This window comes from Saccharopolyspora sp. CA-218241, assembly GCF_050954615.1.
GTDB classification, from domain to species: Bacteria; Actinomycetota; Actinomycetes; order Mycobacteriales; family Pseudonocardiaceae; genus Saccharopolyspora; species Saccharopolyspora cebuensis.
The window spans coordinates 1,629,392-1,685,377 of the sequence record NZ_CP191860.1 but is presented as its reverse complement, the minus strand read 5'-3'; the positions used below and the strand labels follow the sequence as shown (position 1 = coordinate 1,685,377).

Below are 55,986 nucleotides of genomic sequence, written 5' to 3'. Positions count from 1 at the left end.
CCGGCGGGCCCAGAACCGCACCGAGTGGTCCTCCGGCCACCAGGTCGGGCAGGGGTCGTGGGGAGGTCGGCTGACCAGCTCGGCGAGCAGGTCGGCCAGGCGCAGCACGAGCCGGTCGGCCAGCTCGCGCAGCCCGGGATCGGCGGGCAATTCCCAGCGCAGCGCGGACTCGGCGGAGGCGCCCAGCCAGGACAGCGCGTCCTCGGCCAGGTCTCCCAGGTGCCGCACCGTCTGGCCGACGGTCCGGCCGGAGGCCCCCGCGACGGGCAGGTCGGCATGCGCGTCGTGGGTGGCGGCGACGAGGAGCTGCCCCTCGTCGGCGAGCAGATCGAGCATCCGCCCGTAGTCCATCCTCACCTCGCACCTCATCGCACCGCTCCCGTCAGGTTCCTGCCGACGACGTCGAGGAACTCGCGGCTCTTGGCCACCAGGTCGTCGGCGTCGCGACCGGTGACCGGGACGCCCGCCTCGGCCGCGGCCCGGCGGTCCGACCGGGCCGCGAAGAAGGCGGCCCACTCCCGCAGCTCGGGTGCGGCCGCGGTGAGCAGGGCCCACACGCTGGTCGGGCGGGTGCGCTCCTGCTGCCGAGCGCGCGCCACCACGACGGCGGTCGCGGCCCGCAGCGCGGCCAGGTGCGCGGCGACGTAGCGCTCCCCCGCGCCGGCGTCGCCCTCGGCCGAGTGCAGCGACGACCGCGCCTGCACCAGGAGGGACATCGAGCCGGCCGGAACGTCGGCGGGCTGGGGCGGTCGGTGGTCCTCCACCGACCGCCGGGGAGCCGGGATCGACAGGTTGGGAATTGACATCGGCGTTCTCCTCGCACACGACGAGACGGTCCAGCCGGGGCGGGTCCGGCGGCGAGGTGCTTCCCCCACCGCACCGCCGAACCCGGATTCGAACATCAGTCCATCGAACTTCAGTTCGAACACCTGAAGATTAGCCCGCTCCCCCGATCGACTCAAGCGTTGCGTCGCACATCACCTGTTCGAGCGGTGACCAGCGATGATGATCACCTGAACGGAGGCACCGGGACGGCTCCGGCCGGCACCGGCACGCGACCGGCCCGCGTTCGGGGAAAGACCTCGGCGGCCAAACCGGCTAGGGTTCCGCCTGTGACCGCCGCGCCGTCCCCCCGCTGTGACCGGATCAGCGAGCTGACCGCCGACCAGCTCCGCGCCCGCCTCACCGAAGCCCTGCACGTCTACGTGACCGCGATGGGGTACCCGCCCAGCACCGCGACGCAGCGCGGTCCGATGTGGTCGGCGCACACGATGCGGCCCGGGTGGCGCTGCGTCGGCGCGTTCAACGACCGCGACGAGCTCATCGGCATCGGCTACGGCTACCTCGGCGCCGCCGGCCAGTGGTGGCACGAGCAGGTGCGGCGCGGGCTGCTCAGCGTCGGCGGGGACGTCGACCGGTGGCTGACCGACTACTTCGAGCTCACCGAGCTGCACGTGCACCCGGGCAGCCAGGGCGGCGGACTCGGCGGGGAGATCCTGCGGCGGCTGCTCCTCGGGGCCGAGGGCAGCACCGTGCTGCTGTCCACACCGGAGGGACCGACCCGCGCCTGGCGGCTGTACCGCAGGCTCGGGTTCGACGACGTGCTGCGCGACTACCGGTTCACCGGGGACCCGCGTCCGTTCGCGGTCCTCGGCCGGTCGCTGCCGCTGGCGGACTGACCGGCCGGGGCCACCTCGCGCCCCGGCCGGCGCCGGGATCACAGCAGCGCGAGCTGCTCCCGCAGCGTGTCCAGCCCCATGGCGCCCATCCGCAGCGCCTGGGCGTGGAACTCCTTGAGGTCGAACGCCGCGCCGTGCCTGCGGCGGGCGTCCTCGCGAGCGGCCAGCCACAGCCGCTCGCCGAGCTTGTAGGACGGCGCCTGCCCCGGCCAGCCGAGGTAGCGGTCGATCTCGTCGCGCACGTGCGCCGGGTCGGCGATGGTGCGGGTGAGCATGAACTCCAAGCCCAGCTCGGGCGTCCAGCGCTGCCCTTCGTGGAAGCCGGTGCCCTTCGGGATCTCCAGCTCCAGGTGCATCCCGATGTCGACGATCACCCGGCCCGCCCGGAAGAGCTGGTCGTTGAGCATCCCGAGCAGGTCGCCGTCGTCGCCGAAGTAGCCGAGCTCGCGCATCAGCCGCTCCGCGTAGAGCGCCCAGCCCTCCCCGTGCCCGGAGACGAAGCACATCAGCCGCTGGAACTTGTTCAGCCGCCCGGACTCGTGCACGCCGGTGGCGATCTGCAGGTGGTGCCCCGGAACGCCCTCGTGGTAGACGACGGTCAGCTCCCGCCAGGTCGGGAAGTCGACGCGGTCGGCGGGCACCGACCACCACATCCGGCCGGGGCGGGAGAAGTCGTCGCTGGGACCGGTGTAGTAGGCGCCGACCCCGCCGCCGGGGGGCGCGATCCGGCACTCCAGGGCCATCAGCCGGTCCGGGATCTCGAAGTGGGTGCCGCGCAGCTCGCGCAGCGCCTCGTCGGACCTGCCCTGCATCCACGCCTCGAATTCGCGCTGCCCGCGGACCAGGTAGCGCGGGTCGGCGTCGAGCGCGGCCGCCGCCTCGGCCGGGGAGGCGCCGGGCTCGATCCGCCGCGCGACCTCGCGCAGCTCCGCCTCGATCGCGGTGAACTCCTGCCAGCCCCACTCGTAGGCCTCCCGCAGGTCCAGCTGGGCACCGGTGAAGTAGCGGGACCACAGCCGGTAGCGCTGCTCGCCCACCGCGTCGCGCTCCGGCGCCCGCGGCAGCAGCTCGTCGCGCAGGAAGTCGGCCAGCTCGGCGTAGGCACCGGCGGCCGATTCGGCGGCGGCGTCGAGCTCCCGGCGCAGCGCCCCGCCGACCTGCGCCCCGCCGACCTCCGCCCCGGCGACGAGCTCCGCGAAGAACGACTTCGGAGCACCGCGCCCGGACCAGGTGTCGCACTGCGCCGCCACCTTGGCGATCTGCCGCGCCGCCGAGACCGCGCCCCGGCGGGCGCCTTCGGTCAGGCCCGCGCGCAGCGAGCGCACCGACTCGCCGACCTTCGCCAGCCGGGTGGCGATGGTGCGCCAGTCCTGCTCGGTGTCGGTCGGCATCATGTCGAAGACCTGCCGGATGTCCTGCACCGGACTGGCGATCACGTTCAGCGCCGAGAGGTCGGCGTCGGCCTCGTGCAGCTCCAGGTCGACGCCCACCCGCTCCAGCAGCACCGCCTGCGCGACCCGTTCGGCGTCGTCGGCGGGCACGGCCTCGCGCGCCGCCGCGACCGCGCGCCGCGCCGCCTCCGCCCGGGCCCGGTGGCCCTCCGGCGAGTAGTCCGTCATGTCCTCGTCGTGACCCGGCAGCCCGAGGAAGGTGCCGGAAATGGGGTCGAGCGCGGCCAGCTCGTCGACGAACCGGTCGCTGATCTCGTGCACGCCCTGCTGATCAGTCGCCATGCCCGCCCACGCTAGTCGTCGCCCGCCGGAGCCTCATCCGGATTCCTCCGGCGCGGTCGCGCACCCGGCGAAAACCCGCAGCCGGTGCGACGATTCGGCAGGTGGAGCGGACAACGAGCGGTCGTCGAACGGGCCCCGCCCGCGGTGCGGTGCTGGGTCTGCTGCTGGTGCTCGTCGGGATGGTCACCGGCGGCTGCCTGCACGTGAACGCGGCGCTCACGATCGACGGCGAGGACGCCGTCGCGGGTGAGCTGGTGATCACCACGCAGACCGCCGACGGGAAGGTCCCGTTCCAGTTGACCCCGCCCGAGGACCTGGCCGACCAGGTGCGGATCACGCCTTACGCGCAGGGCGACCGGGTCGGCTCGCACCTGTCGTTCCGCGGCCTGAGCTTCGACGAGGTGACCCGGCTGAGCCAGTCGCTCACCCCGGACGACTCGCGCTACCAGTTCCAGCTCTCCCGCAGCGGCTCGCTGGTGATCCTGGAGGCCTCGGCCGACCTCACCCCGCTGGCCAACACCGACTCGTCGGTCGAGGTCAAGGTCAGCGCGCCGGGCGAGATCACCAGCACCAACGGCGAGGAGAGCGCGGGCACGGTCACCTGGGAGCTGGAACCCGGCGAGGTGACCAGGCTCGCGGCGACCTTCCAGTACGCCAGCGCGACCGGCGGCGGCTGGGTCGGCTGGGCGGCGCTGCTGACCGGCGCGACCTTCCTGGTGGCGCTGGTCGTCGCCGCGCTGGCGCTGAGCACGCACCTGCGGGCGCGCGCGGCCGAGGAAGCCTGAGCGCGCACCCCGCAAGGCCACCCGGATCAGACCCCTTAGGGTGAGGCGCGAGCCAGTCGTGCCCGCGGGAGCGGGACGGGGAATCCGGTCGGAAGCCGGAGCTGACGCGCAGCGGTAGGGGTGCTGGGCGAGGACACGTGCCACTGGGCCACCAGGCCCGGGAAGGCTCCTCGCCCGAACGAGCCCGAGCCCGAAGACCTGCTGGCTCGCCGGGACGCACACCGCTTCCCGGCTCGCACCCGGGCTTCGCGACCGAGCCCCGAGCGAAGGACGGTAGTCTTGCGCACCCGCCGCGCGGTGGTCCTGACCAGCCTCGCCACCCTCGCCCTCACCAGTTGCGCCGCACCCGAGGCCGGAGCACCGGCACCCGGCGCCGTGTCCGTGCCCAACTGCGACCGGGAGGTCGTGGTCGAGCAGCCGCCGCAGCGCGCGGTGAGCCTGAACCAGAGCACCACCGAGATCATGCTGTCGCTGGGCCTGCAGGACCGGATGGTCGGCACCGCGACCTGGACCGACCCGGTGGACCCGGACCTGGCCGAAGCCAACGCGCAGGTGCCGAGGCTGGCCGACAACGCCCCGTCGTTCGAGACCGTGCTGAGCACCGAACCGGACATCGTGCTGGGCGCCTACCAAGCCGTCTTCACCGATGAGCGGATCGCCTCGCGGGAGCGCTTCGGGCAGCTCGGCGTGCCGACCTACCTGTCGCCGAGCAACTGCCTGCCGGAGGAGGCGCCGCTGGCCGAACCGGTGGTGCTGGACGACATCTACCGCGAGGTGCGGGAGATCGCGACGCTGTTCGGGGTGCCCGAGCGCGGCGAGGCGCTGATCGCGGACCTGCGCGACCGGGTGTCGGCGGCGCAGCGGAAGGTGGCGGGGCTGGACCTGCCGCCGGAGACCTCCGTGCTGTTCTGGTTCGCCCGCACCGAAACCCCGTACGTGGCGGGCGGCACCGGCGCCCCGGCGATCATGGCGCGCACCCTCGGGGTCCGCGGCACCTACGCCGACCAGCGCTCGATGTGGCCGCAGATCGGCTGGGAGGACATCCTCGCCCGCGACCCCTCGCTGCTGGTGCTCGGTGATCTGACCCGCGACGGCGAGGGCGACTCGTTGCGGGCCAAGGTCGACTTCTTGCGCAGCGACCCGGCCGTCTCCCGGCTCCCGGCGGTGCGCGAGCAGCGCTGGCTGCCGATGACCGGCACGGCGCTGAACGTGAGCCTGCAGACCATCGACGGGATCGAGGCCCTGGCCGACGCGCTGGTCGAGCTGGACCGGCAGCGGTGAGCCGCGCGCCGCGTCCCGGCCGGGCCGCGGGGCTGGTGCTGGTCGGCGTGCCCGCGCTGGTGCTGTCGATCGCCGCGGTGATCACCACCGGACCGGCCGACCTCGGCGTCGCGGAGGTCGTCGAGGTGATCGCCGCCCGGTTCGGCTGGGTCGAGACCGACCTGTCGCGGATAGCGCAGGGCATCGTGTGGGAGCTGCGGTTGCCCCGCGCGCTGCTGGCCGCGCTGTGCGGCGCCGGGCTCGCGGTGTGCGGCGCGGTGCTGCAATCGCTGCTGCGCAACCCGCTCGCGGACCCGTTCCTGCTCGGCGTGTCGGCGGGTGCCTCCACCGGCGCGGTCACGGTGGTGGTCCTCGGCCTCGGCGCCGGGGTGATCGGCCTGACCTCGGGGGCGTTCGTCGGCGCGCTCATCGCCTTCGGCCTGGTGATGCTGCTGGCCCGGCTGGCCGGTGGCGGGACCGGCCGGGTGATCCTCGCCGGGGTCGCGGGCACCCAGCTCTTCTCGTCGCTGACCTCCTACGTCGTGATGACCTCGGCCGACGCCGAGCAGACCCAGGGCGTGCTGTTCTGGCTGCTCGGCTCGCTGGCCGGGGCCCGCTGGACCGACGTGGTGATCGCCGCCGCGGTGACCGCCGCCGGGCTGGCGGTCTGCCTGTCCCAGGCCGGGCGGCTGGACGCGTTCGCCTTCGGCCAGGACGCGGCCGCCTCGCTCGGCGTGCCGGTGGCGCGGTTGCGCGCGCTGCTGCTGGTCACCACCGCCCTGCTCACCGCGACGCTGGTCGCGGCGGCGGGGGCGATCGGCTTCGTCGGTCTGGTGCTGCCGCAGGCGATGCGGTTGGTCGTCGGCCCCGGGCACCGCGCGCTGCTGCCGGTGTCCGCCGTCTACGGCGCCCTGCTGCTGGTCTGGGTCGATGCGCTGGCGGGCACCCTGGCCGCGCCGCAGGAGGTCCCGGTCGGGGTGATCACCGCGATCGTCGGCGTGCCGGTCTTCGCCGCGCTGCTGGTGCGCAAGCGGGGCCTGACGTGAGGTCCGGCCACCGGCGCCGCTGCGCGGGCGGGTCCCACCACGCGTTTTCGAGGGAGGAGCGGGCATGAGCATCCGGACCCGGGAGCTGTCCTGGCACGCCGGTGGCGCGCTGATCGTCGACGGCATCAGCACCGAGGTCGAACCCGGCCGCACCCTCGGGTTGCTCGGGCCCAACGGGTCCGGCAAGTCGTCGCTGCTGCGGCTGCTGGCCGGGCTGCGGCGGCCTTCCGGGGGCAACGTGCTGCTCGACGGGCGGGAGCTAGGCGGGTTCGGCCGCCGCGAACTGGCCCGCCGGGTCGCGGTGGTCGAGCAGGAGTCCGGCACCGAGCTGGACCTGTCGGTGCGCGACGTGGTCGCCCTCGGCCGCACCCCGCACCGCACCGGCTGGGGCGGGGAACATCCCGACGACGCGGCGGCGGTGCGCCGGGCGCTGGCCGCCACCGGGCTGGACGGCCTCGCCGAGCGGCGGTGGCACGCGCTGTCCGGCGGGGAACGGCAGCGCACCCAGATCGCCCGCGCGCTGGCCCAGGAACCCTCCGAGCTGCTGCTCGACGAACCGACCAACCACCTCGACATCGCCCACCAGCTCGAACTGCTGGCGCTGATCCGCACCTTGCCGCTGACCACCGTGGTCGCGCTGCACGACCTGAACCTCGCCGCCGGCTACTGCGACCGGCTGCTGGTGCTGGCCGGCGGTCGGGCGGTGGCCGCCGGTGCCCCCGCCGACGTGCTCACCGAGGACCTGGTCGCCGAGGTCTACGGCGTGGCCTGCGAGGTCGTCGCGACCCCGGAGGGCGCTCCGCACATCCGATTCCGCGGTCCGGTCGGCCGGTGACGCACGAATCGGTACCGACCACGCTCCGTGTCCGATCACCCGGACGTGGGCGCCGCGGCGGGACCCGCCAGCCGCGGCGCGCGGACATCGCGGAGGATGGTGGCGTGCCCGTTTCGCATCCGACCACCGAGAACAGCACCGACGAGGACGCCGTCGTGGAACACGATCTACCCGATGCGGTGCAGCACCTGCTGACCCGGTACCTCCGGCAACGGCGTGCCGAGGCCGCCGACCTGGACCCGGCCTTCGGGACCGCGGTGGACAAGCTCGCCCGGTTCGTCCTCGGCGGCGGCAAGCGGCTGCGGCCCACCTTCGCCTGGTGGGGGTGGCGCGCGGCGGGCGGCGCCGCGCAGGGCCCGGAGGCGGTCGCGGCGCTGCGCGCGGCCAGCGCCCTGGAACTGCTCCAGGCCTGCGCGCTGGTGCACGACGACCTCATCGACGACTCCGACACCCGCCGCGGTCACCCGACCGTGCATCGCGAGTTCGCCGCGCTGCACCAGGAATCGGACTTCCGCGGCGAGCCGGGGTCGTTCGGCACCGCCGCCGCCGTGCTGCTCGGCGACCTCGCCCTGGCCTGGGCCGACGACCTGGTGCAGGAATCGGGGATGGGCGCCGACGCGCTGCGCCGCGCCCGCGAGCCGTGGCGGGCGATGCGCACCGAGGTGATGGCCGGGCAGTACCTCGACGTGCTGGGCCAGTTCCGGGACGACGAGACCCCGCAGGCCGCGCTGCGGATCTGCGAGCTCAAGGCCGCGTCCTACACCGTGCAGCGCCCGCTGGAGCTCGGGGCCCAGCTCGCCGGGGCCGACCCCGCGACGCTGGAATCGCTGGGCCGCTTCGGCGCCGACATCGGTGTCGCCTTCCAACTCCGCGACGACCTGCTGGGCGTGTTCGGCGATCCGGAGGTGACCGGCAAGCCCGCGGGGGACGACCTGCGCGAGGGCAAGCGGACGGTGCTCATCGCCGAAGCGGTGGACAGCGCGCGGCGGCAGGACGACCAGCAGGCGCTCGCCGAGCTGCGCGGCGTGCTCGGCGACGCCGACCTGGACCCCGCGCGGGTCGAGCGGACGCGCGGGCTGCTCACCCGGCTCGGCGCGGTCGACGCGGTGGAGCGGCGGATCACCGACCTGACCGGGTCGGCGATCCGAGCGCTGCGCTCCGCGGGGGTCGCCGAGCCCGCCGCGACCGAGCTCGCCGAGCTGGCCATCGCGGTGACCGACCGCACCCGCTGATGCGCACCGTCACCAGCCGCACCGACCACGTCGTCATCGTCGGCGCCGGGCTGGCCGGGCTCGCCTGCGCGCTGCACCTGGCGGGCGCCGGGCGCCGGGTCACCGTCGTCGAGCGGGAGGAGGTCCCGGGCGGACGCGCCGGGCTGCGGCTGCTCGACGGCTACCGGATCGACACCGGACCCACCGTGCTCACCATGCCCGAGTTGCTCGACGAAGCGCTGGGCGCGGTGGGCGGGTCGATCGACGACGCGCTCGACCTCATCCCGCTCGACCCGGCCTACCGGGCCCGCTTCGCCGACGGTTCGGTGCTCGACGTGCGCACCGGCGGCGAGGCGATGGAGGACGAGGTCCGCCGCTTCGCCGGCCCCGGGGAGGCGGCCGGGTACCGGCGGCTGCGGCGCTGGCTCACCGAGGTCTACCGGGCCGAGCTGGACCGCTTCATCGACGCGAACTTCGACTCCCCGCTGGACCTGGCCTCGCCGGAGCTGGCCCGGCTGGTCGCGCTGGGCGGCTTCGGCCGCCTCGACCGCGCGATCGGCCGCTTCCTGACCGACGAGCGGCTGCGCCGGGTGTTCTCCTTCCAGGCGCTCTACGCCGGGCTCGACCCGCGCCGGGCGCTGGCGCTGTACGCGGTGATCCCGTACATGGACACCATCGGCGGCGTGTGGTTCCCGCGCGGCGGGATGCACGCGGTGCCCACCGCGATGGCCGACGCGGCGCGGCGCGCCGGGGTCGAGTTCCGCTGGGGCGCCGAGGTGGAGTCGCTGGAGCGGCGCGGCGACCGGATCACCGCGGTGCGCACCCGGCACGAGCGGATCGCCGCCGACGCCGTGGTGCTCACCCCGGACCTGCCGGTCGCGCGGGGGCTGCTCGGCGAGCGGCCCCGGCGGCGGTTGCGCTGGTCGCCGTCGGCGGTGGTGCTGCACGCGGGCACCACGACGAGCTGGGACGACGCCCACCACACGATCTCCTTCGGCGCGGCGTGGCGCTCGACGTTCACCGAGATCATCCGGGACGGGCGGCTGATGACCGACCCGTCGCTGCTGATCACCCGCCCCACCGCGACCGATCCCGGGCTGGCGCCGCCCGGTCGCGAGCTGCACTACGTGCTGGCGCCGTGCCCGAACCTGGCGACCGGACCGCTGGACTGGGCGCGGATCGGCCCCGCCTACCAGGAAGAACTGCTGGGCGTGCTGGAACGGCGCGGGTACACCGGCTTCGGCACCGCGCTCGACGTGCGCGAACTCGTCACCCCCGCCGACTGGGCGGCGCGCGGCCACGCGGCGGGCACCCCGTTCTCGGCCGCGCACACCTTCCCGCAGACCGGGCCGTTCCGCCCGCGCAACCTGGTGCGCGGGCGGCCCAACGCGGTGCTGGCGGGATCCGGCACGACTCCCGGCGTGGGGGTGCCCCCGGTGCTGCTGTCCGGCAAGCTCGCAGCCCGCCGGATCACGGGCTGACCAGGGCGGATCGGAGACCGCGGGGCCGCGCGGCGGGAAGGTGCGCGAGGGGTCAGAACCCCATCGCCTGAGCGCGCCTCTTGACTTCCCTGCCCCGGTCCCCGCGCAACGCGTCGATCGGGGTGCCGGGCAGCGTGTCGTCGGCGGTGAACAGCCAGCGCAGGATCTCGTCGGGGTGGTAGCCGGAGTCGAACAGCAGCGTGATCGTGCCGGGCAGGCCCTTCACGATGTCGGTCTCGGCGAAGAACGCCGTTGGGACACCGAGCTCGCCATCGCGCCGGATCGCGAGCAGGTGGCCATCGCGGATCAACTGGTGCACCCGGGTGACCGACCGGCCGAGTCGCCGGGCGACCTCGGGCAGCGGGGTGAGCTCCACGTCGGGAGCGAGCACATCCTGGGCAGCGGGAATCGCACTCACGCCGCACACGATGCCACATCGGCCCGACGGTCGCCGAGCACCGGACGGGGTGGTGGTCGATCCACCGGATCGGGCACCGGGCCCGCCGCGGCACCCCTACGATGGGCGGTCGTGCCCCGACATCGACCGCAGCCGCCGCCCTCGACCGGGCCTTCGATCCCTCACCTGCCACAATCGTGGCGGAACGACTACCCGGCGGTTGGCGGCAGATGACTCATGAGAACCGGTCCGGTCGAGGGGGCAACCTCGTCGGCGCCATGCTTGAGCGGCGGTACCGGGTCGACTCGCTGATCGCCCGGGGCGGCATGTCCACCGTCTACCGCGGGCTCGACACCCGGCTCGACCGGCCGGTGGCGCTGAAGGTGATGGACGAGCAGTACTCCGGCGACCGCTCCTTCGTGGAGCGCTTCGAGTCGGAGGCCCGCGCCGCCGCCCGGCTGCACGACCCGAACATCGTCGCGGTCTACGACCAGGGCGTCGACCGCCGCGCCGACGGCGACCACGTGTTCCTGGTGATGCAGCTCGTCGAGGGCTGCACGCTGCGCGACCTCATCGTGGACCGGGGCAGGCTGCCGGTGCCGCTGGCGCTCAGCGTGCTCGAACCGGTGCTCTCCGCGCTGGCCGCCGCGCACGGCGCGGGCATGGTGCACCGCGACGTCAAGCCGGAGAACGTGCTGATCGGCGAGGACGGCACCGTCCGGGTCGCCGACTTCGGCCTGGTCCGCGCGGCGGCCTCGGCGGGCACCACGAGCGGCAGCGTCATCCTCGGCACCGTCGCCTACCTCTCCCCCGAGCAGGTCACCACCGGCGCCGCCGACCTGCGCACCGACGTCTACGCCGCGGGCGTGGTGCTGTTCGAGATGCTCACCGGGCACCCGCCCTACGTCGGGGACACCGCGCTGTCGGTGGCCTACCGGCACGTCAACGACGACGTGCCCGCTCCGGGCACGCAGGTCGACGGCGTCCCGCCCGCGCTGGACGAGCTCGTGGTCCGCGCCACCCGCCGCGACGCCCAGGCGCGTCCCGCCGACGCCGCCGCGATGCTCGCCGAGGTGCGCCGGGTCCGCGAGGAGCTCGGCATCGCCCCGGTGCCGGTGCCGGTGCCCAGCAGCGCCGAGCGCACCACCGTGCTGCCCACCGCCCAGCACCCGCCGCCGGAGCAGGGCGATCCGCCGACCGAGCAGTTCGCCGCGGTCCGCGACGTGCCCGCCGCCGGACCGCAGGGCACCCGCGCGTTGCAACGGCCCCGCCCGGCCGAGGAGGAGGATCGCACCCAGGAGTTCGGCGCCGTCGCCGCCGGTCCTTCGCCGCGCGAGCAGGAGCGCCGCCGGGGCAAGCGAGCGGTCGTGGCCTGGACCGCCGTCGTCGCGGTGCTGGCCCTGCTCGTCGGTGGCGTCGCGTTCTGGTTGGGCACCGGCGGCAGCTCCGTCCAGGTGCCGCAGCTCGTCGGCAAGCCCGAAGCCGAGGCGCAGCAGGCGTTGCAGGCCGCGGGCCTGCGCTCCACCGTCACGAAGGAGCACGACAACGCCGTGCCGGAGGGCGTGGTGATCAGCTCCTCACCGGAGCAGGGCGCCCAGGTCTCCACCGAGCGCGAGGTCGCGCTGGTCGTCTCGCTGGGCAAGCCCGCGGTGCCGCCGATCGCCGAGGGCACGCCGCTCGCCGAGGCGGAAATCGAGATCCGCAACGCCAAGTTGCAGCCCATGCACGACGAGTCCGCCGACGAGTACCACCAGTCGGTGCCCGAAGGACGCGTGATCCGGGTCGATCCCGCACCGGGCACCCGGCTGGACATCAGCTCCGAGGTGCGCCTGATCGTGAGCCGGGGACCACCGCCGGTCCCGGTGCCCGACGTGCGCGGTGCCAGCAAGGAGGAGGCGTTCGCGATCCTGAGCAACGCCGGGTTCACGCCGTTCGAGGCCGGGCAGCAGTTCAACGCCGACGTCGAGGGCGGGCACGTCATCACCACCGATCCGGGCGCCGGCACCGAGGTGCGGCTCGCGGGCAGTCCGCGGATCGGCGTGGTGCTGTCCAACGCGGTCGCGGTGCCCGACCTCAACGGCACCACCGTGGAGCAGGCCCAGCAGGTGATGGCCGAACGCGGGCTGGTGCTCGACGTCAACGCGCTGTGGAACCGGCCGAACATGCGGATCTTCGGCCAGCTCCCGACACCGGGCAGCCGGGTGGAGCCGGGCTCGACGGTTCGGGTGACCGCCTTCTGAGCGTGATGATGATCTCAAGGTAGGTCCGTAACGACCTCCCGGCACCCTGTTGACCAGCGGCGACGGCGACTGGGAAGATCGTCGGATAACCCCGGAACGGGGGATTTGGGCTGGTCGCGCGGGCACCGGCCGTTCGGTGTGGAAATATTGGCCGCACCATGTCCCCGACTGCACCTGCCACGTCGGCGAGCGGTCGGCCCGCGGGGGTCGGCAGGGCCACCGGCGTTCTCGACCTCGGCGGACGCCTGCTGCGCGGTCCGCTGCCGCTGCGCACCATCGCACTGGGCGCCGTCGGCTCCGCACTGCTGCTGATCGGTTCGATCGGCGCGGGCGGCACGCTCGTGCACGATCCGGTCCTCGGCTCCGGCCCGCTGTCCGCGCTGCGCTACGGGCACGGCCGGGACCTCGCCGTCACCGTCGTCTACACCGGGTTCGCGCTGCTGGTGTGGGCCTGGGTGCGGCTCGGGCGCGGCGTGCTGGCCCACCTCGTCGACGCCCGCGGCGTGCTGCTGGCGACGGGCGCGTGGCTGCTGCCCATGCTGCCCGCGCCGCCGCTGTTCACCCGGGACGTCTACAGCTACCTCGGGCAGGGCCTGCTCGCGCTGCACGGCCTGGACCCGTACGCGGTGGGGCCCTCGGTGCTGGCCGGGCCGATCCCGGAGAACGTCCACCCGACCTGGCAGACCACACCCGCGCCGTACGGGCCGCTGTTCATCGGCGTGGCCAAGGGCGTCATCCTGCTCGCCGGGCACGACGTCATCGCCAGCGTGATCGTGATGCGGCTGGTGCTGCTGGCCGGGCTGGCGATGGTGGTGCTCGCGCTGCCCGGTCTGGTCGCCCACCTCGGCGGCCGGCTCCCGGTGGCGCTGTGGCTGGTCGCGGCGAGCCCGATGACGGTGGTGCACCTGGTCGGCGGGCCGCACAACGACCTGCTCATGATCGGGTTGCTGCTGCTGGGCACGCTGCTGGTGCTCGAGGGCAGGCACGGCTGGGGGATCGGGCTGGCCTCGGCCGCGATGGCGATCAAGGCGACCGGCGGCTTGGTGCTGCCGTTCCTGGTGTGGGTGTGGGCCGCGCACCTGGCGGGCTCGCCCCGGCAGCGGTTCGTCCGCGCGGTGGTCCCGGCGCTGGGCATCTTCGCCGCCGTCTTCGGCTCCTGCATGGCGCTGGCCAAGGTGGGCTTCGGCTGGCTGCCCGCGCTGTCCGCGCCGGGCATGATCGTGAACTACCTGTCCGCGCCGACCGGGTTCGGGCAGGTGCTGCACACCCTGGTATCGCTGTTCGCCGACGTCGACACCTGGCCGTTCGTCGACTTCGGGCGCGCCGTCGGGTCCTTGGCGCTGGCCGCGGTCATCGGCTGGCAGTGGTGGCAGGCCCGCGCGGGCGGGGTGACCGCGATCCGCCGGGCGGCCGTCGTGCTGGTCGCCGCCGCGCTGCTGTCGCCGACCGTGCTGCCCTGGTACCTGACCTGGGGATTGGCACTGGCCTGCGCGCTGCCCTGGACGCCGCGCGCGCTGTCCTACGTCGTGGGCGCCTCCATCGCGCTGGTGCTGGCCTACTACCCGGACGGCGAACAGGCGATGTACCACTGGCCGTTCGTCGCGGTCGGCATCGCGGCGGCCGTCCTCGGCTCCGCCTCGCTGCTGCGCTACGACCCGCTCGGCTTCAACGACTTCCTCGGCAGGCGACCGCGCGGCGGCTGACGGCCACCCCGGAAGAACCTCACCCGAACGGGAGATGAGTGAGGGGCACCCTTGCCAAGTTACTTGGACAAGGGTGCCCCTCACTCAACGCTCCTGCGGGTGACCGGCGGCCGGAACCGGGCGCCGGTCGGGTGGGTCAGTGGCGGAGCATCTCGGCGACCAGGAACGCCAGCTCCAGCGACTGCTGGGTGTTCAGGCGCGGGTCGCAGGCCGTCTCGTAGCGGCCGGCGAGGTCGGTGTCGGAGATGTCCTGGGCGCCGCCGAGGCACTCGGTGACGTCCTCACCGGTCAGCTCGATGTGGATGCCACCGGGGTGGGTGCCCAGCCGGTGGTGCACCTCGAAGAAGCCCTGCACCTCGTCGACGACCCGGTCGAAGTGCCGGGTCTTGTAGCCGGTGCTGGCCTCGTGGGTGTTGCCGTGCATCGGGTCGCACTGCCAGATGACCTGGTGGCCGGAGGCGGTGACCTTCTCCACGATCGGCGGCAGCGCGTCGCGGACCTTGCCGTTGCCCATCCGGCTGATCAGGGTGAGCCGGCCCGGCTCGTTGTTCGGGTCCAGCCGCTCGACGTACTCGACGGCCTGCTCCGGGGTGGTGCTCGGGCCGATCTTCAGACCGATCGGGTTCGAGATCAGCTCGGCGAAGGCGATGTGCGCGCCGTCGAGCTGGCGGGTCCGGTCGCCCACCCACAGGAAGTGCCCGGACAGGTCGAAGAGCCGGGGCGTCGGCCCGCTGGTGTCGAGCCGGAGCATCGCGCGCTCGTAGTCCATCACCAGCGCCTCGTGGCTGGCGTAGAACTCGACGCCGTGCAGGCTGCTGTCGTCGACGCCGCAGGCCGCCATGAAGCGCAGCCCCCGGTCGATCTCGGCGGCCACCGACTCGTAGCGCTCCCCCGCCGGGGAGTTCAGCACGAAGTCCTTGTTCCAGTCGTGCACCTGGGTCAGCGCGGCCATCCCGGCGCTGGTCAGCGCGCGGGAGAGGTTCATCGCGGCGCTGGCGTTGGCGTAGGCGCGGATCAGCCGCGACGGGTCGTGCCGCCGGGCGTCCTCGGTCGCCTGCAACGAGTTGACCATGTCGCCCCGGTAGGACGGCAGGCCCAGGGCGTCGGTGTCGCTGGAGCGCGGCTTGGCGTACTGGCCCGCCAGCCGGCCGACCTTGACCACCGGCATGCTCGCGCCGTAGGTCAGCACCACGGCCATCTGCAGCAGGGTGCGGATGTTGCCCCTGATGTGCGGCTCGGTGTTGTCGGCGAAGGTCTCGGCGCAGTCCCCGCCCTGGAGCAGGAACGCCTCCCCGCGCGCGACGGCGGCGAGGTTGTCCCGCAAGCGGTCCACCTCGGTCGGCACGGTCACCGGCGGTACGCTCTCCAGCACCTTGCGCACCTGCTCCGCCTGCCCGGCGTCGGGCCAGGCGGGCTGCTGCGCGGCGGGCCGGGCCAGCGCATCGTCGAGCCGGTCGCGCATCTCCTGCGGCAGCGGAGGCAGGTCCGGCAAATCATCAACGGGGACGTCGACGCTCCAGTTCACCCCACCAGAATAGGGGTTCGACGCCACCGATTTTCACGTGGGAGAGGTGACCCACAGCCCGGATGGTCCAGGGCAGCTCGATTCAGCCGTCCGCCAGCTCGCGGTGGGCCCAGCTGATGGTCCGGGTGGGGGTGAAGCGCAGCCCGACCCGCTTCGCCGCCCGCTTCCGCAGCTCCTCCGGGTCCTCGCGCTCCCGCGCCCCCGCGTAGCGGCGGGCCAGCCCGGCGCCGATGCGCCGCACCTCGGCCGGGTCGTCGAGCACCTCCACCGAGCACTCCAGCGACACGCCCCGGAGCTGGTCGTAGCTCTCCCCCGCCTCCAGCAGCAGCGTGGCCCTGGGATCGCGGCGCAGGTTCACCGCCTTCTGCGACTTGCCGAAGGACCACACCTCGATGCGCGGCCCGTCGGGCACGAACCACATCGGCACCAGGTGCGGCCGTCCGCCGGGCTTCACCGTGGCCAGCACCACGACCCGCCGGGCGGCGATGAACCCGTCGATCTCGGCCTCGGTCATGGTGATCCGGTCACGTCGCGACATCGTCGTCCTCCGATCGGCCGGGACCGGTCCTCGCCGGGCAGCGACGCCCCGTCAACGCCCGCCGGTGTGGGTGGACGGGCGCCGCTGAGGTCTTCGGCGGCGCCCGTCGCCGGGGTCAGCCGCGGGCGGGTTCCGGGGTCGCGAGCCGCTGCTGGTACTCGTGCTCGACGGCGTCGGCGTCGTAGCCGACCGGCTCCCAGCGCTTGGCCAGCAGGGCGACCATGCCCAGCAGCGGGGCGGCGGCGATCACCCAGAACACCCCGGTGCCGAACGAGGCGCTGAGCACCGGGAAGAAGAACAGCGACAGCGTGGAGCCGACGCGCAGCGTGCCCTGGTTGAAGCCGATGCCGGTGCCGCGCAGCTCGGTCGGGTAGCTCAGCGACGCGAAGTTCATGAAGTTCGCGCCGGGGCCGCCCCCCTGGGCGAACATGAAGCCGCCCAGCGCGAACAGCGCCAGCAGCACCCAGGCCGTCGACGAGGGATCGCCGATCACGGCCAGCACCACCAGCGCGGTGAGCTGGACCGCGAAGCCCCAGAACGTCATCCGCCAGGCGCCCGCCGAGTTCGCCAGCCGCATCCCGAGCAGGCCGCCGGTCACCGCGAAGACCAGGTTGAGCACCAGGGACGCCGAGATCGTGCTCAGGTCCCCCTGGCCGAGCAGGCTCGCGATGATGATCGGCAGGCCGTAGGCCACCGCGTTGTAGGAGAAGGTCTGGGCCAGCGCCACCGCCAGCGCCTGGACGGTGCGGGGCCGGAACCGGCGCGCGAACAGGGTCCGGAACTGGTGCAGCGAGGCTCGCGACCCGGGTTCCCGCTTCGGCCGCTCGGCGTCCTCGGCGACGACCGCGTTCACCCCGTAGGAGTCCCGCAGGATGCGGGCCGCGCGTTCCAGGTCGCCCTGGTTGGCCGCCCAGGACGGCGACTCGTTCATGTACTTGTTGCGCACCAGCAGGATGACGATCGCGGGCACCGCGCCGAAGCCGACCGTGAAGCGCCACAGCAGGTCGTGCTGCGAGTCGGGCAGCAGGAAGTACAGCGCCAGGATGACCAGGTAGCAACCGCTGGTCGCCACGTACCAGGCCGGCGACCAGGAGGCCGTGCGCGACCCCTTGCTGCCCTTGCCGCGCAGCCGGGAGAACTCGGCGAGGAACGCCATCGCCACCGGGATGTCCATGCCGACCCCGATGCCCATCAGGAACCGGAACACGATCAGCACCTCGGCGTTGGGCGCCAGCGCGCAACCGATCGCCGAGACGACGAAGAACAGCATGTCCGCCATGAAGACCCGGTACCGGCCGAGCCGGTCCACCAGCACGCCGCCGAGCCAGGCGCCGAGGATCGCGCCGATGCTGATCGACGCGGTGACCGCGCCCGCGCCCGCCGGGGAGAGGCCGAACTCCTCCCGGATCTGGGTGATGCCGTAGGCCAGCGAGGTCAGGTCGTAGGCGTCGAGGAAGATGCCGCCGAGGGCCAGCAGCACGATCATCTTCGCGTGGCTGCCCCGGGCCGCGCCGGAGTTGACCAGCTCGGTGACGTCCCGGGCCGAGCGGATGAGCACGGTCTCGCGCTCGGCGGCAGGTTGCGTGGACACGGGGAGCCCCTTCCAGGTGTCGCGCCGTTGGCTTCGCGACGGGCGACGCTACCTCGTGGGACACCCCGGTCCAGATCGTGGAACAGCCGGTCTCGGCGCCGCGTGACCGGCCGGACACCCCGGGTGCCGATGCCCGGCCGGATGCGGCGAACGTCTCAGTCCCGGCGGGACCGCGGCGGTCCTCAGCCGAAGAGGACCTCGGCTTCGGCCAGGCGCTCCGGCGGCACCGTCTTCAGCTCGGCGGTCGCCTCCCGCAGCGGCACCCGGACGATGTCGGTGCCGCGCAACGCGACCATGCTGCCGAACTCGCCCGCCGCGACGGCGTCGATGGCGTGCAGCCCGAACCGGGTGGCCAGCACCCGGTCGTAGGCGGTGGGCGGGCCGCCGCGCTGGGTGTGGCCGAGCACCACGGCCCGGGACTCCTGCCCGGTGCGCTCGGCGAGCTCGTCGGCCAGCCAGGTGCCGACGCCGCCGAGCCGGACGTGGCCGAAGGCGTCGCGCTCCCCGGTGGCCAGGAGCTCCTCCCCGCCCGCGGGCGCCGCGCCCTCGGCCACCACGACGATCGGCGCGTACTGCCGCTCGAACCGCTGGCGCACCAGGTCGCAGACCTTGTCGACGCTGAAGGGCTGCTCCGGCACCAGGATCACGTTCGCCCCGCCGGCCAGGCCGGAGTGCAGCGCGATCCAGCCCGCGTGCCGCCCCATCACCTCCACCACCAGCGCCCGGTGGTGCGATTCAGCGGTCGTGCGCAGCCGGTCGATGGCCTCGGTGGCGATGTGCACCGCGGTGTCGAAGCCGAAGGTGTAGTCGGTGGCGCCGAGGTCGTTGTCGATCGTCTTGGGCACCCCGACCACCGGCACGCCGTCGTGGGTGAGCTGCTCGGCGACGCCCAGGGTGTCCTCGCCGCCGATCGCGATCAGCGCGTCCACCCCGTGCTCGGCGAGCGTCGCCTTCACCCGGGCGACGCCGTCGTCCACCTTGTACGGGTTGGTGCGCGAGGAGCCGAGGATCGTGCCGCCCCGGTTGAGGATCTCCTCCACCGAATCCAGCGTGAGCGGTGTGGTCAGCCCTTCGAGCGGGCCGAGCCAGCCGTTGCGGAATCCCACGATCTCGTGACCGTGGATCGAGATCCCGTTGCGGGTCACCGCTCGCAGCACCGCGTTGAGCCCCGGGCAGTCCCCACCGCCGGTGAGCACTCCGACACGCATTCCAGCCTCCAGCCGTCAGCATCCAGGTCTCCCCCGGATCGACAGCCTGTCATGGACTGGATCGGTGCAGCAAGTAATCGGCCGATCACCGCGCGTCCGCTGGTCCAGCGCGGTTGGAGCCGCGGTCGATCAGGCGAGGCCGCGCTGGTGGCGGGTCCGCTCCAGCACCTCCCACCGGCGCAGGTTGTGCCGCGCGTCGGCGAGGGCGTCGTGGGCGTTGGCGGGAGCGGCGGGCAGCCGGGGCTTGCCCAGGTCGTCCCAGCGCTGCCGCAGGTCCCGGGTGAACTTCGGGATGGCCGGGGGCAGCGCGGGCATCGCGCCCCAGAGCTGGGCCAGCGCCACGTGGTCGTAGGCGGCGTACCAGGCCCACAGCTCGATGCCCTCGTCGCCGTGCGAGGTCAGGAAGTCCAGCAGGGCGTCGCGGATCGCGGCGCGGGACAGCCAGCGCTGGTCCGCGGGCGGCGGCAACTGCGGCAGGACGTGGCGCCGGACCCACTGCCCGGCCTTGCCCGCGTCGAACTCGGTGGACACCGCGTAGAACTCGCGGCCGGACTCGTCGACCACCCCGATCGACACCAGGTCGATGGTGTACCCGTCCTCGATGAATTCACAGTCGTAGAAGAACCGCACCCGGTCAGGTTAAGCGCCGGTGCGGCGCGCTCCCGGCGCGGGCCGTCAGCCCGCCTTCGCCTCGGGCAGCCGCTCCGGACCACCGGAATCGCCCCAGCCGGCCACCTGCTTGCCCTGCGCGGCCAGGTCGTCCTTGACCTTCGCGGCGTAGACGTCGACGTACTCCTGACCGGACAGCTCCATCAGGGCGTACATGATCTCGTCGGTGATGGAGCGCTCGACGAACCGGTCGCCGGCCATCCCGTCGTAGCGGGAGAAGTCCAGCGGCTCGCCGACCTCGATGACCACCTTGTGCGGCCACCACATCGTGGAGCCGATCGGGTTGACCCGGTCGGTGCCGAACATGGCGATCGGGATGACCGGCACGCCCGACTCCAGCGCCATCCGCGCCACGCCGGTCTTGCCCTTGTAGAGCCTGCCGTCGGGCGAGCGGGTGCCCTCCGGGTAGACGCCGAGCAGCTTGCCCTCGCGGAGCAGCCGGACCCCGGTGTCCAGCGCGGCCTGGGCGGCGGCGCCGCTGGAGCGGTCGATGGGCACCTGGCCGACGCCGGTGAAGAAGAAGCGCTTGAACGCGCCCTTGAGGCCCTTGCCGGTGAAGTACTCGCGCTTGGCGAGGAAGGTGACCCGGCGCGGCATCATCAGCGGCATGAAGAACGAGTCGGCGACCGCGAGGTGGTTGCTGACCAGGATCGCGCCGCCGTCGGCGGGGACGTGTTCGACGCCGAGGATCTTGGGGCGGCAGAACAGCTTCATGAGGGGACCGAGCAGTAGATGCTTCATCACCCAGTACAGCACTGTGCCGCAGCCTTCCTGACGCGCCGAGTTCCCGGTTCAGCGTACGGAGCCCGGTCAGCAGGCACAATGCGCACCCCGGCGGCGGCGACTCGGGTCGATCGAGTATCCCCGGACGTCGGTCGGCCGTGCGACGATGGAGCGGTGTCCGTGCCGTCGCGGTGGGAGGCCGACGTGTCCCAGGTCCTGTCCGGTGCCGAGCCGCTCGCGCACGACGGCCCGACCGAGGTCGGCGTCCTGGTCTGCCACGGCTTCACCAGCACCCCGCAGAGCGTGCGGGCCTGGGCCGAGCACCTGGCCGCGGCGGGGTGCGCGGTGCGCTGCCCGCTGCTGCCCGGGCACGGCACCCGCTGGCAGGACCTCAACGGCACCGGCTGGCACGACTGGTACCGGGCCGCCGAGCGGGAGCTGCTGGCGCTGCGCGAGCGCTGCCGGTCGGTGTTCGTGTTCGGGCAGTCGATGGGCGGCACGCTCGCGCTGCGGCTGGCCCAGCGGCACCCGGACATCGCCGGCCTGGTGCTGGTGAACCCGTCGGTGACGACCCGGCGGACCGGGGCGGCGCTGCTGCCCCTGCTGGCCCGACCCCCGCTGTCCTGGGTGGTGCCGTCGCTGCCCGGGGTGGCCGGCGACATCGCGGCGCCGGGCGTCCGGGAGCTGGCCTACGACCGGATGCCGCTGCGCGCGATGGCCAGCCTGCGGCGCCTCTGGTCGGTCGTGCGCGCGGAGCTCGGGGAAGTGCGCCAGCCGCTCGTGCTGTACCGGTCGGCGGTCGACCACGTCGTCGAACCGGTCAACGCCGAACTGGTGCTCGCCGGGGTGCGCAGCGCGGACGTCACCTCGTACGTGCTGGAAGACAGCTTCCACGTCGCGACCCTGGACCACGACGCGCCCGCGCTGTTCGCCGGTAGCGTCGAGTTCATCCACCGCATCCACCACGAACGGGCCGAGGAACCGGCATGAGCACGCGCCACGACAACGCCGATGGGCCGGAGGACATCGACGCGGCCTTCGCCGAGATCGTCGCCGGTCTGGAACGCGATTCGACGTTCGGCTCCTGGCCGCGCGAGGACGAGCCGCGGCGGACCGAGGAGGACGACGCCGCGCGCCCCGAACCGGCGCCCGCGCCGGAACCGGCGAGCGGGCCCCGGGACTGGACGCCGGAGGTGGACGAGGCGGACGAGCACTACGTCCCGCCCGAACCACCGCCGCTGCCGAAGCCGGGGTGGGGCACCGTGGCCGGAGTGGCGGTGGTGTGCCTCGGGGTGGTCCTGCTGGCGCTGCCGGCGTTGGTCGGCCCCAGCACGCTGCCGATCGGGCTGGTGCTGATCAGCGCGGGGATCGGCTGGCTGCTGCTGCGCATCCGCAACCGCCCGGGGCCCGACGCCGACGACGAGGACGGCGGCGCCCAGGTCTGAGCTCCCGCGCGCCTCAGCGGTCCCCGCGTTCCGCCGCGCCCCTCCTGCCGCACCCGACGCCGGTCACCGCGGCGACACCCCCGCGCCCGGCATCCCCGCGCCCGGCGGCCACGTGCTCCCGCGCCAGCGTCGCGGCACCGACCACGGTGGCCTCCGCGCCGAACGCGGCCAGCGCCACCCGGGCCACGGGCCGGTGCCCGCTGCCGGTGACCGCGTCGGCGTAGTGCTGCTCGGCGCGGTCCAGGAACAGGTGCGCCGAGCCCGAGACACCGCCGCCGATGACCACGACCTCCGGGTCGTAGACGTCGGCGACCAGGGCCAGGCCCTCCCCCAGCCAGCGCGCCAGATCCTCGAACGCCCAGCGCGCGACGGGGTCACCGGCCTCGGCGGCCCGGGCGACGTCGAGGCCGGTGAGGGCGGTGCGGTCGACCTCGGCCAGCGCGGTCGCGGCGCCCGGGTCGGCCGCCAGGCGCTCCAGCGCGGTCCGGGCCAGCGCGGTCCCGCTGCAGTAGCGCTCCCAGCAGCCGCGCTTGCCGCACGAGCAGGGCCGGCCGCCCGGCACCACCCGCAGGTGGCCGAGCTCGGGGGCGACGCCGTGGGCGCCCCGGAACACCTCGCCGTCGAGCACGGTGGCCGCGCCGATGCCGGTGCCGATGGCGACCAGGGTGGCGGTCCGGGCGCCGGTGGCCGCGCCGAAGCGCTGCTCGGCGATGCCCGCGGCGTTCGCGTCGTGCTCCAGCACCACCGGCACGCCCAGCCGCGCGGCGAGCTCGTCGGCGACCGCCACGTGCCGCCACGCCAGGTGCGGGGCGAAGCGCACCACCCGCCGGTCCTCGCTGACGAATCCGGCCACGGCCAGACCGACCGCGGCGACCGGGTACCGCTCGCACAGCGCGCGCACCGTGGTCGCGATCGCCTCGTTGAGCTCGTGGGCGGTCGGCGGGGTCGCGGCCCGCTCGGTGTCCAGCACGCCGCCGTTCGGGTCGACCACCGAGGCCCGCACGCTGGTCCCGCCGACGTCCACCCCGACGGTCAGCACTGCGCCGCGACGCCCTCGTCACGCAGCACCGGCCCGCCGACGCGGCGCACGTCGATCCGCTGCACGTCCGGTTCCGCGCTCTCCTCCGCCGGTTCCGGACCGGGGTCGGCGACGTGCTCGGCGAGTGCTTCGCGCAGCGCCCGCACGATGCCGACGAGCTGCTCGGTCATCGCCGACGGCGACTGCCCGCGCAGCAGCGACACCGCCGCGCACACCGGGCACCAGCCGCAACCGTCCGGCTGCGCGTCGAGGTCCCGGCAGGCGCGCAGGTAGCCCTCGGCGCGCTCGGCCAGCGCGTCGAGCAGCAGCCGGATCTCCGCCACGAGCCGTTCGCGTTCCGCACCCATGTCGTCCACCTCACCGCATCCACAGTTCCGGGTCGGGCTTGAACGCCACGGTGACCCCGTCGTCGCCGGCCTCCGCCGAGACCACCTCGCAGCGGCGCAGCACCGCGGGCAGGGCGATCAGCCGACGCCTGCCGTCGACCGCGATCGCCAGCTCGTCGCCGATCCGGGCCAGGTCGAGTTCGGCGTCGCGGTGCAGCGGCAGCGCGATCTCCAGGCGGTAGACCGCGTCCAGGTCCCGGCCGCCACCGCTGACCCGCAGCTCCGGGGCGGTGCCGCGCGGGGCCAGCGGGTCATCATCACCGTAGAGCTCGGCGCCCAGCGCGGCGAGCGCGGCGGACCCGACCGGTTCGGCGGCGCGGTGCTCGACGAGCCGCAGCGGCAGCTCGGTGCCCTCGCGCACCGAGTCCAGCACCCGCTGCTGCTCGCGGCGGCGGGTGCGCAGCCACTCGGCCGCCGCGCCCCGGGCCGAGCCGGGGTCGGGCACCACCCGGTTGGCTACCAGCCCGTCGACCCGGATCTGCTGCAGCGCCAGGGCGGTGAGCGCGCGCCGGGTCTCGGCGGCGACCACCGCCTCGGGGGTGAGCACCAGGCGCGCGCTGGTGGTCTCGGCGGTGAGCAGGTCGCGGAGCCCGGTGAGCCGTTCGGCGAGCCTGCCGAGCGCGTCGGCGGCGGCGTCCCAGCGACCCACCTGGTCGCTGCCCGCCAGCCCGGCGAGCAGGCCGCGGACCGCGCGGCGGTGCGCCGGGAACAGCCGTTCCAGGTAGCCGGCCGCGGATTCGGGCAGCGCGAGCAGCCGCAGCGTCTCGGCGGTCGGACCGCAGTCGACGATCACCGCGTCCCACAGCCCGGAGTCGGCCAGCCGGTGCACCTCGGAGAGCGCGAGCAGGTCCTCGACGCCGGGCAGCGCGGTCAGCTCCTCGGCGGCCACCTCGTCCACGCCCGCGCCGTGCAGCAGGGTCCGCAGGTGGCCGCGCAGCTCCCGCCAGGCGTCGTCGACCAGCGCCCGGGTGTGCACCTCGGCGGCGTGCAGCACGACGCCGTCGGAGACCGCCACCTCGCGGGGCCGGGCGTCCAGCGGCGCACCGAGGGCGTCGGCCAGCGAGTGCGCGGGGTCGGTGGAGACCACGAGCACCTTGCCGCCCCGCGACGCGACGCGCGCGGCGGTGGCGGCGGCGGAGGTGGTCTTGCCGACGCCGCCCTTCCCGGTGAACAGCAGCAGGCGCACGTCGATCAGCGGGTGCCCTCGACGCGGTGCTTGAGCTCCTTGAGCGCGGTATCCATGATCATCTTCTCCGCCTTGCGCTTGAACAGGCCGATCATCGGGATCGCGAGGTCGACGGCGAGGCTGTAGGTGACCTCGGTGTGGCCGCTCGGCAGCGGGTCGAGCCGGTAGCTGCCGCGCTGCGCCTTCTGCACCTGCCCCTCGGTGAGGGTCCAGCTCACCGACAGGCCGTCGGCGGACCACTCGTAGAGGTTGGTGTACTTGTCCTTGACCACCCCGGCGTCGAGCACGAAGTGCACCTTCTCGGCGGCCCCGGTGGCGGTGGTGGCCAGCACCTCGGTCTCCGTCACCGCCTCCGCCCACTCCGGATACGCGGCGAAGTCCGCGATGACGGCCATGATCTCCGACGCGGGCGCCTCGATCTCGATGGACTGGGTGGACTGATCGACCATGCGCGCAGGCTACCGCCTGGAGCGGCCGAAGCAGCAGGTGGCGGGCCCGGTTGTCGCCACGTTCACCATTCGATCGCGTAGGGGCGGCCGGTGCGCTTGAAGTGCCCCACGTTGACGCATTCGGTCCGGCCCAGGCGGACCCGGGGAGCCAGCGGCTGGTGCACGTGGCCGAACAGCGCCCAGCGCGGCCGATCGGCCCGGATGCGCCGGACCAGCCCCCGCGAACCGCGCTCGGCGCGCTTGGCGACAACGTCGAAGACCAGCTCGGGCACGGCGGGCGGGACGTGGCTGCACAGCACGTCCACCGGCGGCAGCCCGGCCAGCTCGGCGTCGAACTCGTCCTCCGGCCGCAGGTGCGGGACCCACGCCGAGCTCCCGCGCACCACCGTCCCGGCGGGCACCACCGAACCGCCGACGAACCCGAAGCGCAGCCCGCCGATCTCGGCGGTGCCGCCGTCCACCAGGTGCAGCCCCTCCCGGGCGAACTCCGGCCACAGCCGGGGCGCGTCCACGTTGCCCGGGATCGCGTAGGTCGGGGCGGTCATCGAACCGAACAGCTCGGCGTACTGCTCCCGGATCGCCTCGTCGACGACCGCGCCCGGGTCGGACAAGGTCGCCCACAGCGAGCGCGCATAGGCGCCCAGCTCCGGACCGCGCCGGGTGCGCCGCAGCTCGGCGAAGCGGGCGACCTTCTCGGCGCCGAAGATCCGACCCAGGATGCCCGCGCCGTGGTCGTGGTAGTCCACGAAGTCGATCAGATCGCCGAGCACCAGGAGCGCGTCGGCCCCGTCCCCGGCGCGCTTGAGGTCCTCGACGTTGCCGTGGACGTCCGACACGACATGGACGCGCAAACGACACCTCCTCTCCCGCAGCGGGTCGACGTCCGTCGAACGTAGCGCCGAACCGGCCCCGCACGCACGGCCCGGCGGGTGTGGCGCCCACGACCGCCGGTGCGCCGCTCGCCCGCGACCGGTTCCCGAAGGGCTACCCTGCGCTCGGTCGATCCGGCGATCGGCCCCCGGACGCGCACCGCCGGCCGGTGCGGCGGATGATCGCGGTGCGGAAATGGGGACTACCGCCGGGTAACCATCGGCGTTAGGTTGTGCCCCACGAACGGCCTGTTTCGGAGGTTTCGACGTTGCGAGAGTTCAGCGCACCCGCCACGGTCTCGGTGGCCGAGGACGAGAATCTCACCGACATGGTGTGGGCGAACGCCGAGCGCTTCGGGAGCGCCGTGAGCTTCCGGCGGCGGGTGGAAGGGACCTGGGTCGACGTCACGGCCGCCGAGTTCGCCACCCAGGTGCTCTCCGTCGCCAAGGGACTGATCGCCGCGGGCTTGCAACCGGGCGACCGGATCGGCCTGATGTCGCGGACCCGCTACGAGTGGACCCTGCTGGACTTCGCCATCTGGTCGGCCGGGTGCGCCAGCGTGCCCATCTACGAGACCTCCGCATCCGACCAGCTCGAGTGGATCCTCTCCGACTCCGGGGCCCGCGCCATCGTCGTCGAGACCGCCGGGCACCGCGCCGAAGTCGACTCGGTCCGCGGCAAGCTCCCCGAGGTGGCCCACCTCTGGCAGATCGAGGACACCGAGCGGCGGGGCGCGATCGACGAGCTGATCGCGCTGGGCGCCGACGTCACCGACGAGGACGTGCACGAGCGCCGCGGGCAGGTGGGCGCCGACGACCTCGCGACGCTGATCTACACCTCCGGCACCACCGGCCGCCCCAAGGGCTGCGTGCTCACCCACCGCAACCTGCTCGCCGAGGTCCGCGCCGACCTCGACGCGTTCCCACAGCTCCTGCGCGCGGGCAACTCGATGCTCATGTTCCTGCCGATGGCGCACGTGCTGGCCCGCGCGATCACCGTCGCCTCGGTGTACTCGCGGATCACCCTCGGCCACACCCCGGACATCAAGGACCTGGTCAACGACCTGTCCTCGTTCCGGCCCACGTTCGTGCTCGCGGTCCCCCGGGTGTTCGAGAAGGTCTACAACACCGCCAAGCAGAAGGCGCACGGCAGCGGCAAGGGGAAGATCTTCGACGCCGCCGAGGAGACCGCCGTGGCCTACAGCAAGGCGCAGGACGGCGACGGCCCCGGGCTCGGCCTCAAGGCCAAGCACTTCGTCTTCGACAAGCTCGTCTACGGCAAGCTGCGCGCCGCGCTGGGCGGGCGCTGCATCGCCGCGGTCTCCGGCGGTGCGCCGCTGGGCGACCGGCTGGCGCACTTCTTCCGCGGCGTCGGCGTACCGGTGCTGGAGGGCTACGGCCTCACCGAGACCACCGCGGCCGCGGCGGTCAACGTCGAGGGCGGCTTCAAGATCGGCACCGTGGGCAAGCCGATCGCGGGCACCTCGGTGCGCATCGCCGAGGACGGCGAGGTGCTGCTCAAGGGCGACGTCGTCTTCCGCGAGTACTGGAACAACCCCGCCGCCACCGCCGACTCCCTGGAGGACGGCTGGTTCCACACCGGGGACCTGGGCACCCTGGACGACGAGGGCTTCCTGCGGATCACCGGCCGCAAGAAGGAGATCATCGTCACCGCGGGCGGCAAGAACGTCGCCCCGGCGGCGCTGGAGGACGCGCTGCGGGCGCACCCGCTGATCAGCCAGTGCATGGTGGTCGGCGACCAGAAGCCGTTCATCGGCGCGCTGATCACCCTCGACCCGGAATTCCTGCCGTCCTGGCTGAGCAACCGCGGTCGCCCCGCCGACACCCCGACCGCCGAGCTGGTCGACGACCCGGACCTGCGCGCCGAGGTGCAGCAGGCCGTCGACGAGGCCAACGCGGCGGTCTCCCGCGCGGAGCGGATCAAGCAGTTCCGGATCCTCGCCGACGACTTCACCGAGGCAACCGGCGAGCTGACCCCGAGCATGAAGCTCAAGCGCGGCAAGGTCGCCGAGAACCACAAGCAGGACATCGAGGCCATCTACTCCTGAGCGGCCGTTCCTCGACGAAGGTCCACGGCGAGAGCGCGCCGGTCTTCCGTAGCGGCGAGACCGGCTCGCACTGCGGCAGGTGCGCGACGCCGGGGTGCTGGCCGCACGCGGAGGCGCACCCGCCCGAACACCGCGCAGGGCGCCTCCGCCGCAGGTGCACCGGTCCTGCGCTCCGGGGCTCGTCCCACGTTCCCCGGTGGGGATGCCCCGGTTCCTGCGCCGCGAGCACGGCCGCCAGCAGGCCGGGGAAGCGCTGTTCCAGGTCGGCGATCCCCACCCCGGGGCGCTGCATCGAGGAGTGGGAGCTGGACGGCTGAGCCCGAACCCGGGCGGCATCGGCAGTGGCGAGAAAAAACCGGGCGGCGGGTCCGAGGTGGACCCACCGCCCGGTTCGCCGTTCGTCGGGATCAGCCGGCGACGCGGCGGATCTCGGTGACGTTGCCGATGTCCTGGTAGCCGTCCACCTTGACGACGTCGCCCGGCTGCGGGGCGTGCACCGCCTGGCCGCCGCCGATGTACATGGAGACGTGGCTGACCGGGCTGTAGTAGAAGATCAGGTCGCCCGGCTTGAGCTGGCTGGCCGACACCGACTTGCCCTGGTTCACCTGGGTCTTGGTGGAGCCGCCGAGCGACACCCCGGCCTGCTGGTAGGCCCAGTACATCAGCCCGGAGCAGTCGAAGGTGCTGGGCCCCTTGGCGCCGTAGACGTACGACGAGCCCTGCTTGCTCAGCGCGGCGTTGACCGCGGTGACCGCGGCGCCGGAACCGCCGATGAAGCCGGCGTCGGTGGAACCCCCGCCGGTCAGGGACTCCTGGTCCTCGGCGCTGAGCTCGGAGTAGCGCTCCTCGGCGCGCTCGACCTGCTCCTCCATCTCCGCGGTCTTCTTGCGGAGCTCGTCGGCGATGCGCGCCGCGTCGCGCTCGGCCTGGGCGGCCCGGTTGCGGGCGTCCTGGGCGCGGCGCTCGGCCGACTCGGCCTGCTCGGTGGCCGCGGCCAACCGGCTGATCGCCTCGTTGTTGTCCTTGGCCAGCACGTCGAGCGCCGACGCGCGGTCCAGGAAGTCGTTGGGCGATTCGCTGACCAGCAGCGCGGACAGCTTGTTCAGCCGCGCGCCCTGGTAGGAGGCGCTGGTGAGCTGGTCGACCTGGCCGCGGAACCGCTCCTCCTCCGCGCGCGCCTGGTCGGCGATCTGCTCGGCCTGGATGGTTTCGGCGTTGGCGCGATCCAGCTCGGCCCGCTTGGCCGCGTGGTCGTCCTCCGCCTTCTTCTTCTCCTCGGTGAGCTTCTCCGCCTCGTGGTGGAGATCGCGCGCCTGCTGGGCGGCTTCGGAGGCGGTGTCGGGAAGCGGGGGGTCCGCGAGAGCCGGCGCGGTGGTCATGCCCACGGCTGCGGCGACCACACTCGCGGTCAGGGCTCCCCGCAGAGAGCGCTTGAGTCCTTGCGACGCCACGTCGCGCATGCTCCTTCGTCTGCTCGACCACCTGCCGGAACGACGAGCGTGCGGCCGGACATCCGCGGACCCAGGAGGCCCGACCGGTCGCGGCGCACCGCAGGCGCCCCGGTTCGGCTCCCCGACAAGCCGATTCGGCGGTGACCCGCGGAGCCGTCCGGGACTGGACCGCTGATCGCCGCGAGGTCCTGGTCAGGTTACGAAAGGTGAGGCGCGACGTCCAGAAGCGGGGGAAGAATGGTGTGCACATTCGCACAAGACCCCTAACGGAGGAGAGCCGTGCGCTCACCGTGATCGACCAGGAGAAGCCCTCACCTGGAACGACGAGCACCTCCTCACCCGTCCCGGTCGGCCTGACGCGTCGCGATCACCGATCATGAAATCGATCACGATCCGGGCGAAACGCCCGCACCGCCCGCACTACACCCGACCGAGCCGGTCCAGCAGCAGCGCCGAGGCGACCCCGTAGGCACCGCGCCTGCGGACCGATGTGGCCACCGCCCGGTCCGAGGTCGCGACCACGAGCTGACGCCCCCTCGGCTCCGCGGCCACCAGATCGCGGATCACGTCGTCGGCCTGCACCCCGGGGTCGCTGAACAGCACCCGGACCCCGCGCGGGCCCGCGGCGGGCACGGCGAGCACGTCGGCGCCGTCGAAGACGACCGTCACCTCCGCCCCGGTGCGCGCCGCCAGCGCGGCGAGCTGGTGCGACAACCGGTCGCGCTGGTCGGCCAGCGGCAGTTCCGGGTAGCCGGTCTTGGTCACGTTGTAGCCGTCGACGATGAGGTGCACCGCGGGCAGCGACAGCAGCCGGTCCAGGGTCGCGACGTCGGGCACTTCGTCGGTGGCCCCGGAATGCATCCGGACCCGGCCGACCACGTCGGCGGGGCGCGGGCCGCTGCCGCTCGCACCCAGTTCGCGGCGCAGACCGCCCACCGCGCCCTCCAAGGTGTCCAGCAGCAGCGCCAACCGCACCTCGTCGCCCTGCCGCGCCTCGCGGGCCGACTGCCGCGCCACGTCCGCGTCGGCCACCGCGCGCTCGGCCCGGCGGCGCTGTTCCGCCGCCCGGGCGCGCTCCCGGTCGCGCTCCGCGCCGATCTCGGCCACCGCGGACTCGGCGTCGCCGCGCACCCGCTCCAGCTCGGCCCGCGCGTGCTCGGCGGCGTCCTTGGCCTCCTTGAGCCGGACGCCCTGCTCCCGCAACCGCTTGCGCAGCTTGTCGGCGTCGGCCCCGCTCTCCGCGCCGACCCGCTCGACCGCGTCCCGGGCCTCGGCCAGCTCCGCGCGCAACCGGCGCGCGTCCGCCGCCGAGCGCTCGGCGCGCGCCACCGCCGAATCCCGCGCCGCCCGCATCCGGCCGTGCTCGGTGCGCAGCGCCACCAGCTCCACGCAGTGCGCGGCCACCGGGGCGCCCAGCAGCATCCCCGCGGCGGCCACCGCGACCGGGTCGGCGGCCTCCAGCGCGAGCGCCTCGGGCCGGTGGTGGGTGCACCAGTCCAGCACCGCGGCGCGAAACACCGACGACTCCCCCAGCGCCTCGACCAGCGCCGCTTCGCCGAGCTTGGCGCGCTTGGCCGGGGCGAACCGCATCACCGGCCGGACCTGCGCGGGCACGTCGGAGGCCCGCGCGTCGTCCAGCGACGCCGCGGCCAGTTCGGCGAGCCGCGAGCGCACCGGGCCGGGCAGCTCGTCCCACCCGGGCAGCCCGGGGCCGGTCTGCTGTGCACTGTCCACAGCAGAGCCTTCCGGCGGTGGGGCGGGGTCCGGTCCCGGCGACGGTGGTGCCACCCCCACAGGCTAATGGCCGACCCCCCGGATCCCCGAACGCGCGGCTGGGCCGACCGGCTGTCGGTGCCCCGGCGTACGGTCCCGCCGATGCCCGCGCACGCCCAGCTCTCGTTCGACGAGATCGCCACCGAGGTCGAGACCCCGCTGCACCAGGTCACCTTCGTGGTGGTCGACCTGGAGACGACCGGAGCCGACCGCGCCCAGGACGCCGTCACCGAGATCGGCGCGGTGAAGGTGCGGGGCGGGGCGGTGCTCGGCGAGTTCGCCACGCTCGTCGACCCGGAGCGCGGCATCCCGCCGGCCGTGGTGTCGATCACCGGCATCACCGAGGCGATGGTCCGCGGCGCGCCCCGCTTCGACACCGTGCTCCCGGCGTTCCTGGAGTTCTGCCAGGGCGCCGTGCTGGTCGCCCACAACGCGCCGTTCGATCTCGGGTTCCTGCGCGCCGGTTGCGAACGCCAGGGACTGCGCTGGCCGGCCCCGGCCGTCGTCGACACCGTGCGGCTGGCCCGCCGGGTGCTGACCCGGGACGAGACGCCGAACTGCAAGCTGGGCACGCTCGCCCAGGTGCTCGGCGCCCGGACCACGCCGGTGCACCGGGCGCTGGACGACGCCCGCGCCACCGTCGACGTGCTGCACGCGCTGCTGGAGCGGGTCGGACCGCTGGGCGTGCGGACCCTGGAGGACCTGCTCGCGCACCTGCCCGACGTCTCCCCGCAGCAGCGGCGCAAGCGCGGCCTGGCCGACGCGCTGCCGAACTCCCCCGGCGTGTACCTGTTCCGGGGTCCGCGCGACGAGGTGCTCTACGTGGGCACCGCCACCGACCTGCGCCGCCGGGTGCGCACCTACTTCACCGCGAGCGAGCGGCGCAGCCGGATCAAGGAGATGGTCGGGCTCGCCGAGCGGGTCGACCACGTCGAATGCGCGCACCCGCTGGAGGCGCAGGTCCGGGAGCTCCGGCTGCTGGCCGCGCACCAGCCCCGCTACAACCGCCGCTCGAAGACCCCGCACCGGGCCTGGTGGGTGGTGCTGACCGACGAACCGTTCCCCCGGCTGTCGGTGGTGCGCACGCCGCGGGACGGCGCCCTGGGACCGTTCCGCTCGCACCGGGCCGCCACCGAGGCCGTCGAAGCGCTCCAGGACGCCACCTCGGTGCGCCGCTGCACCGAACGCATCTCCGCCCGCGCCCCGTCCGGCCGACCGTGCGCGCTGCACGAGCTGGGCCGCTGCGGCGCGCCGTGCGCGGGACTGGTCGGCGCCGCCGAGTACGAACCGGAGGTGATCGCCGTCCGGGACGTGGTGCGCGGCCGGGACGACGGCCCGCTGGAGAAGCTGCGGTCCGAACTGGACCGGCTGTCGGCCGCGCACCGGTTCGAGGACGCCGCCGCGCGGCGCGACCAGCTCGCGGCGCTGGTGCGCGCGCTGGACCGCGGGCACCGGCTCAGCTCCCTGACCCGCATCCCGGAACTGGTCGCCGCGCGACCCGACGGGGCGCGCGGCTGGCACCTGGCGGTGATCCGGCACGGTCGGCTGGCCGCCGCGGGCACGGCGCGGCGCGGGGTACCGCCGATGCCGGTGGTCGACCTGCTGACCGCCTCGGCCGAGACCGTGCTGCCCGGCGCGGGACCGCTGCACGGGGCCTCCGCCGACGAAGCGGCCGTGCTGCACCGCTGGCTCACCACCGGCGGCACCCGCCTGGTCCGCTGCCGGGCGCCGTGGTCCGAACCGGCCGGCGCGGCGGGCTCCTGGCGGGAGTGGCTGGACAAGGCGGTCGCCGGTCGCGACCCCTACCCGGCCGCGGACTGAGCGGGCGGCGCACCCGCAGCGGTCTCGGAGCGCTCAGGCCGTCATGTTCAGGGCGGCCAGCACCTTCTCCGGGCGCAGCCGCACCACCAGCTCCCCCGGCATGCGGCGGCCGAACTCCTCGGCGCGCTCCGGGCCCATGTAGCGGGCGGCGATCGTGGTCGCGGTGCGCGCCAGCTCGCCGACGTCCTCCGAGGTCTGCGCGGTGCCCTGCACCTGGACGAACCCGTAGGGCGGCGCGGGCAGGTCCACGCACAGCACCAGCCGGGGATCGCGGGCGATGGCCCGACCCTTGGCGGTGTCCTTGCCGGTGTTGAACACCAGCTCGTCGCCTTCGAGCACGAACCACACCGGCGCCACCAGCGGGCGGCCGTCGGAGGCGGTGAACCCGAGCATCCCGGTGCGGGTGCCGTGCGACAGGAAGTCGCGGATCTCGTCATCGGTGATCGAGGTCATGCGGGGGACGGTAGTGCGGTCCGGCGAGGCGGCGCCGGTCGCCGCACCGAACCTCACCCGGAAGCGCCACCCCCGGAAACGCCAGGGCCCGGCACCCCCGCGGGGATGCCGGGCCCTCCCGAACGCTCAGCTCACTCGGTGGCCTGCTGGCCGCCGCCCGCCGGGAGTCCTTCGCGCTCGCCCTGCTCGGCGCGCTCGCGCTCGTCCTCCTCGTGCCGGGCCCGCTCCAGCGCCGCGGTCTCGTCGACCGGGTCCGGGGTGAGCAGGCTGCCCGCGACCGGCTGACCGGCCGCGCCCAGCTTGTTCATCTTCTTCGGCACCGCGGCGCCCTGGTAGGGCAGCGGCTCCGGGTGGCCGTGGTCGTCGACCGGGCCCAGCGGCTGGTGCACCTCGATGAACTCGCCGTGCGGCAGCCGCTTGATGATGCCGGTCTCCACGCCGTGCTCCAGCACCTCCCGGTCCGAGCGCTGCAGGCCCAGGCACAGACGGTAGGTGATGTAGTACGCGATCGGCGGCAGGATCAGCAGACCGATCCGGCCCGCCCACGTCATCGCGTTCAGCGAGATGTCGAACTTGAACGCCACGATGTCGTTGACGCCGGTGATCATCAGCACCATGAAGAAAGTGATCGCCATGGCGCCCAGCGAGGTCCGCACCGGGACGTCGCGCGGCCGCTGCAGCAGGTTGTGGTGCGCGTCGTCCTTGGACAGCTTGCGCTCCAGCATCGGGTAGATCGCCGCGACCGTGAAGATCAGGCCCATGAACAGCACCGTCGGGAAGAACGGCGCCGGGATGGTGAACGGTCCGAGGTAGACCTCCCAGGCCGGCCACAACCGGCTGGAACCGTCCGTCCAGATCATGTACCAGTCCGGCTGGGACGCCGCGGACACCTGCGAGGCCAGGTACGGCCCGAGGTTCCAGATCGGGTTGATCTGGAAGACACCGGCCATCACCGCGCAGACACCGGTCACGATGGCGAAGAAGCCACCGGCCTTGACCGCGAACACCGGCATGATGCGGACGCCGACGACGTTGCTCTCGGTGCGCCGCACGCCCGGGAACTGGGTGTGCTTCTGGTACCAGACCAGTGCCAGGTGCACGGCCACCAGCCCGAGGATCAGGCCGGGCAGCAGGAACACGTGGAACATGTAGAAGCGCGGGATCAGCTCGGTGCCGGGGAACTCCGACCCGAACAGGATCCAGTGCACCCAGGTGCCGACCACCGGGATCGACATGGTGATGCCCGAGGCGATCCGGACACCGGTGCCGGACAGCAGGTCGTCCGGCAGCGAGTAGCCGGTGAAGCCCTCGAACATGCCCAGCACGAACAGCGCGATGCCGATCGTCCAGTTCGTCTCGCGCGGGCGCCGGAACGCACCGGTGAAGAAGATCCGGAACATGTGCGCCACCATCGACGCCATGAACAGCAGCGCCGCCCAGTGGTGGAGCTGGCGGGCGAACAGACCGCCGCGCACCTCGAAGGAGATGTTCAGCGAGCTCTCGAACGCCTTGGACATCTCCACACCGCGCAGGTTGGTGTAGACGCCCTGGTACTCGACCTCGGCCATCGACGGGTCGAAGAAGAACGCCAGGTAGGTGCCCGTGACGATGAGCAGGATGAACGTGTAGAGGGCGATCTCGCCGAGCAGGAACGACCAGTGGTTCGGGAAGACCTTGTTGAGCTGCCTGCGCATGCCCGGGGCCATCCGGAACCGGCTGTCGAGCTCGTTCGCCGCGTGCGCCGCCTTGCGGTACGCCGCGCTCTCCGGCTTCGTGGGCGTCGTGATCGAACTCATGAGTTGCGCTCCCAGTAGGCCGGGCCGACGGGTTCGACGAAGTCGCCCCGGGCCACGAAGTAACCGTCCTCGTCGACCGTGATCGGCAGCTGCGGCAGCGCACGGGTCGCGGGACCGAACACCGGCTTGGCGTAGGTGTTCACCACGTCGAACTGCGACTGGTGGCACGGGCACAGGAGGCGGCCGGTCTGCTGCTCGAACAGCGAGGTCGGGCAGCCGAGGTGGGTGCAGATCTTCGAGTAGGCGTAGAAGTCGCCGTAGTGGAAGTTCTCCTGCCCCTCCCGCTTGATCGGCGCGCTGCCCGGGCGGAGCCGGATCAGCATGACCGGGGCGTCGCCCTTGCGCATCGAGGAGATCAGCTCGTGCTCGTCCTCGCGCATCGACTCCCGGAACGGGAAGACGGTCTCGAAGCCGCCCGCGTCGATGTCCTCCGGCCGGACCAGGGACACGTCGTGCGGGTTGCCGGTGTCGCGGCGCAGGTAGGTCTTCTCGCCGTTGACCCGCATCCAGCCGGTGTGCAGCAGCGACTCCGGGCCTTCCTCGGCCCACGGGTTGCGGACCATGCCGCCCAGGGCGAACACCCCGGCACCGATGCCGAACGCACCGGCCCCGAAGCCGGCCGTCCGCTTGATCATCGACCGGCGGGCGATGCCGCTGCGGCTGCCCGCGTCGGCCAGCAGGGCCGCGGTGGTCTGCTTGTCGACCTCCGAGGAGCCCTCGGTCGGGCCGTGGCCGTCGTGCCGCTGCTGGACCGCGACCTCGTGCGGGATGAACTTCTTCTGGTACAGCACCACGCCGATGCCGACGGCGAGGATGGACAGGCCCAGGAAGAACCCGATCAGCGGGTTGTACATCGAGTAGATGAAGTGCGCCCGCTCGTCGGCCAGCGGGTCCTGGTACTCCCACGGCCAGAACAGGAAGACCGCGATGAAGGCCAGCGCGGACAGCCCGGCGAGCACGAACCAGCCGGCGACCATGCGCTCGGCCCGGCGCTCGGCGCGGGTGCCCTTGACCGGCCAGTTGTCCCGGTACTCGACCAGCTCGACGTCGTCGAGGGCCAGCCCGAGCCGGGCCTTCTCGTCCCGGCTCATCTCGGCCAGTTCGGCCTCGGTGTAGTCCTGGTTGTTGTGCTCGCTCATGCCCTGGCTCCGATCCACAGGGTGAGGCCGATCAGCGCGCCGAGCCCGACGACCCACGCGACGACGGTCTCGGGGCCGGGACCATACCCACCCAGATCGTTGCCGCCCGGGTTGTTGTTGCCGTCGGTCACCGACTTGACGTAGGCGATGATGTCTTCCTTCTCGTCCGGCGTGAGCTGCCGGTCGGAGAACTTCGGCATGTTCTGCGGGCCGGTGAGCATCGCCTCGTAGATGTGCCGCTCGGTGGCCGGATCCAGGTCCGGCGCGTACTTGCCGGAGGACATCGCGATGCCCCGGCCGGTGAAGTTGTGGCAGGAGGCGCAGTTCAGGCGGAACAGCTCGCCGCCGCGCGCCGGGTCGTCGCCGCGCAGCGCCTCGCCGGTCTTCTCCGGCGACTCCGGTCCACCGCCGTAGGTGTGCACGTACGCCGAGAGGGCGTCGATCTCCTCGGGGTCGAACTTCGGGGGCTTGCGCGGCGCCTGGGCCTCCTGGCGGACCATCGGCATCCGACCGGTGGACACCTGGAAGTGCACCGCGGCCTCGCCGACGCCGACCAGGCTCGGGCCCCGGGCCTCGACGCCCTGCAGGTTCGAGCCGTGGCAGGAGATGCAGGCGTTGTTGTAGAGCTGCTCGCCCTGCCTGATCAGCGCCGGATCTCCGTTCGCGTGCGCGGTCTGCGGCTCAGGCGTCACCACGGTGTACAGCCCGCCGGCCCCCACCAGGGCGATGCCCAGCGCCAGTACTCCGGAGACCCGCCGCTTGAACTTGGAGCCCGCGCGGTTCCGATGCTTCTTGGTGGTCATGAGTGCGGCAACCCTTGCTGTCTGGTTCGGGAGGTTCGGTCACGGCCTCGCGTGCGGAGCACCGATCACGGGACGAGGTAGATCACGGCGAACAGGCCGATCCACACGATGTCGACGAAGTGCCAGTAGTACGACACGACGATCGCGGCGATGGCCTGGGACGGCGTGAACTTGCTCATCTTCGTCCGCATGATCAGGAAGATGAAGGCGATCAGCCCACCGATGACGTGCAACCCGTGGAAGCCGGTCGTCATGAAGAAGACCGTGCCGTAGGCGGAGGACGCGATGGTGGTCCCGCTGGCGACGAGCTCGACGTACTCGTAGGCCTGACCGAAGACGAAGATCGTGCCCATGACCAGCGTCAGGGTGTACCACCTGCGCAGGCCGTAGACGTCACCTCGCTCTGCCGCGAAGACACCCCACTGGCAGGTGAACGAGGACGCCACCAGGATCACCGTGAAGGGCAGGGCCCAGGCGAGGTTGAGATGGGTGGGCGGCGGCGGCCACGGCCCCTCGTTCTGCGCCTTCACCGTGAAGAACATGGCGAAGAGCCCAGCGAAGAACATCAGCTCGCTGGCCAACCAAACGATGGTGCCGACGCTGACCATGTTCGGGCGGTTCAGCGAATGCACGCGTTGACTGATTGAGGGCGCTGCCGTTGTCACGCGACGCATTATGTCTCGCGTGTTTTCAGCTCGCGCCCTCGGGTCCTGACCTCTACCGCAGGGTGATCAGATTGCTTCCTGGAGGTAACACACTGTGAAAGGTATCCGCTCCTTCTGGGCGAACCGACTCGCCGCCGTGCGCGCCCGGAAGCAGCCCGTGATCAGCCCGGACGATCCCGACCTCGCGGTGGTCGCCCGGTCCTTCGACGAGACCGAGGCCGCCTCCGCCGCGCTGGCCCGCGCGGCGGACTGGCGACCCGAGCTGCCTGCGGTGCTGCGCCACCACCTGGTGCTGCCGACCGCCGCCGAGGACGCCGTGCGGCCCGTCCTGGCCGCCGACGGCTGGGAGCTGCGCGCGGGCGGCGCGGCGTCCGAGCGCACCGCGGCCGACGGCGCCGGCTTCGTGGCGCTGCGGGTGCAGCGGCTCGATGCGTTGCATTGCTCACAGGAGGCGTCCCGGATGGCCGGGCTGGCGCAGCGGCACGGCGGCACCGCCCTCGGCTGGGACGCGCTGCAACCACCGGCGCGGTGACCGGATCGGCCGGGCGACTACTGCTCAGGCGCCCGCGGCCGATAGCATCCGGGTGTTCGCCCCGCGGCTGTCCCGCGCGCGCCGACCAGCGAGGAGCACGTGATGAGCACTTCCACCGCCACCGTTCTCGTGTTCAGCCACCGCCCGGAGGTGCGGGAGGCGATCATCACGGCCGTCGGGCGGCGCCCCGCGCCCGACCTGGGCCGGGTGCACTACGTCGAGGCCGCCACCGTGGCCGAGGTGATCAGCTCGGTCGACCGGGGTGAACCCGACCTGGTGATCCTCGACGGCGAGGCCCAGCCGACCGGTGGCATGGGCGTGTCGCGGCAGCTCAAGAACGAGATCGCCGACTGCCCCCCGATCGTGGTCTCGGTGCGCCGCAAGGACGACCGATGGCTCGCGACCTGGTCGCAGGCCGACGCGGTCCTGGTCCACCCGCTCGACCCGCTCGCCGCGGCCGAGACGGTGGCCGAGGTGCTGCGTTCGGCGGGCAAGTCGGTCGTTCCGGCGTAGCGCGCTGCGCCGCCCCACCGCGGACGGGTGCCGCGGTCCGGATTTTCACTGGAGCGGGAACATCGTGGGAACCATGTCGGGTAGTTGGTCAGCACTCCTCGGAAGCCTGGTCGCGGGCGACGACCTCTCCGCCGAGGACACCGCGTGGGCGATGGACCTGGTGATGACCGGTGAGGCGACCCCCGCCCGGGTGGCCTCGTTCCTGGTGGCGCTGCGCGCCAAGGGCGAGACGCCCGCCGAGGTGCGCGGGATGGCCGACGCCATGCTCGCCCACTCGCGGCGGCTGGAGGTCGACCGGCGCGCCGTCGACATCGTCGGCACCGGGGGCGACCGCACCGGAAGCGTGAACATCTCCACGATGGCGTCCGTGGTGGTCGCCGCCGCCGGTGTCCCGGTGGTCAAGCACGGCAACCGGGCCGCCAGCTCGAAGTGCGGCACCGCCGACGTCCTCGAGGCGCTCGGGGTGGCCATCGACCTGCAGCCCGAGGGCGTGGCGCGCTGCGTCGAGGAGCTGGGCATCGGGTTCTGCTTCGCGTCGGTCTTCCACCCGGCGATGCGGTTCGCGGCGGCGCCGCGGCGCGAGATCGGCATCCCGACCGCGTTCAACGTCCTCGGCCCGCTGACCAACCCGGCGCGCCCCTCGGCCGGCCTGATCGGGTGCGCCGATCAGCGGATGGCCCCGGTGATGGCGCAGGTCTTCGCCGACCGCGGCGCCTCGGTGCTGCTGGTGCGCGGTGACGACGGGATGGACGAGCTCACCACCACCGACGACTCGACCGTCTGGGTGGTGCGCGACGGCACCGTCCACGCCGAACGGGTCGAGCTGGCGCGCCTCGGCATCCCGCGCGGTGCGCCCGCCGACCTCCAGGGCGGCGACGCCGAGGTCAACGCGGCGGTCGTGCGCACCCTCGTCAGCGGCGCCCCGGGGCCGGTGCGCGACGCGGTGCTGCTCAACGCGGCGGGCGCCCTGGCCGCCCACGACGGCGCCGAGGACGACCTGCACGCCCAACTGGCCGTCAACCTCCAGCGGGCGGCCGACACCATCGACTCCGGCGCCGCGGCCGACCTCCTCACCCGCTGGGCCACCCGCTCCACCCGGCTCCGCGAAGGGGCCTGACCGCCCTCGGGCCCGCGCGACACCACCCGTCCGTTCCACGAGTGAGGGGCACCTTCATCCGGCTTACTCGGATGAAAGCGCCCCTCACCTCCGAAGAGTTCACCCGTGCGGACAGGTGACGATCGCTCCAGCGGGTGAACGGTCACTTCGGAACGGCTGCGGTCGCGGGTGCACCCGGGGCGGCGGGACATCGGCTCGGCGCGCGGTCCCTACTCCTCTTCCAGGCCCAGGGAGAAGGTCGCCTCGGTGTCCTTCCGGGAGTACGACCGGAACGCGATGTGGGTGTCGGTGTCGACCACGCCGGTCACCTTGTTGATCCGGCCCGGCACGATCTCGGCCAGGTCCTCGTGCCGCGAGACCCGCAGCAGCGCGATCAGGTCCACGTCACCGGCGCAGGAGTAGACCTCGTCCACGCCCTCGAGGTCGGCGATCTCCTGGGCTGCCTCGGCGAGCCGGTCGGCGGTGGTCTGGATCAGCACGATCGCGGTGATCACGGGCTAACCTCCTGCTGCGGGAACGGGTCGGGAACCGCCGACGGCCCCCGAGCCGCGGAGGACTCGGGGGCCGTCGATCAGCACGTCAGTGGTGGTCCGGGCCGGTGTGGTACTCGAACACCAGGCCGGCGACCGTGATCAGCACCGCGCCGATCGCCATCACGATCATCCACACGTGGAAGAACGCGAGGGCGACGCCGGCGAACGCGGACGCCGCCGCCACGCCGACCGGCCAGTAGCTGCCGGGGCTGAAGAAGCCCAGCTCACCGGCGCCATCGCTGATCTCGGCGTCCGGGTTGTCCTCCGGCCGCTGCTCGATGCGCCGCGCGACGAACGAGAAGTAGCTCCCGATCAGCAGCGAGAGGCCGCCGACCAGGATCAGCGCCACGGTGCCCACCGGCTCCTTGGCCCAGAACCCGTACACGATCGCGGACGCGAAGAAGAAGATGGTGATGATGTTGAAGATCTTGGCTTCGACCTTCATGGAGTCCTCGCTCTCACGCCGTACGCCCTGTCGAGGGCACCCCTACTTGCGGTTGATGACCGCTCACGACGGCACTCCGCCCGTGCGGTCGGTGTTGAACGGAACACCGGTCACCGCGTGCGGGGTGCACAGCTCGCCGCAGTTCATCTCCTCCAGCGCCTCGGCCGCCGTGTAGGGCTGCCCGGTCCGCTGGTTGATCTGCGTCCGGAGCTGCATGTACCGGTCGAACTTGTCCGGGGACAGCGCGCGGATCTCGAAGTTCATCATCGCGTGGTAGGTCCCGCACAGCTCGGCGCAGCGGCCGACGAACGAGCCCTCCTGGTCGATGGTGTTGGCGAAGACGTTGTCCTGGTTGTTCTTGTCCGGGTGCGGGAAGGTGTCCCGCTTGAAGTGGAACTCCGGCACGAAGAACGAGTGGATGACGTCGGTCGAGCTGAGCGTGTACTCGATGCTCTGGCCGGTCGGCAGGACCAGCAGCGGGATCTCGTCGCTGCTGCCGATGGTGCGCACCGGCTGTCCGTCCGGCGTGCGGTACTCGGGGTAGTTGAACTCCCAGTTCCACTGGAACGAGACGACGTTCACCCGCTGGTCCGGGTTGGCCGGTTTGGCGAGCACGTAGTTCTGCGTCACCGCCGTGAAGTAGAACAGCACGACGACGAGCAGGAACGGCACCGCCGTGTACACCAGCTCCAACGGCACGTTGTACTGGAACTGCCTCGGCAGGTCCTCGCTCTTCTTGCGGTGGAAGGCGACCGACCAGAAGATCAGCCCCCACACCAGCACACCGACCACGAGCGCTGCGATCACGGACCAGGTCCAGAGCTGGCGCATCGAATCGGCCTGCGGGGTGACACCCTCCGGCCAGCCGAACCGCAAGACCTCATCGGCCGTGCAGCCCGTGGCCGCGACACCAACCAGGCCGATCAGCCCAGCGACTTTGACCAGCCGTGGCACTCGGGTCCCCTCCTTCAGGCCCACTGCGCGACGCCTCCTCGTGCAAAAACCTCACCGTTGCGGCTTCGCGGGCGGCTGTCCGGGACAACCGCCCTGCCGCCGGAATCCTCCGGGGAGCCTAGCCCAGATGTAGCCGCGATACTGCTTCGGGGTGGACCTTGCGATCGATCGTCGTGGAGACGGCTCCGCGATCAGCCGAACCACCCGGACGGGGCCCCGCGCGTGCACGCCCCGTGGGCGGGCGCGGCATACTGGGAATGCCCGACGAGGGTTGAGCAAGACACCGCCGACTCGAGAGGTGCCCGGACGCGTGTGCGGCCTGCTTGGACTGATCTGTCCCACTGAAGAGAACGCCGGCTATGCCGTTAACGCCGTGGCCAACGCGCTGCCGTGTCAACGCCACCGGGGCCCGGACGAGAGCGACACCTGGCACGGCGGTCACGCCGTCTTCGGCTTCAACCGGTTGTCGATCATCGACCTGGAGCACTCGCACCAGCCGCTGACCTGGGGGACGCCGCAGAACCCCGGTCGGTACACGATCATCTTCAACGGCGAGATCTACAACTACCTGGAGCTGCGCGCCGAGCTCGTCGAGCAGTACGGCGCGCAGTTCAACACCGACGGCGACACCGAGGTGATCGTCGCCGCCTACCACTACCTCGGCACCTCGATGGTGGGCCGGCTGCGCGGCATGTTCGCGTTCCTGATCTGGGACGACGAGCGCAAGGTGATCTTCGGCGCCCGCGACCCGTTCGGCATCAAGCCGCTGTTCTACGCCGCGGGACCGGGCGGGGTGGCCTTCGCCAGCGAGAAGAAGAGCCTGCTGAGCCTGGCCAGCACGCTGCGCGTCGACGAGGAGATCGACCACAAGGCGTTCCAGCACTACCTGGTGATGCAGTACGTGCCGGAGCCGGAGACGCTGCACCGCCGGATCCGCCGGATCGAGTCGGGCACCTCCTTCACCGTGTCCCCCGGCGGGCAGGTCGTGACGGAGCGCTACTTCCAGCCGAACTTCCGGTCCCGGCCGGCCAGCACCGACGCCGAAGCCAAGCGGTTGCACGACCAGATCGTCGACGTGATGCGCGACTCGGTCGCCAAGCACATGCGCGCCGACGTCACCGTCGGCTCGTTCCTGTCCGGCGGCATCGACTCGACGGCCATCGCGGCGCTGGCCAAGGAGCACAACCCGAACCTGGTCACCTTCACCACCGGGTTCGAGCGGCAGGGCTACTCCGAGGTGGACGTGGCCGCCGAGTCGGCGGCGGCGATCGGCGTGAAGCACGTGGTCCGCACCGTCTCCGCCGAGGAGATGATGGAGACCCTGCCGCTGATCGTCTGGTACCTCGACGACCCGGTCGCCGACCCGGCGCTGGTCCCGCTCTGGTTCATCGCCCGCGAGGCCCGCCAGCACGTCAAGGTGGTGCTCTCCGGCGAAGGCGCCGACGAGCTGTTCGGCGGCTACACGATCTACCGCGAGCCGCTGTCCCTCGCCCCGTTCGAGAAGGTGCCGGGCGCGCTGCGCAAGGCGATGGGCCGGGTCTCGACCGCCATCCCGGAGGGCGTGCGCGGCAAGGACCTGCTGCGGCGGGGCGCGCTGTCGCTGGAGGACCGCTACTACGGCAACGCCCGGATCTTCCGCGACGACCAGCTCCGCGAGGTGATGACCGGCTTCGACCCGGGCGTGTCGCACCGGGACATCACCGGCCCGGCCTACCGGCAGTCGGAGGGTTGGGACCCGGTGACCCGGATGCAGCACGTCGACCTGTTCACCTGGCTGCGCGGCGACATCCTGGTCAAGGCCGACAAGGTCACCATGGCCAACTCGCTGGAGCTGCGGGTCCCGTTCCTGGACTCGGAGGTCTTCCGGGTCGCCAGCGGCATCCCGCTGGACCAGAAGATCACCCGCGAGACCACCAAGTACGCGCTGCGGCAGGCGCTGCGGCAGGTCGTCCCGGCGCACGTGCTCGACCGCCGCAAGCTGGGCTTCCCGGTGCCGATCCGGCACTGGCTGCGCGACGAGATGCACGACTGGGCGCGCAACATCATCCAGCAGTCGCAGACCGACCACCTGATCAACCGGACGGCCGTGCTGCAGCTGCTGGAGGAGCACCGCTCGGGCGTGCTGGACCACAGCCGCCGGCTGTGGGCGCTGCTGGTGTTCATGCTCTGGCACGGCATCTTCATCGAGGGGCGGCTGTCCCCCGAGGTCCCCGAGCCGCACTACCCGGTCCGGCTCTGAGCGATCCGGTGGTGCGGGGAGCCCCCGCACCACCGCGGGTCCGACGCGCGCCCAGCCGCACCGGACGGCGCCGCGCGACCGGCGACCGCAGCGGGCAACACGCCCGTCCACGAACGAACGTCCCCCGATCGCACCGTGAGTGAGGGGCACCCTTGCCCGAGTTGGGGGTCCTTTGAGAATGCGGCGGAGCCGCATGCTGTGAGGCCGTCAGCCGGCACCGCCGCGGGTCCTCAGCGGCCTTCTCGCGAGGACGCCCTGATGCCGTGTATTGGAATACATCAAGAAGGGCGCCCGGAGCGAGAAGGCCGCTGAGGTTCCGCCACCCGCACCGCCAAGCAGGCCATTGGCGAAAGCGGTCCTTACTTGGGCAAGGGTGCCCCTCACTCAGTTCACGGTCGGGTGGCGCCGGTGTGTTGTGCGCTTCAGGTGGTGAGCCAGGCGGTGCATTCGCCGGGGAGGGTGCCGGTCCACTCCGGGACCGGGCCCGCGAACGCGTCGCTGCGGTGCAGCAGGCGCCCGGGCAGGTCGAGCTCGACGGGATCGGGCCCGAAGTTGGTGGCGCAGACCAGTCCCGGTTCGCGGGTGAAGACCAGCACGCCTTCGGGGGCGTCGAGCCAGCGCAGCGTCCCGTCACCGAGCGCCGGGTGCTCGCGGCGGATCCGCAGCGCCTCGCGGTAGGTGCGCAGCACCGAGGCCGGGGCCTCGCGCTGGGCGGCGACGGTGCGGTCGGCCCAGCGCGCGGGGGCGGGCAGCCAGCTCGCCGCGGTCGTGCTGAAACCGAACGGGGGATGCGCACCGGACCACGGCATCGGCACCCGGCAGCCGTCGCGCCCCCGGTCGGCGCCGCTGGAGCGCTGCGGGTCCTGGAGCACCTCCTCCGGCAGGTCGAGCACCTCGGGCAGGCCCAGCTCCTCGCCCTGGTAGACGTAGACCGAGCCGGGCAGCGCGAAGCTCAGCAGCGCCGCGGCGGCCGCCCGCCGCAGACCCCGCTCCCCGTCGCCGTAGCGGGTCACCGGCCGCCGCACGTCGTGGTTGCCGAGGACCCAGGTGGTCGTGGCGCCGACGCGCTCGGTGGTGGCCAGGGATTCGGCCACCACGGTCCGGAACTCGGCCGCCGACCAGGGCGCCTCCAGCAGCGCGAAGTTGAACGCCTGGTGCAGCTCGTCGGGGCGGACGTAGCGGGCCAGCCGCTCGCTGGTGGGGGCCCACGCCTCCGCGACGCCGATCCGGCCGCCGTCGTAGGAGTCCAGCAGCCGCCGCCAGTCCCGGTAGATCTCGTGCACCTCGTCCTGGTCGAAGTAGGGCAGCTCGGCCCGGCCGAGCAGGGAGATCTGCCGGTGCAGACCGGTGTCGGGCAGGTCGGGGTGCTTGATCATGCCGTGCGCCACGTCGATCCGGAAGCCGTCGACGCCCCGGTCCAGCCAGAACCCGAGGATCTTGGCGAACTCGGCGCGGACCTGCGGGTTCCGCCAGTTCAGGTCGGGCTGCTCGGGGGCGAACAGGTGCAGGTACCACTGCCCGTCGGGCACCCGGGTCCACGCCGGGCCGCCGAAGATCGACTCCCAGTCGTTGGGCGGCAGCGACCCGTCCGCGCCGCGGCCGTCGCGGAACAGGTAGCGCTCGCGGGCCGGATCACCGGGCGTGGCGGCCAGCGCCTCGACGAACCACGCGTGCTGGTCGGAGGTGTGATTGGGCACCACGTCCACCAGCACCCGCATCCCGAGCTCGTGGGCGCGGGCGAGCAGGTCGTCGAAGTCGGCCAGCGTCCCGAATCGCGGGTCCACGTCGCAGTAGTCGGCGACGTCGTAGCCGCCGTCGGCCATCGGCGAGCGGTAGAACGGGGTCAGCCACACCGCGTCGACGCCGAGGTCGGCGAGGTGGTCGAGGCGGCCCCGGGCTCCGGCCAGGTCCCCGTTCCCGTCACCGTCCCCGTCGGCGAAGCTGCGCACGTAGAGCTGGTAGACGGCGGCGGAACGCCACCACTCGGACTGCACGGGCATTGCGTCTCCTCGGACTCGTTCGGCAGCATCGGTCGGTCCCGCTACGACGGGGGCGCAGCGGTCGATTCGCGGACGATGAGCGTCGGCCGGAACATCCGGCTGAAGCTGGTGGCGCGGCGCGGCGGCTCGTCGGGGTCCAGGCGGCGGGCGAGCTCGTCGACGGCGGCGGCGGCCATGTCGGCGATCGGCTGGGCCAGCGTGGTCAGCGCGGGCTGGCAGTAGGCGGCCAGGCCGATGTCGTCGAAGCCGACCACCGACAGGTCCTCCGGAGTGCTCAGCCCGCGCCGCTTGGCCTCGCGCATCGCGCCGAGGGCCATCACGTCGGAGGAGCACAGCACGGCGGTCGGCCGGGGCCCGTCGAGCAGCTCGGCCATCGCCGCGGCCCCGCCCTCGGCGCCGAACGCGGCGTGCGCGACCAGCTCCGCGGCGGGCTCCACCCCGGCCTCGTCCAGCGCGGCGGACCAGCCCGCCTGCTTGAGCCGGGAGGGCAGCGCGCGGGCGGGGCCGCTGACGAAGCCGATCCGGCGGTGGCCGAGGTCGAGGAGGTGGCGGGCGGCGGTGTAGCCGGCCAGGTGCTCGTCGACGGTGATGTCGGGGACGTCGAGGCTGGGCGCGCAGCCGTTGACGAACACCATCCGGACGCCCTCGCCGAGCAGCTCCTCGTACTCGCGGCGACTCCGGCGCTCGTCGCTGTCCGGGTTGGCGATCTCCGGTGAGACGAAGATCATGCCCTCGACGCCGCGCGCGGTGAGCATCTGGACGTAGTCCTTCTCCGACATCGCGGCCCGCGTGTTGCACAGCAGCGAGGCGTAACCCGCTTGCGCCGCGCGGGATTCCAGCGCCTCGGCGAAGGCCGGGAAGACCGGGTTGGACAGTTCCGGGACGAGCAGGCCGACGACCCCGGTGCGTCGCAGCGCGCCGAGCCCGCGGGCGGTGTGCGGCAGCTGGTTGAGGACGTCGAGCACCCGCTGCCGGGTGTCCTCCTTGATGCCGGCCCGCCGGTTGAGCACCCGGCTCACCGTCGACACGCTCACCCCCGCCGCCTTGGCGATGTCGGCCAGACCTGCCACTGCCCGTTCCTCCTCCGACCGAAATATTTTGCAGACGCGTCCCGGTCCCGATCGGCGACGCTCCTCGATGATGACTCAATCGTAGCCCGAAGTCCTTGACTTACGTCACATCAGAGGTATGCAATTTAACGCCATCCGGAAGAAAATTTTTGCAGGAGGTTGCCTCCGATGAGATCCAGAGCCACCGCCGCCGCCACGGCCGCGGCACTCGCCTGCCTGCTCGCGGGCTGCGGTTCCAGCGCCGGGGGCGACCCGGGAACGGTCGTGTACTGGGACACCAGCGGCGCCGGCGAGAGCGCCGTGTTCACCGAGATCGCGCAGGAGTGCGGACGCACCGGCGGCTACGCCGTCGACGTGCAGACGGTCGCGTTCGACCAGGCGCTCAACAACTTCAAGACCGCGGCGCAGGGCGGGCAAGGGCCGGACGTGCTGCGCGCCGACGTCGGCTGGGTCGCCCAGCTCGCCCAGGCCGGGCTGATCCAGGACCTCAGCGGCACGCCGTTGGCCGACACCGCCGACTTCCTCCCCGAGCCGGTCGCGTCCACCCGGTACGACGGCAAGCCCTACGCGGTCCCGCAGGTCACCGACACGCTCGCGCTGCTCTACAACGAACGGGCGCTGGCCGAAGCGGGCGTGGAACCGCCGCGCACCTGGGCCGACCTGGAGCGGATCGCCCCGGCGCTGGGCGGCGACCGGGCCATGTTCCTGAACAACGACGCCTTCTACGCGCTGCCGTTCCTCTACGCCGAGGGCGGCGACCTGGTCGACACCGGAACCAGGACGATCACCGTGGACTCGCCGGAGAGCGTGCGCGGGTTGAGCATCGCCAAGGACCTCATCGACTCCGGCGCCGCGCGCACCGCGCTCGACCAGACCAACTCCTACGGCATCATGAAGGCCGCGTTCACCTCCGGCGAGGTCGCGATGGTGCTGGACGGCCCGTGGGTGATCCCCGAGCTGTCGCAGTCCGAGCTGTTCGCGGACGGGCAGAACCTCGGCATCGCCCCGGTGCCCGGCCCCGGCGGACCGATCGGCGGGCACGACTACGTGCTGCGCCAGGGCAGCGACGCCACCGGGAACGCCACCAAGTTCGTCGAGTGCATGAGCAGCACCGCCAACCAGGCCGCGATCGCCGAGCGGCTCGGCCTGCTGCCGACCCGGCGCTCCGCCTACGACGAGCCCGCCGTGGCCGACCACCCGGTCGTCTCGGCGTTCCGGCCGCTGGTGGAGAACACCCTGCCGCGCGCCTGGATCCCGGAGGGCAACGAGCTGCTGGAACCGCTCAAGACCGCCTACGCGCAGGTGCTCGCCGGGCACGCCGACGCCGGGACCGCGCTGGACCGCACGGCGGGGATCTACCACGAGACCGTCCTCGACGGTTACACGCGGCGATGAGCAGCGCGCCGACCGCCGAACGGCGTGCGGGCGGCCCCGCGCGCCCGGACGCCCCACCGCGCCGCCGAACGGTCCGGGACTTCCTGCAACGCCACTGGTTCGGCTACGCGATGGTGCTGCCCGTCGCACTGGTGCTGGCCGTGCTCGTGGTGCTCCCGCTGCTGCAAGGCGTCTACTTCAGCCTGACCGACATCAACGACACCACCATCGCCAACCCGGTGCTGGACCGGCCCGCGCGCTACGAGTGGGTCGGGCTGGCGAACTACCTCGACGTGCTCTCCGGCGACCCGGCCTACGGCGCGTTCTGGGCGACGCTCGGGCGCACCCTGATCTGGACCTTCGCCTGCGTGTTCCTGCACTACGCCATCGGCCTGGGACTCGCCGTGCTGCTCAACCGGCAGGTGCGCGGGCGCGGCGTGTACCGGGTGCTGCTGATCCTGCCGTGGGCGGTGCCGGTGTTCATCAGCGCCTTCGCCTGGAAGTACCTGTTCAACTCCGAGTACGGGCTGATCAACTGGCTGCTGGAGCTCGTCGGGCTGCCCGGCCAGGTCTGGCTGGGGCAGTCCTGGCTGGCGCTGGTCTCGGTGATCGCGGTCAACGTCTGGCTCGGCGTGCCGTTCATGATGGTGGCGCTGCTCGGCGGGTTGCAGAACATCCCGGGCGAGCTCTACGAGGCCGCCGAGATCGACGGGGCGAACGCCTGGCAGCGGTTCACCGGCGTCACGCTGCCGGGGCTGCGGTCGGTTTCGGGCACGGTGGTGCTGCTCGGGGTGATCTGGACCTTCAACATGTTCCCGGTGATCTACCTGATGACCGGGAACAACCCGAACACCCGCATCCTGGTCACCTACGCCTTCGAGCGCTTCTTCGCCGGGGCGACCCGCGACTACGCCATCGCCTCGACCTACGGCGTGCTGATCCTGTCGGTGCTGCTGGTGTTCGCCACCGTCCACCGCCGCGCGATGCGCAGGCAGGGAGAGGAGCTGTGATGTCGATCGAGGCGGCGACGCTGCGCACCACCGCGGCGCCGGCCCCCGGGAGGAGCAGGCGGCGGCGGTCCCGCGCGGCCAGCGCCGGGCTGCACGCGACCCTGGCGCTCGCGTCGCTGGTCGCGGTGTTCCCGGTGTTCTGGGTCGTGGTGGTGTCGTTCAAGCCGAACGCGAAGGCCGTCGAGACCACCCCGACGCTGTTCCAGGACGCGACCTGGCAGAACTACGCCGACGTGCTGTCCGGGGACAAGGGCGCGTTCCTCCAGTGGTTCGGCAACTCGGTGGTCATCGCCGCGGCGACCACGGTCCTGGGCGTCACGCTGGCGGCCACCACCGCCTACGCGGCCAGCCGGTTCCGCTTCCCCGGCCGCGGCAAGCTGCTGCTGGCGTTCCTGCTGGTGCAGATGTTCCCGTTCGCGGTGCTGATCGTCCCGCTCTACAACATCCTGCTCAGCATGGGGTTGCAGGGCAGCGCGCCCGGCCTGGTGCTGGTGTACTGCTCCACCGCCATCCCGTTCTGCACCTACATGCTCAAGGGCTACTTCGACGGCATCCCGCAGGAGATCGACGAGGCGGGCCGGGTCGACGGGCTCGCCCCCTTCGGCGTGTTCTGGCGGCTGGTGCTGCCGCTGGCCCGGCCGGGGCTGGCCGTCACCGCCTTCTACGCGTTCATCACGGCGTGGAGCGAGGTGGCGTTCGCCTCGGCGTTCCTGTCCGCCGACGACGGCTCGAAGACGCTGGCGGTCGGGCTCCAGGTGTTCGTCCAGCAGAACCGGGCCGAGTGGGGGCACCTGTCGGCGGCCTCGGTCATGGTCGCGATCCCCGCCGTGATCGTGTTCTACCTGGTGCAGAAGTTCCTGGTCAGCGGCCTGTCCTCGGGCAGCGTCAAGGGCTGACCCGAACCTCGCCCGAAGTGGTCGTGAGTGAGGGGCACCTTCATCCGGCTTACTCGGATGAAGGTGCCCCTCACCTCGCTGGGTTCACCCGGACGGGCCACGCTTCTAGAGTGGTGGGGTGAGGCGGTTCGAACTCGGTGGTGGCCCGCTGGTGCTGGACGGCGGGCTGGCCACGGAACTCCAGGCGCGGGGGCACGACCTCGGCGACGCGCTGTGGTCGGCCCGCTTGCTGGCCGACGAGCCCGAGGCGGTCGTCGCGGCGCACCGGGCGTTCTTCGCCGCCGGGGCCGACGTCGCGACCACCGCGAGCTACCAGGCGAGCTTCGAGGGCTTCGCCGCGCGCGGGATCGACCGGCGGGAGGCCGCAGCCCTGATGCGGCGCGGCGTGGAGCTGGCGCGGGAGGCCACCGACGGTCATCCGGACCGGTGGGTGGCGGCCTCCGTCGGCCCCTACGGCGCGGTGCTCGCCGACGGCTCCGAGTACCGCGGGCGCTACGGGCTCACCCCGCGCGAGCTGCACGACTTCCACCGGCCCCGGCTGGAGGTGCTGGCCGAAGCCGGACCGGACGTGCTGGCGCTGGAGACGGTTCCCGACCTCGACGAGGCCGAGGCGTTGATCGACGCGGTGACCGGGCTGGGCCTGCCCGCCTGGCTGTCGTTCACCATCGACGGGGACCGCACCCGCGCCGGACAGCCGCTCGCGGACGCCTTCCGGTTGGCCGCCGCGGCCGAGGAGGTGATCGCGGTCGGGGTCAACTGCTGCTCCCCCGACGACGCCACCGGCGCGGTCGCGCTCGCCCGGGAGATCACCGGCGCACCGGTCGTGGTCTACCCGAACAGCGGGGAGATCTGGGACGCCACGGCCCGGGACTGGACGGGACCGGCCGTCCCGCCGGCCGAGCGCGCCCGCCGGTGGCGCGCCGACGGTGCCGGGCTGATCGGCGGCTGCTGCCGGGTGCCGCCCGCCGGGATCAGCGCGCTCGCCGCCGCGCTGCGCTGACCACGGGCGGGCCGCCCCGGTGCGGAGCGGTCCGCCCGGGGCGGCTCAGGTCACCTGGGACGGCTCAGGTCACCTGGGCGCCGACGTGCACCGCGACCCCGGAATTCGGGGCGATCGTGGCGGTGAAGGTGCCGTCCGCGGCGATCTCCACGGTGCCGCCGGAACAGCCGCCGTCGGTGGGCTCGCCGCTGAGCACGTCGCAGTAGGTCCCGGCGGGCAGCGACGTCTGGAAGGTGCGGGTCAGCTCGCCGCCTTCCCGGTTGAAGGCGATGTGGCCGACCTCGCCGCGGCCGAAGGCGAGCTGACCGCCGCCGTTGTCCCACCAGTTCGTGATCGGGGCGTCCCCGGCCGCGACGTGGAACCCGGCCATCCCGGCGATCATCGGCCGCCGGTGCTCGCACACCCACGCCGGGTCGCCGCAGTCGGCCGGGAGGGTGGTGCCGTCGGCCGCGGCGGGCGGCCCGGCGTCGGTGTCGTCGAAGGCGAAGCTGGAGATGAGCTGCGGCGTGCCGTACGGGTGGGCCAGTTCGAAGGCGATGGCCAGGTCGTAGGTGGCGCCGTCCTTGTAGGTCAGGGTGGGCGTGCTGCGCTGGGTGTCGTGGTTGTCGATGAACACGACGGCCTGCTCGCCGGGCAGCGTCATCTGCTGGTCCAGGAACCCGAGCTGCGCCAGCGTCCCGTTCTTGAACGCCTCGCTGACCCGGCCGTGGTAGGCGAACTCGGTGACGTCGCCGTTGCCCGCGTACTCCGCCGCGGAGGTGGTCCCGTCGGCGATGACCTCCTGGAAGACGTACGGCCGCGCCCCGGTGCCGGGCACGTCGCGCACCGCGCCGAAGATCGCGCCGACGTCCTCCGGCGGCATGTGCTTGACCCCGTCGACGCGGAAGCCGGACACCCCGAGCCCGACCAGGTCGTTCAGGTAGGCGACGAGGGTGTCGCGGACGTACCCGCTGCCGGTCTTGAGATCGGCCAGGCCGACCAGCTCGCAGTTGCGGACCTCCCACTTGTCGGTGTAGTCCGCGATGTCCCGGCGGCACCCGTGGAAGTCGCCGTCCTGGTAGATCCCGGGGTAGGCGTACTTCTCGAACTCCGAACCGCCGTTGCCCGGGCCGCTGCCCACCGAGCCGCTGCCGGTCATGTGGTTGACCACGGCGTCGACGTAGACCTCGACGCCCGCGGCGTTGCAGGTGTCGACCATCGCGGCGAACTGCGCGCGGTCCCCGCGCCTGCTCTCGAGCTGGTAGCTGACCGGCTGGTAGTCCTGCCACCAGGGATGCCCCTGGTCGGGGAGCACGACGTGCTCCTGCGGCGGCGAGACCTGCACCGCGCCGAAGCCCCGGGGACCGAGGAACTCGGTGCACTCGCGGCCGACCGACTCCCAGGGCCACTGGAACATCTGGATGATCGGACCGTCCACCGGCGCGGCGGCCGGGCGGTCCCCGGTCGGCGCCGGAGCTGCCCCGGCCGGCGGGACCAGCGCGGCCGGGATCAGCGCGGTGCCGGCCAGCGCGGCGACCGCGACCAGTACGGGTAATCGCATGGCAACCTCCTCATCGATGTCGCCCCACGATCACATTTCCTTGCGGCTGTTAAGTCAATACTCCACCAGTACCGGTCTCACCAGCCAGATCGCCTGCAAAAGTTTGCAAAGCCGGGTGCGGATCCGGGCTCAGGGCAGCACCTCGGCGAGCTCCGCGGTCGCCGCCGCACCGTAGGCCGCCTCGAAGCGGCGCAGCGCCCGCCTGCGGTCCCACGACCACTCCTGGGTCCCGGTCACCTCCAGCACGTGCACCGCGATCAGCGAGCCGAGCTGCGCGGCGCGCTCCACCGGCAGGCCGGACTCGATCCCGGCCAGGAACCCGGCCCGGAAGCCGTCGCCGACGCCGGTCGGGTCCACCCCGGCCGCGGCGGGCACGGCGGCGGTGCGCACCCGATCCCCCGACGGGCCCACGAGCTCGGCCCCGGCGGCACCCAGGGTGGTGATCCGGGTGCCCACCCGCTCCTGGACGTCCTCGGCGGTCCAGCCGGTCTTCTGCCGCAGCAGGCCCCACTCGTACTCGTTGGTGAACAGGTACTCGGCGCCCGCCACCAGCCGCCGCGCCTGCTCCCCGGTCAGCCGGGCGAGCTGCTGCGAGGGGTCCGCGGCGAAGCGGTAACCGCGCTGGCGGCACTCCTCGGCGTGCCGGAGCATCGCGGGTGGATCGTTCGGGCTCACCAGCACCAGGTCCACGTCGCGGGCCACCACGACCGGCGCGAGCTCGATGTTGCGCGCCTCGGCCATCGCCCCCGCGTAGAACGAGGCGATCTGGTTGAACTCCTCGTCGGTGGTGCAGACGAACCGCGCGGTGTGCGCGACCTCGGAGACGTGCACCCCGGCGCAGTCGACGCCGTGGCGCTGCAACCACGACCGGTAGTCGGCGAAGTCGGCGCCCACCGCCCCGACCAGCACCGGGCGCATCCCCAGCACGCCGAGCGCGAAGGCGATGTTGGCCGCGGTCCCGCCGCGGCGGACCTCCAGCCCATCGACGAGGAAGCTCAACGACACCCGGTCGAGGTCGCCCGCGACGAGCTGCTCGGCGAAGCGGCCGGGGAAGTGCATCAGGTGGTCGGTGGCGATGCTGCCGGTCACGGCGACGGGCACGGTGGCGCTCCTGCCTGCTGGATCGCGGTCGAGGAGCCGACCAGGCTACCGGCGCGGCGCCGGAGCGGCCCGGGGGACAATGGCGCCATGCGGGAAGTGGGGATCCAGGACGACACCATCCGGCTCGGTCAGCTGCTCAAGCTGGCCGGGCTCGTCGAGCACGGCGCGGAGGCGAAGGCGCTGCTGGAGGAGGAGCAGGTCGAGGTCAACGGCGCGGTCGAGACCCGGCGCGGCAAGCAGCTCGGGCCGGGCGACGAGATCGTGCTCGGCGGCGAGGCCGTCCGGGTCGTCCGCGACTGACCCGGACGCACGCGGAGGCCGGCGCCCTCGGGCACCGGCCTCCGGCGAAATCGGGCGACGAGCGCGTCAGTGGAACGAGTCGCCGCAGGCGCAGGAGCCACCCGCGTTCGGGTTGTCGATGGTGAAGCCCTGCTTCTCGATGCTGTCGACGAAGTCGATCACCGCACCCTGCACGTACGGGGCGCTCATCCGGTCGACGACCACGCCGAGACCGCTGAACTCCACCCGGGCGTCACCGTCGAGCGTGCGCTCGTCGAAGAAGAGCTGGTAGCGCAGGCCCGCGCAGCCACCCGGCTGGACCGCGATGCGCAGGTGCATGTCGTCGCGCCCCTCCTGCTCCAGCAGAGCGGAGGCCTTCTGCGCGGCGCTGTCGGTCAACGTGACGCCGTGGGCGGGCGCCTCGGTGGTGGTGTCTGGAGCGGTCATGGACTCTCCCTAGAGATCTCGCTCGTCCGATTCCGGCATGAGGTCCAACCCCACCCGGAGCCGGGCTATTCCCCGGGTCGGGCCCGTGGGGAGTGGCCCGGGGACGATCGGTCGTACTCCACCCCTCATGGTGGCACACGTTCGCGGCGAACAGGCGGGACGTGCCTGGTCGATGTCCGCATCACTCCGGCGTGTCCGGTCTCGTACAACGCCCCGGACGGCGTCGAATACCCTGGAGGGGTGAGGTTCCTTCGCCGCAGCGACGCTGAGCAGACCGCGACCACCGATCCCGAGGCCCAGGACGACGGGACCGGCGCGGAGCACGCCCCGAACCGCACGCCGAAGAAGGGCCGCCCGACGCCGTCCCGCCGCGAGGCCGAGGGCAGGCGGCGGGGGCCGGTGGCACCTCCGCCCAAGACCCAGCGGGAGGCCGCCAAGCGCGCCCGGGGCACCAAGCAGGAACGCCGCGCCGCCGCCGCGGAGCGCCGCGAGCGGATGATGGCGGGCGACGACCGCTACCTGATGCCCCGCGACCGGGGGCCGGTGCGCGCCTACGCCCGCGACATCGTCGACACCCGGCGGCACCTGATGGGGCTGTTCATGCCGCTGGTGCTGGTGGTGTTCGCCACCACGCTGGTGCAGAACCTCCTGGTGCAGCAGTACGCGACGCTGCTGTGCCTGGCGCTGCTGATCACGATGGTCGTCGAGGGGACCATCCTCGGCCGCCACGTCAACCAGCGGGTGCGGCGCAAGTTCCCCGATGCCAAGGACCGCCCGTTCGCGCTGGGCTGGTACGTGTTCACCCGCGCCATGCAGATCCGCAAGCTGCGGGTGCCGCGCCCGCGGCTCACCCCCAAGGACGCCGCCACCCTCGGCTGAGCGCCGCCTGGGGCGGCGACCCGCGCCGGATCGCCTAGGGTCGGGCGCATGGAGTTCCGTCGTCTCGGCAGCAGCGGCCTGTCCGTCAG

The 55,986-nt window shown here is 72.8% G+C and carries 54 protein-coding genes and 1 riboswitch (2 of these 55 only partly in view); of the genes, 24 read left to right on the top strand and 30 right to left on the bottom strand.

Features of this window, described 5'->3' with window-relative positions; all coding sequences use genetic code 11:
* Window positions 1–351, bottom strand: partial view of a maleylpyruvate isomerase N-terminal domain-containing protein gene (locus ACQP0T_RS08235; RefSeq protein ID WP_433873626.1) — the 5' end (the start) only. It extends 402 nt beyond the left edge of the window; only the first 351 of its 753 coding nucleotides appear in the window; its start codon is at window positions 349–351; its stop codon lies off the left edge, out of view.
* A gap of 14 nt (window positions 352–365) precedes the next feature.
* A complete protein-coding gene (locus ACQP0T_RS08230) occupies window positions 366–806 on the bottom strand; it encodes an SAV_6107 family HEPN domain-containing protein (protein WP_433872025.1) in 441 nt (146 codons plus the stop codon).
* Window positions 807–1,112: 306 nt separating this feature from the next.
* Between ACQP0T_RS08230 and ACQP0T_RS08225 the strand changes: the two genes are divergently transcribed.
* The gene (locus tag ACQP0T_RS08225) at window positions 1,113–1,679 is read left to right on the top strand and encodes a GNAT family N-acetyltransferase (protein WP_345365228.1); all 567 of its coding nucleotides are present in this window, start codon (window positions 1,113–1,115) and stop codon (window positions 1,677–1,679) included.
* A 38-nt stretch (window positions 1,680–1,717) separates the two neighbouring features.
* Here the strand turns inward: ACQP0T_RS08225 and ACQP0T_RS08220 are convergent, their stop codons facing one another.
* Window positions 1,718–3,412 (bottom strand): DUF885 domain-containing protein, encoded by a 1,695-nt coding sequence (locus tag ACQP0T_RS08220; protein WP_433872024.1) that lies wholly within the window; start codon window positions 3,410–3,412, stop codon window positions 1,718–1,720.
* 101 nt (window positions 3,413–3,513) lie between these two features.
* On the opposite strand from ACQP0T_RS08220, the gene ACQP0T_RS08215 reads away from it, so the two are divergent.
* The 6 genes from ACQP0T_RS08215 (at window position 3,514) to crtI (ending at window position 10,030) form a co-directional block, all read left to right on the top strand.
* Window positions 3,514–4,197, top strand: coding sequence for a DUF3153 domain-containing protein (locus ACQP0T_RS08215; protein WP_433872023.1), 684 nt, complete (start codon window positions 3,514–3,516; stop codon window positions 4,195–4,197).
* A 36-nt stretch (window positions 4,198–4,233) separates the two neighbouring features.
* A riboswitch (cobalamin riboswitch) is annotated at window positions 4,234–4,417 on the top strand.
* 59 nt (window positions 4,418–4,476) lie between these two features.
* Complete coding sequence (locus ACQP0T_RS08210; protein ID WP_433872022.1) at window positions 4,477–5,478, top strand: ABC transporter substrate-binding protein; 1,002 nt, start codon at window positions 4,477–4,479, stop codon at window positions 5,476–5,478.
* A complete protein-coding gene (locus ACQP0T_RS08205) occupies window positions 5,475–6,503 on the top strand; it encodes a FecCD family ABC transporter permease (RefSeq protein ID WP_345365219.1) in 1,029 nt (342 codons plus the stop codon). Before ACQP0T_RS08210 ends, ACQP0T_RS08205 begins: the two co-directional genes overlap by 4 nt.
* 64 nt (window positions 6,504–6,567) lie before the next feature.
* The gene (locus ACQP0T_RS08200; protein ID WP_433872021.1) at window positions 6,568–7,338 is read left to right on the top strand and encodes an ABC transporter ATP-binding protein; all 771 of its coding nucleotides are present in this window, start codon (window positions 6,568–6,570) and stop codon (window positions 7,336–7,338) included.
* 104 nt (window positions 7,339–7,442) lie between these two features.
* Window positions 7,443–8,570 carry a polyprenyl synthetase family protein gene (locus ACQP0T_RS08195; protein ID WP_433872020.1) on the top strand — a complete coding sequence of 376 codons (1,128 nt, stop codon included), beginning with the start codon at window positions 7,443–7,445 and terminating at the stop codon, window positions 8,568–8,570.
* Window positions 8,570–10,030, top strand: a complete 1,461-nt coding sequence (gene crtI / locus ACQP0T_RS08190) for a phytoene desaturase family protein (RefSeq protein WP_433872019.1) — start codon at window positions 8,570–8,572, stop codon at window positions 10,028–10,030. The genes ACQP0T_RS08195 and crtI overlap by 1 nt, the downstream gene beginning before the upstream one ends.
* Before the next feature lie 52 nt (window positions 10,031–10,082).
* On the opposite strand, the gene ACQP0T_RS08185 is transcribed toward crtI, so the two are convergent.
* The gene (locus ACQP0T_RS08185) at window positions 10,083–10,448 is read right to left on the bottom strand and encodes an Rv2175c family DNA-binding protein (RefSeq protein WP_345365211.1); all 366 of its coding nucleotides are present in this window, start codon (window positions 10,446–10,448) and stop codon (window positions 10,083–10,085) included.
* A gap of 257 nt (window positions 10,449–10,705) precedes the next feature.
* Here ACQP0T_RS08185 and pknB point away from each other — a divergent pair, with 257 nt between their 5' ends.
* Both pknB and mptB read left to right on the top strand, forming a co-directional pair.
* Window positions 10,706–12,667 (top strand): Stk1 family PASTA domain-containing Ser/Thr kinase, encoded by a 1,962-nt coding sequence (gene pknB, locus ACQP0T_RS08180; protein ID WP_433872018.1) that lies wholly within the window; start codon window positions 10,706–10,708, stop codon window positions 12,665–12,667.
* A 158-nt stretch (window positions 12,668–12,825) separates the two neighbouring features.
* Window positions 12,826–14,370: a polyprenol phosphomannose-dependent alpha 1,6 mannosyltransferase MptB gene (gene mptB / locus ACQP0T_RS08175; protein ID WP_433872017.1), complete on the top strand. Its 1,545-nt coding sequence runs from the start codon at window positions 12,826–12,828 to the stop codon at window positions 14,368–14,370.
* A gap of 136 nt (window positions 14,371–14,506) precedes the next feature.
* On the opposite strand, the gene ACQP0T_RS08170 is transcribed toward mptB, so the two are convergent.
* From ACQP0T_RS08170 to ACQP0T_RS08145, 6 genes are all read right to left on the bottom strand, one after another.
* Window positions 14,507–15,895 (bottom strand): class II 3-deoxy-7-phosphoheptulonate synthase, encoded by a 1,389-nt coding sequence (locus ACQP0T_RS08170; RefSeq protein ID WP_433872016.1) that lies wholly within the window; start codon window positions 15,893–15,895, stop codon window positions 14,507–14,509.
* Between the two features lie 82 nt (window positions 15,896–15,977).
* Complete coding sequence (locus ACQP0T_RS08165) at window positions 15,978–16,433, bottom strand: pyridoxamine 5'-phosphate oxidase family protein (RefSeq protein WP_433872015.1); 456 nt, start codon at window positions 16,431–16,433, stop codon at window positions 15,978–15,980.
* Between the two features lie 115 nt (window positions 16,434–16,548).
* Window positions 16,549–18,024, bottom strand: coding sequence for an MFS transporter (locus ACQP0T_RS08160; protein ID WP_433872014.1), 1,476 nt, complete (start codon window positions 18,022–18,024; stop codon window positions 16,549–16,551).
* Window positions 18,025–18,206: 182 nt separating this feature from the next.
* Window positions 18,207–19,232, bottom strand: coding sequence for a 6-phosphofructokinase (locus tag ACQP0T_RS08155; RefSeq protein WP_433872013.1), 1,026 nt, complete (start codon window positions 19,230–19,232; stop codon window positions 18,207–18,209).
* Window positions 19,233–19,361: 129 nt separating this feature from the next.
* Complete coding sequence (locus ACQP0T_RS08150) at window positions 19,362–19,862, bottom strand: polyadenylate-specific 3'-exoribonuclease AS (RefSeq protein WP_433872012.1); 501 nt, start codon at window positions 19,860–19,862, stop codon at window positions 19,362–19,364.
* 45 nt (window positions 19,863–19,907) lie between these two features.
* Window positions 19,908–20,657, bottom strand: a complete 750-nt coding sequence (locus ACQP0T_RS08145; RefSeq protein WP_345365187.1) for a lysophospholipid acyltransferase family protein — start codon at window positions 20,655–20,657, stop codon at window positions 19,908–19,910.
* A gap of 141 nt (window positions 20,658–20,798) precedes the next feature.
* Between ACQP0T_RS08145 and ACQP0T_RS08140 the strand changes: the two genes are divergently transcribed.
* Together ACQP0T_RS08140 and ACQP0T_RS08135 are read left to right on the top strand one after the other, a co-directional pair.
* A complete protein-coding gene (locus ACQP0T_RS08140) occupies window positions 20,799–21,614 on the top strand; it encodes an alpha/beta hydrolase (RefSeq protein WP_433872011.1) in 816 nt (271 codons plus the stop codon).
* On the top strand, window positions 21,611–22,069 hold the full coding sequence (locus ACQP0T_RS08135) for a DUF308 domain-containing protein (RefSeq protein ID WP_433872010.1): 459 nt from the start codon (window positions 21,611–21,613) through the stop codon (window positions 22,067–22,069). The genes ACQP0T_RS08140 and ACQP0T_RS08135 overlap by 4 nt, the downstream gene beginning before the upstream one ends.
* A gap of 13 nt (window positions 22,070–22,082) precedes the next feature.
* Here ACQP0T_RS08135 and ACQP0T_RS08130 read toward each other — a convergent pair whose 3' ends face one another.
* From ACQP0T_RS08130 to ACQP0T_RS08110, 5 genes are all read right to left on the bottom strand, one after another.
* Entirely contained in the window at window positions 22,083–23,108 is a 1,026-nt protein-coding gene (locus ACQP0T_RS08130; RefSeq protein WP_433872009.1) for an ROK family protein, read from the bottom strand.
* The gene (locus tag ACQP0T_RS08125) at window positions 23,102–23,455 is read right to left on the bottom strand and encodes a hypothetical protein (protein ID WP_433872008.1); all 354 of its coding nucleotides are present in this window, start codon (window positions 23,453–23,455) and stop codon (window positions 23,102–23,104) included. Before ACQP0T_RS08125 ends, ACQP0T_RS08130 begins: the two co-directional genes overlap by 7 nt.
* A 10-nt stretch (window positions 23,456–23,465) precedes the next feature.
* Window positions 23,466–24,680: an ArsA family ATPase gene (locus ACQP0T_RS08120; protein WP_433872007.1), complete on the bottom strand. Its 1,215-nt coding sequence runs from the start codon at window positions 24,678–24,680 to the stop codon at window positions 23,466–23,468.
* Window positions 24,681–24,685: 5 nt separating this feature from the next.
* Window positions 24,686–25,129, bottom strand: a complete 444-nt coding sequence (locus ACQP0T_RS08115; protein WP_433872006.1) for an SRPBCC family protein — start codon at window positions 25,127–25,129, stop codon at window positions 24,686–24,688.
* 62 nt (window positions 25,130–25,191) lie between these two features.
* Window positions 25,192–25,980, bottom strand: a complete 789-nt coding sequence (locus tag ACQP0T_RS08110; protein WP_433872005.1) for a metallophosphoesterase family protein — start codon at window positions 25,978–25,980, stop codon at window positions 25,192–25,194.
* Window positions 25,981–26,267: 287 nt separating this feature from the next.
* Between ACQP0T_RS08110 and ACQP0T_RS08105 the strand changes: the two genes are divergently transcribed.
* Window positions 26,268–28,067, top strand: a complete 1,800-nt coding sequence (locus tag ACQP0T_RS08105; protein ID WP_433872004.1) for an AMP-dependent synthetase/ligase — start codon at window positions 26,268–26,270, stop codon at window positions 28,065–28,067.
* Window positions 28,068–28,474: 407 nt separating this feature from the next.
* Here ACQP0T_RS08105 and ACQP0T_RS08100 read toward each other — a convergent pair whose 3' ends face one another.
* Together ACQP0T_RS08100 and ACQP0T_RS08095 are read right to left on the bottom strand one after the other, a co-directional pair.
* Window positions 28,475–29,446, bottom strand: coding sequence for an NlpC/P60 family protein (locus ACQP0T_RS08100; RefSeq protein WP_433872003.1), 972 nt, complete (start codon window positions 29,444–29,446; stop codon window positions 28,475–28,477).
* A gap of 492 nt (window positions 29,447–29,938) precedes the next feature.
* Window positions 29,939–31,252, bottom strand: a complete 1,314-nt coding sequence (locus tag ACQP0T_RS08095; RefSeq protein WP_433872002.1) for an NYN domain-containing protein — start codon at window positions 31,250–31,252, stop codon at window positions 29,939–29,941.
* A 141-nt stretch (window positions 31,253–31,393) separates the two neighbouring features.
* Between ACQP0T_RS08095 and ACQP0T_RS08090 the strand changes: the two genes are divergently transcribed.
* The gene (locus tag ACQP0T_RS08090; protein WP_433872001.1) at window positions 31,394–33,112 is read left to right on the top strand and encodes a DEDD exonuclease domain-containing protein; all 1,719 of its coding nucleotides are present in this window, start codon (window positions 31,394–31,396) and stop codon (window positions 33,110–33,112) included.
* Window positions 33,113–33,145: 33 nt separating this feature from the next.
* Here ACQP0T_RS08090 and ACQP0T_RS08085 read toward each other — a convergent pair whose 3' ends face one another.
* The 5 genes from ACQP0T_RS08085 to ctaE all read right to left on the bottom strand — a co-directional run bounded on the left by ACQP0T_RS08085 (window position 33,146) and on the right by ctaE (window position 37,977).
* Entirely contained in the window at window positions 33,146–33,565 is a 420-nt protein-coding gene (locus tag ACQP0T_RS08085) for a PPOX class F420-dependent oxidoreductase (RefSeq protein ID WP_433872000.1), read from the bottom strand.
* A 131-nt stretch (window positions 33,566–33,696) separates the two neighbouring features.
* Window positions 33,697–35,361 carry a cytochrome bc1 complex cytochrome b subunit gene (gene qcrB / locus ACQP0T_RS08080; RefSeq protein WP_345365158.1) on the bottom strand — a complete coding sequence of 555 codons (1,665 nt, stop codon included), beginning with the start codon at window positions 35,359–35,361 and terminating at the stop codon, window positions 33,697–33,699.
* On the bottom strand, window positions 35,358–36,500 hold the full coding sequence (gene qcrA / locus ACQP0T_RS08075) for a cytochrome bc1 complex Rieske iron-sulfur subunit (protein ID WP_345365156.1): 1,143 nt from the start codon (window positions 36,498–36,500) through the stop codon (window positions 35,358–35,360). Before qcrA ends, qcrB begins: the two co-directional genes overlap by 4 nt.
* Entirely contained in the window at window positions 36,497–37,303 is an 807-nt protein-coding gene (gene qcrC, locus ACQP0T_RS08070; RefSeq protein ID WP_433871999.1) for a cytochrome bc1 complex diheme cytochrome c subunit, read from the bottom strand. Before qcrC ends, qcrA begins: the two co-directional genes overlap by 4 nt.
* A gap of 65 nt (window positions 37,304–37,368) precedes the next feature.
* The gene (gene ctaE / locus ACQP0T_RS08065; RefSeq protein ID WP_433871998.1) at window positions 37,369–37,977 is read right to left on the bottom strand and encodes an aa3-type cytochrome oxidase subunit III; all 609 of its coding nucleotides are present in this window, start codon (window positions 37,975–37,977) and stop codon (window positions 37,369–37,371) included.
* A 127-nt stretch (window positions 37,978–38,104) separates the two neighbouring features.
* Here ctaE and ACQP0T_RS08060 point away from each other — a divergent pair, with 127 nt between their 5' ends.
* From ACQP0T_RS08060 to trpD, 3 genes are all read left to right on the top strand, one after another.
* Entirely contained in the window at window positions 38,105–38,500 is a 396-nt protein-coding gene (locus ACQP0T_RS08060) for a hypothetical protein (RefSeq protein ID WP_433871997.1), read from the top strand.
* 102 nt (window positions 38,501–38,602) lie between these two features.
* Window positions 38,603–39,013 carry a hypothetical protein gene (locus ACQP0T_RS08055; protein ID WP_433871996.1) on the top strand — a complete coding sequence of 137 codons (411 nt, stop codon included), beginning with the start codon at window positions 38,603–38,605 and terminating at the stop codon, window positions 39,011–39,013.
* A gap of 73 nt (window positions 39,014–39,086) precedes the next feature.
* On the top strand, window positions 39,087–40,130 hold the full coding sequence (gene trpD / locus ACQP0T_RS08050; protein WP_433871995.1) for an anthranilate phosphoribosyltransferase: 1,044 nt from the start codon (window positions 39,087–39,089) through the stop codon (window positions 40,128–40,130).
* A 209-nt stretch (window positions 40,131–40,339) separates the two neighbouring features.
* Here trpD and ACQP0T_RS08045 read toward each other — a convergent pair whose 3' ends face one another.
* The 3 genes from ACQP0T_RS08045 to ctaC all read right to left on the bottom strand — a co-directional run bounded on the left by ACQP0T_RS08045 (window position 40,340) and on the right by ctaC (window position 42,086).
* The gene (locus tag ACQP0T_RS08045; protein WP_345365144.1) at window positions 40,340–40,624 is read right to left on the bottom strand and encodes an Lrp/AsnC family transcriptional regulator; all 285 of its coding nucleotides are present in this window, start codon (window positions 40,622–40,624) and stop codon (window positions 40,340–40,342) included.
* Window positions 40,625–40,709: 85 nt separating this feature from the next.
* The gene (locus ACQP0T_RS08040) at window positions 40,710–41,108 is read right to left on the bottom strand and encodes a cytochrome c oxidase subunit 4 (protein WP_345365142.1); all 399 of its coding nucleotides are present in this window, start codon (window positions 41,106–41,108) and stop codon (window positions 40,710–40,712) included.
* Window positions 41,109–41,171: 63 nt separating this feature from the next.
* A complete protein-coding gene (gene ctaC / locus ACQP0T_RS08035; protein ID WP_433871994.1) occupies window positions 41,172–42,086 on the bottom strand; it encodes an aa3-type cytochrome oxidase subunit II in 915 nt (304 codons plus the stop codon).
* A 286-nt stretch (window positions 42,087–42,372) separates the two neighbouring features.
* Between ctaC and asnB the strand changes: the two genes are divergently transcribed.
* A complete protein-coding gene (gene asnB, locus ACQP0T_RS08030; protein ID WP_433873624.1) occupies window positions 42,373–44,301 on the top strand; it encodes an asparagine synthase (glutamine-hydrolyzing) in 1,929 nt (642 codons plus the stop codon).
* Window positions 44,302–44,723: 422 nt separating this feature from the next.
* On the opposite strand, the gene ACQP0T_RS08025 is transcribed toward asnB, so the two are convergent.
* Complete coding sequence (locus tag ACQP0T_RS08025; protein WP_433873622.1) at window positions 44,724–46,295, bottom strand: glycoside hydrolase family 13 protein; 1,572 nt, start codon at window positions 46,293–46,295, stop codon at window positions 44,724–44,726.
* Between the two features lie 47 nt (window positions 46,296–46,342).
* Window positions 46,343–47,371 carry a LacI family DNA-binding transcriptional regulator gene (locus ACQP0T_RS08020; protein WP_345365136.1) on the bottom strand — a complete coding sequence of 343 codons (1,029 nt, stop codon included), beginning with the start codon at window positions 47,369–47,371 and terminating at the stop codon, window positions 46,343–46,345.
* 168 nt (window positions 47,372–47,539) lie between these two features.
* Between ACQP0T_RS08020 and ACQP0T_RS08015 the strand changes: the two genes are divergently transcribed.
* The 4 genes from ACQP0T_RS08015 to mmuM all read left to right on the top strand — a co-directional run bounded on the left by ACQP0T_RS08015 (window position 47,540) and on the right by mmuM (window position 51,651).
* A complete protein-coding gene (locus tag ACQP0T_RS08015; protein WP_433871993.1) occupies window positions 47,540–48,766 on the top strand; it encodes an extracellular solute-binding protein in 1,227 nt (408 codons plus the stop codon).
* A complete protein-coding gene (locus tag ACQP0T_RS08010; protein WP_433871992.1) occupies window positions 48,763–49,755 on the top strand; it encodes a carbohydrate ABC transporter permease in 993 nt (330 codons plus the stop codon). Before ACQP0T_RS08015 ends, ACQP0T_RS08010 begins: the two co-directional genes overlap by 4 nt.
* The gene (locus tag ACQP0T_RS08005; RefSeq protein ID WP_433871991.1) at window positions 49,755–50,651 is read left to right on the top strand and encodes a sugar ABC transporter permease; all 897 of its coding nucleotides are present in this window, start codon (window positions 49,755–49,757) and stop codon (window positions 50,649–50,651) included. Before ACQP0T_RS08010 ends, ACQP0T_RS08005 begins: the two co-directional genes overlap by 1 nt.
* A gap of 118 nt (window positions 50,652–50,769) precedes the next feature.
* Complete coding sequence (mmuM, locus tag ACQP0T_RS08000) at window positions 50,770–51,651, top strand: homocysteine S-methyltransferase (protein ID WP_433871990.1); 882 nt, start codon at window positions 50,770–50,772, stop codon at window positions 51,649–51,651.
* A gap of 64 nt (window positions 51,652–51,715) precedes the next feature.
* Here mmuM and ACQP0T_RS07995 read toward each other — a convergent pair whose 3' ends face one another.
* Together ACQP0T_RS07995 and ACQP0T_RS07990 are read right to left on the bottom strand one after the other, a co-directional pair.
* Complete coding sequence (locus ACQP0T_RS07995; RefSeq protein WP_433871989.1) at window positions 51,716–53,191, bottom strand: alpha-amylase; 1,476 nt, start codon at window positions 53,189–53,191, stop codon at window positions 51,716–51,718.
* Window positions 53,192–53,320: 129 nt separating this feature from the next.
* Complete coding sequence (locus ACQP0T_RS07990) at window positions 53,321–54,250, bottom strand: carbohydrate kinase family protein (RefSeq protein ID WP_433873620.1); 930 nt, start codon at window positions 54,248–54,250, stop codon at window positions 53,321–53,323.
* A gap of 129 nt (window positions 54,251–54,379) precedes the next feature.
* On the opposite strand from ACQP0T_RS07990, the gene ACQP0T_RS07985 reads away from it, so the two are divergent.
* Window positions 54,380–54,592, top strand: coding sequence for an RNA-binding S4 domain-containing protein (locus tag ACQP0T_RS07985; RefSeq protein WP_433871988.1), 213 nt, complete (start codon window positions 54,380–54,382; stop codon window positions 54,590–54,592).
* 66 nt (window positions 54,593–54,658) lie between these two features.
* On the opposite strand, the gene ACQP0T_RS07980 is transcribed toward ACQP0T_RS07985, so the two are convergent.
* On the bottom strand, window positions 54,659–55,018 hold the full coding sequence (locus tag ACQP0T_RS07980) for a HesB/IscA family protein (RefSeq protein ID WP_345365122.1): 360 nt from the start codon (window positions 55,016–55,018) through the stop codon (window positions 54,659–54,661).
* A 240-nt stretch (window positions 55,019–55,258) separates the two neighbouring features.
* On the opposite strand from ACQP0T_RS07980, the gene ACQP0T_RS07975 reads away from it, so the two are divergent.
* On the top strand, window positions 55,259–55,897 hold the full coding sequence (locus ACQP0T_RS07975) for a DUF3043 domain-containing protein (protein ID WP_433871987.1): 639 nt from the start codon (window positions 55,259–55,261) through the stop codon (window positions 55,895–55,897).
* A gap of 48 nt (window positions 55,898–55,945) precedes the next feature.
* On the top strand, window positions 55,946–55,986 hold the start of the coding sequence (locus tag ACQP0T_RS07970) for an aldo/keto reductase family protein (protein ID WP_433871986.1). Its footprint extends 943 nt past the window's final position; 41 of the gene's 984 nt are visible here — the first part of the coding sequence; its start codon is at window positions 55,946–55,948; its stop codon lies beyond the right edge, outside the window.

Excerpts from the sequence above, each read along its gene's own strand:
- ACQP0T_RS08230 (WP_433872025.1), bottom strand. The coding sequence starts at position 806 with ATGTCAATTCCCAACCTGTCGATCCCGGCTCCCCGGCGGTCGGTGGAG.
- ACQP0T_RS08220 (WP_433872024.1), bottom strand. The coding sequence starts at position 3,412 with ATGGCGACTGATCAGCAGGGCGTGCACGAGATCAGCGACCGGTTCGTC.
- ACQP0T_RS08200 (WP_433872021.1), top strand. The coding sequence starts at position 6,568 with ATGAGCATCCGGACCCGGGAGCTGTCCTGGCACGCCGGTGGCGCGCTG.
- crtI (WP_433872019.1), top strand. The coding sequence starts at position 8,570 with ATGCGCACCGTCACCAGCCGCACCGACCACGTCGTCATCGTCGGCGCC.
- pknB (WP_433872018.1), top strand. The coding sequence starts at position 10,706 with ATGCTTGAGCGGCGGTACCGGGTCGACTCGCTGATCGCCCGGGGCGGC.
- mptB (WP_433872017.1), top strand. The coding sequence starts at position 12,826 with ATGTCCCCGACTGCACCTGCCACGTCGGCGAGCGGTCGGCCCGCGGGG.
- ACQP0T_RS08165 (WP_433872015.1), bottom strand. The coding sequence starts at position 16,433 with ATGTCGCGACGTGACCGGATCACCATGACCGAGGCCGAGATCGACGGG.
- ACQP0T_RS08155 (WP_433872013.1), bottom strand. The coding sequence starts at position 19,232 with ATGCGTGTCGGAGTGCTCACCGGCGGTGGGGACTGCCCGGGGCTCAAC.
- ACQP0T_RS08135 (WP_433872010.1), top strand. The coding sequence starts at position 21,611 with ATGAGCACGCGCCACGACAACGCCGATGGGCCGGAGGACATCGACGCG.
- ACQP0T_RS08125 (WP_433872008.1), bottom strand. The coding sequence starts at position 23,455 with ATGGGTGCGGAACGCGAACGGCTCGTGGCGGAGATCCGGCTGCTGCTC.
- ACQP0T_RS08115 (WP_433872006.1), bottom strand. The coding sequence starts at position 25,129 with ATGGTCGATCAGTCCACCCAGTCCATCGAGATCGAGGCGCCCGCGTCG.
- ACQP0T_RS08100 (WP_433872003.1), bottom strand. The coding sequence starts at position 29,446 with ATGACCACCGCGCCGGCTCTCGCGGACCCCCCGCTTCCCGACACCGCC.
- ACQP0T_RS08090 (WP_433872001.1), top strand. The coding sequence starts at position 31,394 with ATGCCCGCGCACGCCCAGCTCTCGTTCGACGAGATCGCCACCGAGGTC.
- ACQP0T_RS08085 (WP_433872000.1), bottom strand. The coding sequence starts at position 33,565 with ATGACCTCGATCACCGATGACGAGATCCGCGACTTCCTGTCGCACGGC.
- qcrB (WP_345365158.1), bottom strand. The coding sequence starts at position 35,361 with ATGAGTTCGATCACGACGCCCACGAAGCCGGAGAGCGCGGCGTACCGC.
- qcrA (WP_345365156.1), bottom strand. The coding sequence starts at position 36,500 with ATGAGCGAGCACAACAACCAGGACTACACCGAGGCCGAACTGGCCGAG.
- qcrC (WP_433871999.1), bottom strand. The coding sequence starts at position 37,303 with ATGACCACCAAGAAGCATCGGAACCGCGCGGGCTCCAAGTTCAAGCGG.
- ctaE (WP_433871998.1), bottom strand. The coding sequence starts at position 37,977 with ATGCGTCGCGTGACAACGGCAGCGCCCTCAATCAGTCAACGCGTGCAT.
- ACQP0T_RS08055 (WP_433871996.1), top strand. The coding sequence starts at position 38,603 with ATGAGCACTTCCACCGCCACCGTTCTCGTGTTCAGCCACCGCCCGGAG.
- trpD (WP_433871995.1), top strand. The coding sequence starts at position 39,087 with ATGTCGGGTAGTTGGTCAGCACTCCTCGGAAGCCTGGTCGCGGGCGAC.
- ACQP0T_RS08040 (WP_345365142.1), bottom strand. The coding sequence starts at position 41,108 with ATGAAGGTCGAAGCCAAGATCTTCAACATCATCACCATCTTCTTCTTC.
- ACQP0T_RS08015 (WP_433871993.1), top strand. The coding sequence starts at position 47,540 with ATGAGATCCAGAGCCACCGCCGCCGCCACGGCCGCGGCACTCGCCTGC.
- ACQP0T_RS08010 (WP_433871992.1), top strand. The coding sequence starts at position 48,763 with ATGAGCAGCGCGCCGACCGCCGAACGGCGTGCGGGCGGCCCCGCGCGC.
- ACQP0T_RS08005 (WP_433871991.1), top strand. The coding sequence starts at position 49,755 with ATGTCGATCGAGGCGGCGACGCTGCGCACCACCGCGGCGCCGGCCCCC.
- ACQP0T_RS07995 (WP_433871989.1), bottom strand. The coding sequence starts at position 53,191 with ATGCGATTACCCGTACTGGTCGCGGTCGCCGCGCTGGCCGGCACCGCG.
- ACQP0T_RS07990 (WP_433873620.1), bottom strand. The coding sequence starts at position 54,250 with ATGCACTTCCCCGGCCGCTTCGCCGAGCAGCTCGTCGCGGGCGACCTC.
- ACQP0T_RS07985 (WP_433871988.1), top strand. The coding sequence starts at position 54,380 with ATGCGGGAAGTGGGGATCCAGGACGACACCATCCGGCTCGGTCAGCTG.
- ACQP0T_RS07980 (WP_345365122.1), bottom strand. The coding sequence starts at position 55,018 with ATGACCGCTCCAGACACCACCACCGAGGCGCCCGCCCACGGCGTCACG.